We start from the raw sequence: 56,037 nt of genomic DNA, 5'->3' as shown, positions 1-56,037 counted from the left end.
GTCGACAGGATCGAGGTCGAGAGGTTGAAGAACTCCACGCTGCCGTTCCGGACCTGCGACAGCAGGTCGGTGTCGGAGCCGAGCTGGTTGGCCGGAAACAGCTTGATGTCGAGGCGGCCGTTCGAGGCCTCGCGGATGCGGGCGAGCGCCTCCTGGGCGCGGGTGTTGACCGGGTGGGTCGGGTCCTGGCCGGTGGCGAGCTTGTACTCGAACTCGGCGGCGCGGACCGGGCGGGTGAAGACCGTGGCGAGGGGGAATGCGGCGGCGCCGGCGAGCAACGTGCGGCGGGAGAGGGCGTGGCTCATGGATGTCTCCTCGGGAGGGGATACGGGCCGGTTCGGCCGGCTTCTGGAGCAGGTCTTCAGTATGTCCGAGGCACCGCCGCGGATTCGGAAAGAGTCGCGGACGTTCTCCTCTCCCCGACAGATCCCGGGCTTGCCCGGGATCTGCAAGCGGAGGGCGAAGTCGGGCAGGCCCGACTTCGCTGCGGGGAGAGGGGATGCGCACGACGCGACGCGTCAACGCACCCTCGGTCGGGCGATATGTTCGACTTACTTGCCGTTGAGGGCCCGGTACGACCCGATCACCTGGCTGTCGTCCTCCGCTCCGGCCCCACGGCTGGACGCCGCGAGGAAGAGCTGGTGGGCGAGCGCGGCGAGCGGCAGGGCCGCCTTCTCGCTGCGGCCGGCCTCGAGCACGATGCCGAGGTCCTTGACGAAGATGTCGACGGCGCTGGTGACCCGCGGGGTCTCCTCCAGCATCCGCGGGCCGCGGTCGCGCAGCATCCAGCTCGAGGCCGAGGAGCCCGAGACGATCTCGAGCGCGGTCGCGCCGTCGATCCCGACCTTGGCGGCGAGCGACAGGGCCTCGGCGGCCGCCGCGAGGTTCACCCCGCAGAGGAGCTGGTTGACCGCCTTCATGGTGGCGCCCTGGCCGGGCTCGGGCCCGACATGGAACACCTTGTCGCCCATCGCCGCGAGCAGCGGGCGCACCGCGGCGATCACCGCGGCGGGCGCCGCCGCCATGATGGTGAGGGTGCCGGCCTCGGCGCCGACGACCCCGCCGGAGACGGGGGCGTCGACGAAGGCCCGGCCCGTGGCGGTGACGCGCTTGGCCAGCGCCGCCACAGCGGCCGGCGGGCAGGTCGCCATCAGGACGACGGATGCGTCCGGGTCCAGGCGCTCGAGGGCGCCCTCGCCGAACAGCACGGCCTCCGCCTGATCGGCATTGACCACCATCAGCACCACGGTGCCGGCCCCGTCGCAGGCCGCCGCGATGGTCTCGGCGGGGGTGCCGCCGGCGCCCGCGAAGGCGCCGCGCCCCTCCGCCCGCACGTCGAAGCCGCGCACGGAGAAGCCGTGCCGCACCAGGTTGCGGGCCATCGGCAGGCCCATCGAGCCGAGGCCCACGAAAGCGACGGGATGGGCGGTGATCACAGCCATTCGCGGATGCTCCGGACCATGGCGTTCGTCGAGATGCCGTAGCGGTCGTGAAGGGTCGGCAGGGCGCCGGCATCCAGGAACTCGTCCGGCAGGCCGACCTGGCGGAAGGCCTTCGGGACCGTGCCGGAGCGCAGGAGCAGCCCCGCCACCGCCTCGCCGAGGCCCCCGACCACGGTGTGGTTCTCCGCCACGACCACCAGGCGCCCGCCCTTGCCGGCCTCGCGCAGGATCGTCTCGGTGTCGAGCGGCTTGATCGTCGGCACGTGCAGGACCGACACCTCGATCCTGTCGTCCCGCAGCGCCTCCGCCGCTTCGAGGGCCCGCATGGTCATCAGGCCGGTCGAGATGATCAGGACGTCGTTGCCGTCCCGGATCGTCTTCGCTTTCCCAAGTTCGAAGGTGTAGCCGTATTCGTCGAGCACCAGGGGCACGTTGCCGCGCAGGAGCCGCATGTAGACCGGCCCCTTGTGGTCGGCGATGGCCGGCACGGCCTGGGCGATCTCGTGCGCGTCGCAGGGGTCGAGGATCGTCATGTTGGGCAGGCCGCGGAAGATCGCGATGTCCTCCGTCGCCTGGTGGCTCGGGCCGTAGCCGGTGGTGAGGCCCGGCAGCGCGCAGACGATCTTGACGTCCAGGTTCTCCTCCGCGATCGCCATGCAGATGAAGTCGTAGGCGCGCCGCGCGGCGAACACCGCGTAGGTGGTGGCGAAGGGCTGGAAGCCCTCGCGGGCCATGCCGGCGGCGGCGCTGATCAGGAGCTGCTCGGCCATGCCCATCTGGTAGAAGCGCTCGGGGTGCTTCTGGGCGAAGATGTGCAGGTCGGTGTACTTGCCGAGATCGGCGGTGAGCCCGACGATCTCCGGCCGCTCCTCCGCGAGCTTCGCCAGCGCGTGGCCGAAGGGCGCGGGCGCGGTGCGCTGGTCGGGGCCGGCGAGGGATGCGATCATCGCCGAGGTGGTCAGTCGCTCACCGGTGCTGGCCTCGGAGAGCCAGGCCGGGCGCGTGTATTTCGAGCGTTTCATGCGGGCCTCCCGGCATCCAGGATCTTCAGGGCGTCCTGCCATTCCTGCGGCTCCACCCGCAGGAAGTGATTGCGCTCGCGCGCTTCCAGGAAGGGGATGCCCTTCGCCATCTTGGTGTCGCAGATGATGATGCGAGGCTTCGGCTCGGTGCAGGCCCGGGCCGCGTCGAAGGCCTGGACCAGGGCGTCGATGTCGTTGCCGTCGACCCGCTGGACGTGCCAGCCGAAGGCCTCGAAGCGGGAGGCGGCCGGCTCGAAGCCGGTGACCTGCTGGGCCGGGCCGTCGGCCTGCTGGTTGTTGACGTCGACGATCGCGATCAGGTTGTCGAGCTTCCAGTGGCTCGCCGACCAGGCGCCCTCCCAGATCGAGCCCTCGCCGAGCTCGCCGTCGGAGATGAGGCAGTAGACGAAGGAGTCCGACTTCTTGCGCTTGAGCCCGAGGCAGAATCCGACCGCCAGCGCGAGGCCGTGACCGAGCGAGCCGCCGGTGATCTCCATGCCGGGGGTGTAGGCGGCCATGCCGGACATCGGCAGCCGGCTGTCGTCGGCCCCGTAGCTCGTCAGCTCGTCCTCCGGCAGGATCCCGGCCTCGAGGAGCGCGGCGTAGAGCGCGATGGCATAGTGGCCGATCGAGAGCAGGAAGCGGTCGCGCCCCTCCCATTCCGGCTCGGCCGGCCGGTAGCGCATGGCGTGGAAGTACGACACCGCCAGCACGTCGGCGATGCCGAGCGCCTGGGCGATGTAGCCCTGGCCCTGGACCTCGCCCATCAAGAGGGCGTTGCGGCGGATGCGGTAGGCCCGCTCGGCGAGCGAGGGGCTGTTCTGCCGCGGCGGCGATTCGGCGTGGGACATGGGATCGCCTCCGTCAGTGGATCAGCATGCCGCCGTTCACGTCGATGACGGCGCCGGTGATGTAGGAGGACAGGTCGGAGGCCAGGAACAGGCAGGCCTTGGCGACGTCGTCGGCGACGCCGAGGCGGCCGAGCGGGATGCCCCTGGCGATCTCGACCTTCAGCTCGTCGGTGAGCTTGCCGCCGGTGATGTCGGTCTGGATCAGGCCCGGCGTGATGCTGTTGACCCGCACCGTGTCGGGGCCGAGCTCGCGGGCCATCGCCTTGCCGAGGCCGAGCACGCCGCCCTTGGCGGCGCTGTAATGCGGCCCGCCGAAGATGCCGCCGCCGCGCTGCGCCGAGACCGACGACATGCAGACGATCGAGCCGGATTGCTGCCGGCGCATCTGCGGCACCACCGCCTGGCTCATGTAGAGCGTGCCGCGAAGATTCACGTCGAGCACCGCGTCGTAGTTGCCGGGCTCGATCTCCATGAACTTCAGCGGCTGGGTGATGCCGGCATTGTTGACGAGCACGTCGATGCGACCGAAGCGTGAGACCACCTCGTCGGCGGCGGCCTGGCAGGCGGCCTTGTCGGTGACGTTGCAGGCCAGCCCCAGATGGCCTTCGCCGATCGCCCGGGCGGCCTCCTCGGCCTGGCCGGCATCGAGGTCGAGGATCACCACCGTGGCGCCGTGCTGCGCAAAGAGCTTCGCGGTCGCCCGGCCGATGCCCCGCAGCGATGCGGCGCCGGTGATCAGGCACACCTTGTCGGTCAGCAGCATGTCGTCCTCCCTGGCTGTTCCATGCACGAGGGAGCGACGCCGGCGCGCGGGGCTCAAGCCCCGCCTCGCCGCCCGTCTCTTCGACGGTGCCTCCCTCGTCTCGTTGGCGGCAGAGTGCCCGGGGAGAGGGGCGGCGACAAACGCGGAAATTGCAGGCTGAGGTGAATGGGATTCATCTGGGCGGGCGTCGGGTCTTGGCGCATGCCGGCCGTTCTCCCATCCTAGCCCTCATCCTGAGGTGCCCACGCAGTGGGCCTCGAAGGAGGGCTCCAGATACTACTGCGATCCCTGGAGCCCTCCTTCGAGGCCCGGCGATCTCCGATCGCCGGTCACCTCAGGATGAGGTCCGGGGTGGGAGAAGAGTGGCAGGCCGCTTCACGCCAGATCCTCCGGCAGCGCGATGCCCATCTCCTGCGCCAGCCACCGGGCGAAGACCCGCAAGGGCGCCCGCCGCCGGGTGGTCGCCGGGTAGACGAGGTGGTGGCCGACATACGTCACGTCCTGCGCGAGGCCCCGCAACGGCGCGACAAGGCGGCCGCTGGCGATCTCGCGCTCGGCGAGCAGGGTCGATTCGAGCGCCACCCCGAGCCCGTCGGCGGCGGCCGCGATGGCCAGGAAGCTGCGGTCGAAGCGCACGCCGAGGGGGCGGGGCGCCGGCAGGCCGTTGCGGGCGAACCAGAGCGGCCAGCGCACCTGCTTGTTGTCGCTCTGGATCAGCACCTGATCGAGGAGATCCGCCGGCTCGCGGATGCGGGCGGCGCGCTCGGGATCGCAGAGCGGCATCACCGTCTCGGTGCAGAGCGGCACCGCCACCAGGCCCTCGCCGCGGGGCGGGCCGTAGACGAGGTCGGCGTCGAACTCGTCGCTGACGAAGCGGGCATAGTCCATGCCGGCCGCCAAGCGCACCTCGAAGCCCGGATGGGCCGAGAGGAAGCGGGCGAGGCGCGGCGTCAGCCACTGCGCCGCGAGGCTCGGGGCGCAGTGCAGCCGCAGGAGCTGCGGGCCGCGCGCCGCCACGAGGTCGAGGCCGCGATGCAGCTCGTCGAAGGCGCGGCCGACATGCTCGAGCAGCGCCTCGCCGGCGGCGGTCGGCACCACGCCCTGGCCCTGACGCTCGAACAGGGTCACGCCGAGCGACGCCTCCATCTTGCGGATGGCGTGGCTGACGGCGCTCGCCGTCAGGTTCAGCTCGGCGGCCGCGTCCTTGAACGAGCGGCGGCGCGCCGCCGCCTCGAAGGAGCGCACGGCGGAGAGGGGGACGCGCAGGGACATGCCGCTACGATGCGGCGGTGCCGGCCGGATTGGCAACATCGACCGGCGACGGGTGGATGGCGGTCGGCCGTACGGTGCGGGCCGTGACGACGAGCGACGTCGTTCTGACCCGCCATCGCCAACACCACCGTCACGACACTGTCCGCGGAACGGGAACGACAGCCCTGAAACGGTCTTCGTCGTCAGGCGCGATCGTCGGTCATTTCGATGGTGCCATGGAAACAGATTGATACATTGCCCGTAACGGTTAATTTCTTGCCTGCGGCATGTCTGGTCGATGACGATATGTATGCGCAGGTGGTCCATTGCGCTGACAAGACGAAAAATCAAGCGGAGCAGATGCAATGTCGACCATGATTGCGAAGATCGGGAAGATCGAGGTGTTTCAGGACGACGACGGTCGGGTGCATTGGGAGTCGGGCGCGGCGATTGACGCCGACGGCGCCAACGGGCAGAAGAACGTCAAGCACTTCGCCTATCGCCGTGACGATCACGGTCTGGACCTGCTCCAGAACGCCGGTTATCCTGACGGGGATTGGCGAGGCGTCCTGCTCGATCGCGGCGATGGCGAGCCGCTCGATGACGGGCACGGCAACCTGTACTCCCAGACGACCTATGCCTGGAAGGGAAGGCCGATCGCGACGCGCTACGTCGATGCGAAGACGGTTCCTTACGTCGTCGTCAACCCGATCGTCCGGCATCACGCCGTCGGCGTCGTGATCGGGTGTCACGCGCAGGTCAGCTTCCAGGGGAAGACGATCGAGGCCGTCGTCGCAGACGTCAGCGGGGCGACGCGCATCGGCGAATTGTCCATCCGGGCGGCCGAGCTCCTGGAGATCCCCAGCAGTCCGAAGAACGGCGGCGTCTCGGCGGGCGTGAGGTTCGCAATGTGGCCTGGGCGCGCCGCCGTCATCGACGAGGAGACATACGAGCTTCAGCGGGCGTGATCGATCGGCCGGCCCGCGCGGGCGATGCTAAGCAGAATTGCGTCGCGCACTTCTGCTTGGTTCTCTGGTTTCGCATCATTTTTGGCACCGGACCGGTGACCACTTCGGCGAATGATGCTTAGGCGGCACGGTCGGGCAAGGCGATCCGGAACCGCGCCCCGCTGCGGGTCTCGTCGAGGCTCAGCGTGCCGCCGTTGAGCCGCACCAGCTCGGCCGCGATGGCGAGGCCGAGCCCGGTGCCGCCGGAGCGGCCGGAGCCCTGGAAGGCCTCGAACAGGTGGGTCCGGGCCCGCTCCGGCAGGCCGGGGCCGTTGTCGGCGACGAGGATCGTCACCGTGGCGCCCGCCCGCTCGGCCTCGATCGCGACCAGCGGGGGCCCGTCGCTGGCGCCGGCGAGGCCGAGGGCCTGGACGGCGTTGCGCACCAGGTTGACCAGGACCCGCGACAGCTGGTCGGGATCGGCGTCGACCATCACCCCCTCCGGCGTGCGGTCCTCGATGGTCACGGCGGCGCCCGGCGCCAGGCCGGCGAGGTCGAGGGCGTCGCGCAGGATCGGGCGCAGGGGCAGGAGGCGGCGCTCGGGCGGGCGCTCGGCGGCGCGGCCATAGGCCAGCGTGCCCTCGCAATAGCGGATCGCCCGGCCGAGGGTGGCGACGAGGCGCGGCGCCACCCGCTGCACCCCGGGATCCGTGACGTGCTCGAGCCGGTCGACGAGGAGCTGCGCGGTGGTGAGCAGGTTTCGCAACTCGTGATTGATCTTGCTCACCGACAGGCCGAGATCGGCGAGCCGCCGCTTCTGGCGCAGCTCGCCCGACAGGATCGTCTCCATGCGGGCGAGCGCCGTCTCGGCGGCGCCGATCTCGTCGTTGCGCCAGGAGGGGCTGATCCGCCGCGACAGGTCCTCCGGATCCTCCGCGAAGTTGGCGATGTTGCGCGCCAGCCGCCGCACCGGCCGCACGATCGAGAGCTGTAGCACCAGGAAGACGAGGCCGGCCGTGATGCCGGAGATCGCCAGCGACGCGAGCAGGATCCGGCCCGAGAAGGCGATCATCGCGTGGCGCAGCGGCGCGGGATCGAGGACGAGTTCCACGAAGTCGACGCCGTCCATGCCGTGGCCGACGACCCGCAGGGGCAGGGGGTTGACGTGCGTGAGCGTGCGCCACGCGCCGGCGATGCCCTCGATCCAGCCGGCCTCGCGCAGGTCGACGGTCTCGCCGACCTCCGGCGGCATGGGCGTCAGGTTGAGGAGCCGCCGCGCGCCCCCGGCCTTGAGGGCGATGGCCCGCGCCCCGACGCCCATCAGGAGCCGCCGCGCGAGGTCATCCGAGACCCGTTGCTGGGGGGCGGCGTCGAGGACGAGGGCGGCGACCTGGGCGGCGGCGACCCGGTCCGACAGCCAGGAGCGCCGGAAGGTCGCGACGCTCGGCACGTAGATCAGCACCTCGGCGATGAGGACGAACACCACCGTGAGCACGAGCAGGCGGCCGGACAGCCCGATCCGGCCGGCGAGCCGCCGGAGGCCACCCTGGCTCGCCGCGTCATCGGCCCCATGCACGTTCCCGACGTCCTCGCTTGCCCGCGCCCCCGCTTGCCCGACGCTCTGAGGCGCGACCAGGCCGACGCGACACTACCATGCTTGTCAGGCCTTGGCCCCCTCGCGCGCCGGCGGCCTCGGACAGTCGCCCGCCAGACTGCCAAAGATCCGGTAGACTGCCAAGGAATTGCGCGTGATGCAGCTTTGCGCCGCGGCGCTGTCAACCGGGATCACCGCGCCACCGCCGCCAGGCGACGGGCAAGAGCGCCAGGGCGCCGAGGCCCAGCAGGGTGGCGAGGAGCTGGGGCGTGACGACGGCGCGCAGCGACAGGGCGGCGTCGCAGGCGATGCCGCCGGCGACGACGCACGCCTCCTTGGCCGCCTGGTGGGCCGCGACCACATTCTCCACCCCGGCGCCGGCCGAGGCGTAGATGAAGGCTCCCGGGCTGATGCCGATGAGGGTGGCGAGGGCGAAGGTGCGCAGGCGCACCCCGAAGATCGCCGGCGCCAGGTTGGTCATCCAGAACGGGAAGACCGGCAGCAGCCGCAGCACCATCACGTACGAGAACGCGTCTCGGCGAAACCCCTCCGCCAGGCGGCCGAGGCGCGTGCCGGCGCGCCGCAGCAGCACCTCGCCCGCCGCCGTGCGGCCGATGGAGAAGACGATGACGGCGCCGGTCGTCGCGGCGCAGATCGACACCAGCGCGCCGGGGACCGGCCCGAACAGGAAGCCGCACAGGGTCGTCATCACCACCGAGACCGGCAGCGACACGACCACGGTGCCGACATAGGCCAGATAGGCGCACGCATAGGCGCGCCAGAACCCCTCCGCCACCCAAGCCTTGGCGAAGGCCCGGGAGGCCAGCAGCTGGTCGAGGCTGAACCAGCGGGTGATGCCGCCGACGAGGAGGCCCATCGAGAGCGCCACCAGGGCGACGAGCGGCAGCACCCGCAGCCAGCCGCGCCAGGCCGGGGCGGCCACGGCCTCGGGGCCGGTCCCGGGCGCAGGCTCCTCCGGCCGCTTCGGCGCGCTCACCCGGCCTTCTGCATGCGCAGGATCTTGAAGAACCCGCCCGGGAAGGTCGGCCGCACGCCGATGAAGGTGACGCCCTTCGACCTGGCCCAGGCCTCGATCCGGCCGGCCTTGAAGGCCGAGCTCCAGCCGATCTTCTCGCAGAGCGGGGCGACGATCTCCTCGACCCGGGCGACGGTGCCGTCCTCCTGGCCGAAATGGTTGGCGAGCACGATCATGCCGCCGGGCTTGAGCACCCGCAGGAACTCGTCGAGGGCGCCTTCCGGGTCCGGCACCAGGGTGATGAGGAACTGCGCCACCACCGCGTCGAAGCTGGCGTCGGCGTAGCCGAGGCGGCAGACATCCATCACCTGGAGGCCCCTGACATGGGTGAGGCCGCGCCGCGCCACCTTGCGGCTGGCGCGCCGCAGCATGTCCTCCGACAGGTCGACCCCGTAGACCTCGGCATCCTTCGGGTAGTAGCCCAGCGACAGGCCGGTGCCGACGCCGGCCTCCAGGATCCGCCGTCCGCCGACGAGCGCCGCCTCGACCGCGTCCCGGGCCGCCGGCTCGGTGAGCTTGTCGTAGACCACGTCGTAGACCGGCGCCCAGCGCGCGTAGGCCTTGCGCATCAAGGCGGTGGTGGGCCCCGCCTCTCGCGGCTCGCTCAGCATGTCCGTATCGTCTCCGAGGTGAGTCTTGTCCCAGTCCGCGCGCGGGCGCCGCGGGTCAGGCCGCCGCCAGGCGCTCGGCCGCGACCCGCCGGATGGTGCCGCCGCCGAGGACCCGTGCGCGGGGCCCGTCATCGGCATAGATGACGCAGGCCTGGCCGGGCGACACCCCGTCCTCGGGCGTCGCCAGGGTGATTTCCGCGCACAGCCCGTCCGGGTTCCAGGTCAGGGTGGCGGGGCGCGGCTCGCGGGTCGAGCGGACCCGCACCGCGACGGGCAGGTCGCGGGCCGCGTCGAGGGGGGCGTCGCCGAGCCAGTTCGGGTCGGCGAGCCGGATCACCGAGGTGGCCAGCGCCTCGCGCGGGCCGACCACCACCCGGGCCTCGCCGGGCTCGAGGCGCACGACGTAGAGCGGCTCGCCCGCCGCGACGTTGAGGCCGCGGCGCTGGCCGACCGTGAAGCCGATGATGCCGTCGTGGCGGCCGAGCCGCCGGCCGTCGAGATGGACGATCTCGCCCGGGCGCACCGCGTCGGGCCGCAGGCGCGCGATCACGTCCTGGTAGCGTCCCTGCGGCACGAAGCAGATGTCCTGGCTGTCGGGCTTGTCGGCGACGGCGAGGCCGAAGGCCTTGGCGAGCGCCCGGGTCTCGTCCTTCGGGCGCTCGCCGAGGGGGAAGCGCAGGAGATCGAGCTGCGCGGGCGTGGTCGCGTACAGGAAGTAGCTCTGGTCCCGGGCCGGGTCGAGGGCGCGGTGGAGCGCCCGGCCGCCATGCGCCAGCGCCCGGCTCGCGACGTAGTGGCCGGTGGCCAGCACGTCGGCGCCGAGGTCCTGGGCGGTGGAGAGCAGGTCGCGGAACTTGATCGACCGGTTGCACTCCACGCAGGGGATCGGCGTCTCGCCCTGGAGGTAGCTGTCGGCAAAGCGGTCGATCACCGCCTCGCGGAACCGGTCCTCGTAATCCAGCACGTAGTGCGGGATCCCGATGACCTCCGCGGCCCGGCGGGCGTCGTGGATGTCCTGGCCGGCGCAGCAGGCGCCGCGGCGGTGGGTGGCCGCCCCGTGGTCGTAGAGCTGCAGCGTGATCCCGACCACGTCGTAGCCCTCGCGCTTGAGCAGCGCGGCGACGACGGAGGAATCGACGCCCCCGGACATCGCCACGACGACGCGGGTGTCTTCCGGGGCCTTGGGCAGATCGAGCGAGTTCATGACCGTGCAGAGGGTTGGGGGCGGCATCCGGGGATCGCCCCCCGGCGCCGCACGCGGAGTCTATAGCGATCCGGCCGGGGTTCTGCCAGGGCGGCACGAGGGCGGGCCCGCAGGGAAGTTCTTGCCGGGATCCCGGCAGAAACCGACCGGGCGGCCCGTCGGCGGGGTCGAGTCTCCGAGAAAACAGCGTGAATCATCAGGCATTTGCGCGACCGCGGGCGCTGGCAGGCGGCTTGCTCTGGAGGCTCCAGGAGGTCGCCGATGCAGTTCAGCGGAGCGGGTGACGGGGGATGGACGACCGGCCGCGAGCCGGTCCGGTCGGCGGCTGCGGCGCGATCCGGCAACAGGGCCGACGCCAAGTCGGCCGGCAAGTCGGCCGGCAAGTCGGTCGCGAAGACGGCCGCCCACGAGCCGTTCCGCCCGGCCTCCGGCGAGGCCTCACGGAGCGCCCGGACGAGCCAGCGGCCGTGGTCCGATCCCGCCGCGCCGTCGCTCTCCCGCCCCGACGCGCATCGCGCCGCGACGAGGCGGAACGACGTGACCACCCCGAACCGGGACCCGGCTCGCGCGGCCGGCGATGCGCCGCGACCCGCGCAGCGGAGGAGCACCGACGCGCGCTCCGCCGCCCAGGGCGGACCGGACCGGTCCTCCCGCGCAGCCGGCACCGAGGCCTCCGCGATCAAGGCTTCCGACACCAGGACGCCGGCCGGGCCGCCCGCCGCCGCGCAGGCCGAGGCCGTCCGCGCGGCCGCCGTCGCGGCCGGCGAGGCGACGGCAGGCGGCTCCGCCGACGAGACGGACGCCGAGGGCGAGGCCGCCGGTGCCGAGGACCCCGATTCCGAAGCCACGCCGATCCTCTCCCTCCTGACGGCACCGGTCCCGACCGCGCCGGCGACGAGCGCGGGGGCGGCGCAAGGCGGCGCGGCCCAGACGGCCGGCACCGCGATCGCATCGGCGGCGGCGCCCATGCAGGGCGCCGACCCGCGGGCCGCCGCGACGCTCCTCGAGGCCGCGGCCGGGCGGGCCGAAGGCCGGCAGCCCGACGGGCCGGACCGAGCGCCAGACGATCTCGCGGCCCCCGATCCGTCCGCAACCGCCGCGCCGGCCCGCGGCACCATACCGGCGCCCGATCCGTCGGCGCCGGCGGAGGCCCGCCCGGCGGTCGCGGTCCCCGCCACCCTGAGCGCGGTGCCGATCGCCATCGGGATGCGGGCGCTCGCGGGCGCGAACCGGTTCGAGATCCGGCTCGACCCCTACGAGCTCGGACGCATCGACGTCAGCCTCGACATCGACCGGACGCACGGCGCCGTGAAGGCGCATCTGGTGGTGGAGCGCCCCGAGACCCTGGCGCTGCTCCAGCGCGACGCCGGCAGCCTGCAGCAGGCTCTCACGCAGGCGGGCCTCAATCCCGGCGAGGCCGGCCTGACCTTCTCGCTGCGCGACGGCGGCGGCCAGAACGCGCCGCAGCGCGACGAATCCGGCCGGCCGCAAGGCGCCGACCGCGTGAGGGCTGAGCCCGAGGGGGAGGGCGCCCTGCCGCCGCTGAAGGGCCTCGGCCAGCGCCTCGGCCTCGACCTGAGAATCTGACGACGATTTCCCATGATCCCCGCCCCGATGACGCTCGAACCCGCGAGGCCCCGATGACCGCCGGCATCAGCAGCCTGACCAACCTCTCCAGCAGCAGCGCCAGCAAGACCGCGAGCGACGCCAGCACCATCGCGGGCAACTTCAACCAGTTCCTGACCCTGCTGACGACGCAGCTGCAGAACCAGAACCCGCTCGATCCTCTCGACACCAACCAGTTCACCCAGCAGCTGGTGCAGTTCGCCTCGGTCGAGCAGCAGCTCAAGACCAACGACCGCCTCGGCAGCCTGCTCACCGCCAGCAAGGCCTCGGCGGCGGCGACCGCTTCCGGCCTCATCGGCAAGACCGTGACGGCGGACGGCGCCACGGCGTCGCTCAGCGAGGGCAGCGCCACCTGGACGCTCACCCCCGCGCGCGCCGCCGCAAAGGCGGTCCTGACCATCACGGACGCGAAGGGCAACGTCGTCGCCACACAGACCAAGGCGCTGCCCGCCGGCAGCCAGAGCTTCGCCTGGGACGGCCGGACCTCGACCGGGCAGCTCGCCCCGGACGGGAAGTACACCCTGAAGGTCCAGGCCCTCGACACCACCGGGTCGAGCGTCGGCGTCGACACCAAGATCAGCGGGACGATCACCAGCGTGGACGTCACCGGCGCCGAACCGGTCCTGACCGTGGGGGACCGCACCGTGGCTCTCAGCAGCGTCGAGGCGATCGGTGGCACCGGCGGCAACTGATTCGGTGGATTGCTGTGGATTACGAATCACATGCGAGGGAAATGATTCAAGCAATCTTAAGCGCGGGTGCCTAGCTTCGGTCTCGACAGGTCAGTCGAGTGTAGAGCGTATCATGACCGAACCGCATCGCCCGAGGGTGAAGTATGTCATCGGGCCAGATGGAAGTCCGCTGACCATCGCGGACCTTCCCCCGACCGACACGCGCCGATGGGTGATCCGCCGAAAGGCCGAGGTGGTGGCCGCGGTGCGCGGCGGGCTCCTGAGCCTTGAGGAAGCGTGCCAGCGTTACACGCTGACCACCGAGGAATTCCTGAGCTGGCAGTACTCGATCGAGCAGCACGGCCTCGCCGGCCTGCGCACGACGCGGATTCAGCACTACAGGCAATAGACCTCTTCTCGCACGAAGGTTCCGGCATCGGCGGACCGTTCGGGACGGAGACAAGCGTGGGATCTCGTCTCTCGTGTTCGAGAGGAATTCCATGCTCCATCCTGCGCGCGACGATCCCCGGAACCGCGCCGCGGCGTCAGTGACCGGGACACCGCCCGCTTCACGCGGGAGCGAGGTGTCCCGGCGCCGATTCATGCCCTGCCGCGCCCTGTTAACCACATCATAACCACGACCCGGCAATTTTTGCCCCGGGGCCGCCGTGGCCTCGGTTGGCGGGTGCGTGACGTCGTGAAGCCGGTCCTCGATCTGGTGGCGAAGCTCGGGCCCGCGCGGCTCGCCGCGATGGGCGCGGTGACCCTGGCGCTCATCGGGTTCTTCGCCTTCGTCATCCTGCGAGTCTCGCGCCCCGAGATGGGCGTTCTCTACACCGACCTGTCGGTGCAGGATGCCGGCGCGGTGATTCGCGACCTCGAGACCCGGGGCATCCGCTACGAGACCAAGGGCGAGGCCGGCCAGACCGTGCTGGCGCCCCGCGCCGACCTCGCCCGCCTGCGCATGGACCTCGCCGCCAAGGGCCTGCCGAGCGCCGGCGGCGTCGGCTACGAGATCTTCGACAAGGGCGACGCCTTCTCGTCGACGAGCTTCGTCCAGAACGTCAACCACCTGCGGGCGCTCGAGGGCGAGCTCGCCCGCTCGATCCGGGCGATCGGCCGGGTGCAGGCGGCCCGCGTCCACCTCGTCCTGCCCGAGAAGCGGCTGTTTTCCCGCGACCGCGAGGCGCCGAGCGCCGCGATCGTGGTGCGGCTCGCCGGCGAGCTCGATCCGGGCCAGGTCCGGGCGGTGCGCCACCTCGTCGCCTCGGCGGTCGAGGGCCTGAAGCCCGAGCGCATCTCGATCGTCGACGAGCGCGGCCGGCTCCTGGCCGACGGCGCCCGCGGGGCCGAGGACCGGGCCGGGATCGGCCTCGACGAGCGCCAGACCGGCCTCGAGCGGCGCCTGCGGGCGCAGGTCGAGGAGATCGTGGCCGGCATCGTCGGGGCGGGGCGGGCCCGGGTCCAGGTGACGGCCGAGCTCGACGCCAACCGGGTCGAGAGCCGGTCGGAGACCTTCGATCCCGAGAGCCGGGTGGTGCGCTCGACCCAGACCCGGAACGAGAGCCAGCAGTCCCAGAACACCGAGAACGGCGTCACCGTCGGCAACGAGCTGCCGGGAGCCAACCAGGGCCAGCAGAACCAGGGCCCGCGCGAATCCTCGGCCAAGAACGAGGAGACCACGAACTACGAGATCTCCCGGGTCACCCGCACGGAGGTCAACGAGGGCGGCCGGGTCAAGCGCCTGTCGGTGGCGGTGCTGATCGACGGCACCTACGCGGCGGGCCCGGACGGCAAGCCGGCCTACGCCCCGCGGCCGGCGGCCGAGATCGAGCGGATCACCACCCTGGTGCGCACGGCGGTGGGCTACGACAAGGCCCGGGGCGACCAGGTCGAGGTGGTGAACCTGCGCTTCGCCGAGACGCCGGCGGTGCCGGAGCTGCAGGAGGCCGGCCTCCTCGCCTCCCTGCTCCAGCCGACCAAGGAGGACGTGCTGCGCATCGCCGAGATGACGGTGCTCCTGCTCCTCGGCCTCGTCGTGCTGATGACGGTGGTGCGGCCGCTGGTGCAGCGGGTCGTCGCCACGGACGAGCCCCCGATGGTGCCGCTCTCGGTGCTCGGCGAGCCCGGCCTGGTGATGGCGGTCGAAGGCGGTCCGTCCCCGGCCGCGGCCGAGCTCGCCGCCCCGGACAGCGCGGCCCGCCGCGTCGTCGAGTTCGCGACGCTCAACGGCAAGGTGCAGGCCGAGACGATCGAGCGCGTCGTCGACATCGTGAAGTCCAACCCGACCGAGACCGTCGAGGTGCTGCGCACCTGGATCAACGACCACTGAGCCGCTCCGCACGCCGCAACCCCGGCAGGACCCTCCCGGATCGGTGCCGCCGACGCACCGGCGACCTCCGCCGGCCCGGACCCGAGACGCCGCCGAGACCGACCCGAACCGCACGAGGATGAGCTGACGTCATGGCCGCGACCCCGCCGGTGCCCGTTCCCCTCGCCGGGACGAGCTTCTCCCAGATGCCCGGCGTCCATCGCGCCGCGGCCCTCCTGCTGCTGCTCGGGGAGCAGGAGGGCGCCCCGATCTGGCGGATGCTGGAGGAGGACGAGGTCAAGAAGGTCTCGCACGCCATGGTGCAGCTCGGCTCCCTCGAGGCCGAGGCGGTCGAGCACCTCATCATCGACTTCGTGTCGCGGCTCTCGGCGAGCGGCGGCATCACGTCGAGCTTCGAGCGCACCGAGACGCTGCTCCTGAAGATCTTCCCGCCCGAGCAGGTCGCGGTGATCATGGCGGAGGTGAAGGGCGCCTCGACCCGCCGGGTCTGGGCCAGCCTGACCCAGATCGATCCCGAGATCCTGGCCTCGTTCCTGCGCAACGAGTACCCGCAGACCGTCGCGGTGATCCTGTCGCGGGTGCGCTCGGACTACGCCGCCAAGGTCCTGACGATCCTGCCGGAGGACTTCGCCATCGACGTCCTCAACCGCATGCTCAGGATGGAGACGGTGCAGAAGGAGGCCCTGCGCCACATCGAGGAGATCCTGCGGGTCGAGTTCGTCTCGACCATCGCCCAGACCACCCGGCGCGACGCGCACGAATTGCTCGCCGACGTCTTCAACGCCTTCGACCGCCAGACCGAGATCCGGTTCCTGGCCGCCCTCGACCAGGGCAACCGCGGCTCGGCGAAGAAGATCCGCCAGCTGATGTTCACCTTCGACGACCTGATGAAGCTCGACGCCGGCAGCGTCCAGACCCTGATGCGCAGCGTCGACCGCGACGTGCTGGCGAGGGCGCTGAAGGGCGCGTCGGATCCGGTCAAGAACTACTTCTTCGCCAACATGTCGAAGCGCGCCGCCAAGAACATCCAGGACGAGATCGAATCCCTCGGCCCGATCCGGCTGAAGGAGGTCGACGAGGCACAGTCCAAGATGACCGACCTCGCCAAGGAGCTGGCCGAGAAGGGCGAGATCATGATCGCCAAGAACAGCGCCGAGGAGGAGCTGGTCTATTGATGCGCGCTCCCGAGAGCCCGACCCGAGACCGGAGCGCGGCCGTGCCTCCCGTCCGGACCCCGATGCGGCCCGCCGGACGCGGCCGGAAGGGACAAGCCTGATGGCGCAGATCCGCCGCTTCCTGTTCGACACCGACTTCCGGCATCCCCGGGGCCCCACCCCGCAGGAGGAGGTCGTGAATGCCGAGGCCGCGGCCGCCGCGGCGGCGCAAGCCGCGGAAGCCGCGGCCGCCGCCCTCGCGGCCGCCGAGGCGGCGGCCTATGCCGCCGGCCTGCACGAGGGCCGCGCCCAGGCCGAGGCGCAGGTGCAGGCGCGCCTCGCCGACGCCCTCAACCGGCTCGCCGCGGCGGCCTCCGGCATGATCGGTGCCGCCGACGCCCGGGACGCGGAGCGGGAGGCCCAGGCCCTCGATTTCGCCGTGGCGCTCGGGCGCAAGATCGCCGGGGCCGCCCTCGACAGCCAGCCGGTGGCGGCGATCGCGGAAGCCGCGGGCCGGGCCTTCCAGCATCTGCGCGGCGTGCCGCACCTGGCGATCCGGGTCCACGACGCGCTCGTCGAGGAGACCGAGCGCCAGGTGGCGCGGCTGGCCCGCGAGCGCGGCTACGAGGGCCGCCTGATCGTCCTCGGCGATCCCGGCATGGCGCCGGGCGACGCCCGCATCGAGTGGGCCGATGGCGGCGTGGTGCGCGAGCGCGCCGCCATCGAGGCCGCGGTGCTGGCCGCCCTGGCGCCCGCCGCGCCCCCTGCCTGACGCTCCCCTGCCCGACACCCTTTCCCACGAGGTGCCCGAATGACCTCCGACAACGATCTCGGCCTGCCGCAGCTCAGCGAGGAGGATCTCGCCTTCGACGCGGCGGCGTCCGGCACGATGCGCGACGCGCCGGCCGCCACCAAGTCGGCGGCCGACCTGGAGCAGGTCTTCGACGTGCCGGTGATGGTCTCGGCGGTGCTCGGCAGTTCCCGGATGCCGATCGGCGATCTCCTGCGCCTCGGTCCCGGCACGGTGCTGGAGCTCGACCGCAAGGTCGGCGAGGCGATCGACATCTTCGTCAACAACCGCCTCGTCGCCCGCGGCGAGGTGGTGCTGGTCGAGGAGCGCCTCGGCGTGACGATGACCGAGATCGTCAAGGCCGACGGCTGACGGCCGCCGTCACCCTCCTCGAACCCGTCACGGAGTGCCCGCCATGCGGCTGTTGATCATCGGACGCCTGAACGGCGAACTCGTCACCGCCTCCCGGATCGCGATGAACCGCGGCGCCGCCGTGACCCAGGCCGACGGGATCGAGCAGGGCCTGAACGCGCTGCGGGCGAAGGGCGCCGACCTCGTGATGGTCGACGTGTCGCTGCCGATCCGGACGCTGGTGGCGGCACTCGCCGAGGAGCGCATCCGCACCCCCGTGGTGGCCTGCGGCACCGGCACCGACGCCAAGGCGGCGGTGGCGGCGATCCAGGCGGGGGCCAAGGAATACATCCCGCTGCCGCCCGACCCCGAGCTGATCGCGGCGGTGCTGGAGGCGGTGGCGGCGGATGCCCGCAGCTTCGTGTGGCACGATCCCGCGATGGAGCGGGTCGTGAGGCTCGCCGAGCAGGTGGCGCGCTCCGACGCCTCGGTGCTGATCACCGGCGAGAGCGGCACCGGCAAGGAGGTGCTGGCCCGCCACGTCCATGCCCGGTCGAACCGGGCCCAGAAGCCGTTCGTCAGCGTGAACTGCGCGGCGATCCCCGACGCGCTGCTCGAATCCGAGCTGTTCGGCCATGAGAAGGGCGCCTTCACCGGGGCGGTGGCGCGGCGCATCGGCCGCTTCGAGGAGGCCAATGGCGGCACGCTGCTCCTCGACGAGATCTCCGAGATGGACGTCCGGCTGCAGGCCAAGCTCCTGCGGGCCCTGCAGGAGCGGGTGATCGACCGGGTTGGCGGTACCCAGCCGGTCAAGGTCGACATCCGGGTGCTCGCCACCTCGAACCGCAATCTCGCCGAGGAGGCGCGCAGGGGCACGTTCCGGGAGGATCTGCTCTACCGCCTCAACGTGGTGCAGCTGCGCCTGCCGCCCCTGCGCGACCGTCCCGCCGACATCCTGGAACTCGCCACCCACTTCGCCCGCAAATACGCCGAGGCGAACGGGCTGGCGGTCCGGCCGCTCTCGGCCGAGGCCCGGCGCCTCGTCGCGCAGGGCGCCTGGCCCGGCAACGTGCGCGAGCTGGAAAACACCCTGCACCGGGCGGTGCTGCTGGCGAGCGGCCCCGAGATCGACGTCGAGGCGATCCGCTCCCCCGACGGCGAGGCCCTGGGCGGGGGAGGCGCCGCCGGCGCGGCCGCCCGGGCGGTGCAGGCCGCCGAGGCGGTGGCGCGGGGCTTCGTCGGCCGCTCCCTGGCGGAGGTCGAGCGCGACCTGATCCTCGATACTCTCGACCACTGCCTCGGCAACCGCACCCACGCCGCCAAGATCCTGGGGATCTCGATCCGCACCCTGCGCAACAAGCTCAACGAGTATACCGGCGCCGGCATCCCGGTCGCCGAGCCGGGCCACACCCGGGCGCTCGCCGCCTATGGCTGAGCCGGGCGGCCCGGGCTTCAGGACCGGCGCCCAGGACAGCCATCGTCGTGTCGGTCACATCCTGAGCCGGCGAAAGGAGAGCGGCGCTACCGGTGGGTCTTCGTGACAGCACCCGACGCCGCTCTTCTTTAATCCTGCCTTAGCGGACGATGCCGCATCGTTGGTGCGAGGGCGGGTCGGAGCGGGATGATCGACCGATGCGGATGAGGATCAGGGGCGGGCGCCTGGCACGCCTGTCGATCAAGGCGCGGATACTTCTCGGATTCGGCGTCGTCCTGGCGACGACCGCCGGGGTGGCGGTCTCGGGTTATGGGCTGGTGACGCAGGTGAATGCGAGCTTCACCGAGTACCAGCACAACCGCGCCAAGACCGAGCACGTCCGGGCCGTCGACATGGCGATGATGCAGGCGCGGTTCGAGCTGAGCCGCTGGCTCCAGCGCTTCGATCCCGCGGCCTTCAAGGCGGCGCGCGACCTCCTCGACAAGTCGCTCGGCCTCATCGATCGCGGCGCCGCGATCGGGCTCTCGGCCGACGAGCAGGCGGTGAGCGCGACGATCGCCGCCGCCCTGCGCGGCTACGGCGACGCGTACGCGATCCTCGCCCGGCTCAAGGACGAGGAGACCGCGCTCCAGGGCCGCGAGGTCGACCAGGCCGGCGGCGAGATCGCCCAGGCCCTGTCGCAGCGGCGCATCCGCGCCTTCGAGGCCGGCGACCTCGACCAGGCCCGGATGCTGAACGGCGCGGCCGACGCGTTCCAGCTCGCCCGGGAGCAGGTCGCGCAGTTCAAGGTGACGGGCGAGGTTAAGCACCTGTCGGCGGCGGGGCAATCCGCGGCCTCCGGCCAGGCCAGGCTGCAGGGCAACGGCGACCTCGCCGCGAAGCTCTCCGCCTGGCGCGCCGCCCTCGACCGCGCCGTCCTCCTCTCGGCGGAGTGGGGCAAGCATCTGACGCTCTCCCGCGCCGCCCGCGACCGGTCGATCAAGGCCTCCGAGGCGTTGCTGGCGGCGGTGAACCGCGACGCCCTCGAGCACGAGCAGGATTTCGCCCGCAGCATCGCGCAGGGCACGACGGCCTTCCTCGCCAAGGCGGCCGGCATCGTGCTCCTCGGGCTCGTGATCTCGCTCCGGCTCGCCGGCTCGATCGCCGGGCCGCTGCAGCGCCTGTCGGGCGCGATCGCGGCGCTCGGCGGCGGCGCCCGGGACATCGCGGTGCCGGGCACCGAGCGGGCCGACGAGATCGGCGCCATGGCGCGCACCGTCGCGCAGTTCCGCGACGGGCTGGTCGAGGCCGAGCGGCGCGACGCGCTCCAGCGCCGGGACACCGACGCGAAGGTGGAGCGGGCGCGCCATCTCGAGGACCTGACGCGCGGCTTCGAGGGCAAGGTCTCGGCCCTGATCGCGACGCTGACGGCGGCGGCGGGCGAGATGGAGGGGGCGGCGCGCAACCTGTCGACCTCCGCCGCGCAGGCCGCGAGCCTGTCGGCCGGCGTCGCGCAGGCCGCGAGCCAGACCTCCGCCAACGTGAGCGGCGTGGCGGGCGCGACGGACGAGCTGTCCGCCAGCATCGCCGAGATCGTCCGCCAGGTCGGTCACTCCTCGGTCATCGCCGGCCGCGCGGAGGCCGAGGCGGTGCGCACCGAGGCGACGATCCGGGCGCTCGCGGCCGGCGCGCAGCAGATCGGCGACGTGGTGCAGCTCATCACCAGCATCGCCGGCCGCACCAACCTGCTCGCCTTGAATGCCACGATCGAGGCGGCGCGGGCCGGCGAGGCGGGGCGCGGCTTCGCGGTGGTGGCGGCCGAGGTCAAGGACCTGGCCACCCGCACCGCCCAGGCGACCGAGGCGATCGCCGGGCAGATCGGCGGCATCCAGGCCCAGACCGCCCAGGCGGTGCAGGCGATCGAGGGCATCGGCGGGACGATCCGCGACATGAACGCCATCGCGACCGGGGTGGCGACCGCGATGGAGCGCCAGAGCGCCGCCACCGGCGACATCGCCCGCAACGTGCAGGACGCCGCCCGCAGCACGCAGGTCGTCTCGGGCCACATCGACGCGGTGCAGCAGGGCGCCGACCGCACCGGCGGCACCGCCGACCAGGTGCTGCGCGCCGCCCTCGACTTCGCGCATCAGGCCGCGATGCTCGAGCGGGAGATCAGCGGGTTCGTGGCGGAGATCAAGGCGGCGTGAGGACGGCGATCGACGTGTCCGCAATCCGCAATGTCAGCCCGGAGCGAGGCTTGCCGAGAGGCCGGGATCGATCGACTGCTGAGGCTGAAGAACGAGGCGGATCGCGTCCCGCATCATCCTGAGCCTCCAGCGGCTGTGGATCTCCCGGGTTCCGCTGGGCGGACCCGGGATGACGCCGAGGGTGCAAGGGTCGTCGCGCGAGGGTTCCGGCATGGCGCGCTGCCGGCTGGGGTCAAAGCTCCTTCAAGGTGTCGCGCTGGTGAGAGAGATATGGCTCCAGGCGCCTCCCGGATGGAGGAGGCTATGGCAGAGCTGTTCTGGCTGTCGGACGAGCAATGGCAGGTGATCGCGCCGTTCATGCCCGCCAACCAGCCTGGCGCTCGTCGCAAGGACGGCCGAACGATCCTGTCGGGCATCTTGTCCGTCATGACGAGCGGCTGCCGCTGGAAGGACGGCCCAGGCGAGCAGGGTCCGCCCACCACGTTCTACAACCGCTTCAACAGATGGTCGCGCCGCGGTTTCTGGAGCGCCATGCTGGCGAGCCTGGCGAAAGCCGGGTGGTCCGGCGAGGCGGCAGCCCTCGACGCCACCTCTGTCAAAGCTCACCGCGCCGCTCACGGCGGAATAGGCGGGCCCGCGCGCAGGACATCGGTCCCTCGCGCGCCGGCCCGACCACCAAGATCCACGTCCTCACCGACGTGATCGGCCGCCCGGGCGTCATCGACCTCACCCCCGGCAATGCCAGCGACGTGAGGACCGCGCCCGCAACTTCGCATCGGCTCTCGCCCTGGCCGCCATCATCGCATTCTGGTGCTGATCGAATCTCGGCCCAAGGCCGCGCCCGCAAGATGCGGCGGAGCCACGTCCGCGTACTGGGCGATGCCGTTGCCGAAGGACCAGTTCTCCCGCGCGATCTCGACCAGCGTCACCAGCACGTCCTCGGGCCGCACCCCGACCACGCCGAGGTTCTGGGCGATCGCCGCGAACAGGGCCTTCTTCTGCGCGACGCTGCGCCCGGTCGAGAGGTGGACCTGGACCATCACCAGCCCGTCGCTGCGCGCGATGCCGAGATAGGCAGGGTCGTAGATCACCTCGTCGAACCGGCTCGATATGACCTGGAAGCGGTCGTCCGGCGGGATGCCGATGCTGCCGACGAGGGCGGCGTGGACGGCGTCGGCGATGGCGCGGCGCTCGTCCGGTGAACGGTCGCGCTTCAGGGTGAGGGTGACGAGGGGCATGGAAGGATCTCCTGGAGGGATCTCCGCGGCCACGGTGGGACCTCCATCCTCATACTGTACATACTAGTATGTATCAACGTGTCGCGGCTGCGCCCCAGCCCTGCGCTCCGCTCACCGCTCCAGGATCGTCGCCCCCGGCTCGTGCCGCGCCTGCCAGCCGTGCCGCACCAACTCCGGGTCCGCGTGCTCCTCTGCCGGGTAGCCGACGCACAGATAGGCGATCAGCCCCCATTCCGGCGGCACGTCGAGGACCGCCGTGACCTCCTCGGGGCACAGGATCGAGACCCAGCCGACGCCGAGGCCGCGGGTGCGGGCGGCGAGCCAGAAGGTGTGGACCGCCGTGACGGCGGAATAGCGCAGCATCTCCGGCATGGTGGCGCGGCCGAGCCCGTGGCCGGCCTCCGTCCCCTCGTCGCAGAAGACGGCCAGATGGACCGGCGCCTCGCGCAGGCCCGCGAGCTTGAGGCCGCGATAGGCGCTCGCGCGGGCGTCGTCGTAAGTGGCTGCAGCCGCCTCGTTGCAGCGAGAGAAGCTCGCCGTCACGGCCGCGCGCCGGTCCGGGTCCGAGACGCGCACGAAGCGCCAGGGCTGGCTGTTGCCGACCGAGGGGCTGAGGCAGGCGAGCCCCAGGCACTCCCTCAGGGCGTCCTCCGGCACCGGATCGGGGCGGAAGCGCCGCACGTCGCGGCGCCAGGCGACCAGATCGGCGAACCGGGCGCGGAACGCCTCCCCGAAATCCGGCGCATCGGCCGACGTCCGGCTCATGGCCGCCTCATGGCCGCGCGAGGTCGCCGAGCAGGCTCGCCGCCACCGACACCTTCGAGACCGTGAGCCCCGAGGCCGCGATGGCCGCGACCGCGGTGCGGATGCGGGCGAGGGAGGCGCCGCGGGCCTGGCTCCAGGCCTCGACCGCGGCCGCTCCTTCCGCCTCCGAGGCGGCGGCCTCGGCGGTGAGCGCCCGGTGGGCGGAGGCGATGCCGGCGACCGCGCGTTCGAGGGCGATGCGGTCGAAGGTGTCGGCCACCGGCACCGCCCGGGCGGCGGCCGCGAGCGCGTTGAGGCGGAAGAGGTCGGCGAGGGCGAAATGCGTCGCGGCGATCGCCGCCGGCGGGCGCCCGGTCGCCTCGGCGACCTGGACGATGTCGGGCGCGGCACCCAGCTCGCTCAAGGAGGCGAGACGGCCCGCCAGGGCCTCCGGCACCCCCTGGTCGACCAGGGCGCGGGTGCGCCGGGCCAAGGCCTCGGCAGCGGCAGGCGGCAGGGCACCCGGCAGGGCACCCGAGACCGCCGCGATCCCGTCGCGGTAGCGCTGCACCGCGGCCTCGATGGTCCCCGGCACGGCCTCGCCGTTGCGGATGAACCAGACCATGCGCTGGCGCAGCAGGTCCTGCAAGTCGGCGTAGAGGGCGAGCTGCTGGTCGCCGCCGATCGCCCCGTCGAGCCCGTCCACCGCCTTGTTGAGGTCGATCAGCCCGAAGGCGTCGCGGGTGACCGCGTAGGCCGCGGCGATCGCCGGGGCCTCGGCGCCGGTCTCGTCGGCGAGCCGGCTGACGATGGTCGGCCCGCCGCGGTTGACGATGGCGTTGGCCAGACTCGTGGCGATGATCTCGCGCCGCAGGCGGTGGCCCTGCACCGCGTCGGGATAGCGCGCGACCAGGACCGGCGGGAAAGCCCGCGCGAGCTCCCGGCCGAGGTAGGGATCGTCCGGTACCGCGCTGTCGAGGAGCGCGTCCTTGAGCGAGAGCTTGGCATAGGCGAGCAGCACCGCCAGTTCCGGCCGGGTCAGGCCCTCGCCGCCCTGCGCCCGCTCGGCGAGAGCGGCGTCGGAGGGCAGGAACTCGACGCTGCGGTCGAGGCGGCCGTCGGCCTCGAGCGCCTGCATCAGCCGGGAGGCGAAGCCGGTCTCGGTCGCGGCGGAGCGCTGGGCGAGCGACAGGGCGAGGGTCTGGAGCTGGTTGTTCCGCAGGACCAGGTCGGCCACCGCCTCGGTCATGCCGGAGAGGAGCGCGTTGCGGCTCTCCGGGCTCAGGCGGCCGTCGCGCTCGGGTGTGGCCAGCGCGATCTTGATGTTGACCTCGACGTCCGAGGTGTTGACGCCGGCCGAGTTGTCGATCGCGTCGGTGTTGAGGCGCACGCCCCGCCGCGCCGCCTCGATCCGTCCGCGCTGGGTCAGGCCGAGATTGGCGCCCTCGCCGACCACCCGGGCGCGCAGCTCCGCGCCGGTGATGCGGATGGCGTCGTTCGCCCGGTCGCCGGCCTCGTCGTCGCTCTCGGACGAGGCGCGCACGTAGGTGCCGATGCCGCCGAACCACAGGAGATCGACGGGGGCCCGCAGGATCGCCTGCATCACCTCCGCGGGCGTCGCCTCCGCCCGGTCGAGCCCGAGGCGGGCGCGCATCTGGGGTGAGAGCGGCACGGTCTTGGCCTGGCGCGAGAAGACGCCGCCGCCGGCCGAGATCTTCTGGCGGTCGTAATCGCCCCAGGACGAGCGCGGGAGATCGAACAGGCGCCGTCGCTCGGCGAAGGCCACGGCCGGATCGGGATCGGGGTCGAGGAAGATGTCGCGGTGGTCGAAGGCCGCGACGAGCCTCAGGCAGCGCGACAGGAGCATGCCGTTGCCGAAGACGTCGCCCGACATGTCGCCGACGCCCGCGACCGTGACCGGCTCGGCCTGGATGTCGATGTCGACCTCGCGGAAGTGGCGCTTGACCGCCTCCCAGGCGCCGCGGGCGGTGATGCCCATCTGCTTATGGTCGTAGCCCTGGCTGCCGCCGGACGCGAAGGCGTCGCCGAGCCAGTGATGCGCCTCGAGGGAGAGGGCGTTGGCGACGTCCGAGAAGGTGGCGGTGCCCTTGTCGGCCGCGACCACGAGGTAGGCGTCGTCCTCGTCGTGCCGCACGGTGGCGGGCGGCGGCACGATCTTGCCGTCGACGATGTTGTCGGTGAGCGAGAGCAGCGTGCGGATGAACACCCGGTAGCTCTCGGTGCCCTCCTGCATCCAGGCCTGGCGGTCGGATGCGGGCGGCAGGCGCTTCGGGAAGAACCCGCCCTTGGCGCCGACCGGCACGATCACGGCGTTCTTGACCTGCTGGGCCTTCACGAGGCCCAGCACCTCGGTGCGGAAATCCTCCGGCCGGTCCGACCAGCGCAGGCCGCCCCGGGCGATGTAGCCGAAGCGCAGGTGCACGCCCTCGACGCGAGGCGAGTAGACGAAGATCTCGAACAGGGGACGCGGCAGCGGCATGCCGTCGACCTTGGCGCAGCGGAACTTGAACGCGATGGTCTCAGGCGGCAGGCCGTTGCGGCCGAGCTGGAAGAAGTTCGTGCGCTGCGCGGCTTCCACCAGGTTGACGAACCGGCGCAGGATCCGGTCCTCGTCGAGGCTGGTGACCCCCGAGAGATCCGCCTCGATCTCGGCCCGCACGCTGCCTTCCGCCGCACTCCTGTCGCCGTCGCGGCGGGGATCGAAGCGGGCGTAGAACAGCGTGACGAGCCGCCGGGCGAGGGAGGGATGGCGCGCGAGCGTCGCCGCCAGGTAGTCCTGGCCGTAGCGGATGCGCAGCTGGCGCAGGTAGCGGCCGAGCGCCCGGACCAGGGCGACGTCGCGCCAGCCGAGCCCGGCCTCGAGCACCAGGCGATTGTAGGCGTCGGATTCGGCGAGGTCGCGGGCGAGGGCCAGGAGCGCGGCCTCGACCGGGCCCTCGACCGCCGCGACGTCGATGGCGCCGCCGCCGGCGCGCTCCAGCACCATGTCGTGCAGCCAGACCCGGGCGCCGGCACCCTCGGGCTTGAGGCGGTAGGAGCGCTCGTCGATGACCCGGAAGCCCAGATTCTCCAGCACCGGCACCCGCTCGGACAAGGGCAGCGCGGTCCCGCGGGAGAAGACCTTCAGGCCGATCCGGGTCTCGGGGTCGCCGGGCCGGCGGAAGAGGTCGACCGCCCGGGGCTGCGCCTCCGAGATCCGTTCCAGGATGGCGATGTCGGCCAGGGCCTGGGCGCCGGCGTACATCTCGCGGTAGCCGGCCGGGAAGGCCTCGGCATAGACCGCGGCGAGCCCGCGGGCATCGCCGCCCCGGGCCTCCGCCAGGGCCTCGCGCAGCGAATCGGCCCAGGTGCGGGAAAGCTCCGCGATGCCGGCCTCGAGCCGGCCCGCATCGATCTCCTCCGGGGGAGCGCCCGCGGTCGCCACGATGACGTGGAGGCGGGCGAGCGGTCCGTCCGGGTAGTCGGGATAGATCGCCGAGACGCGGCCGCCGAGGGCGTCGGCCAGGTAGGCGCCGATCCGGGCCTGGAGCCGGGCGTCGGTGCGGTCCTTCGGCAGGTAGGCGATCAGCGAGACGAAGCGGCCGAACTTGTCGGGCCGCGCCAGCACCCGCACCCGCGGCCGGTCGGCGAGCGACACGATGGCGAGCGCGAAGCGCAGGAGCAGGCCGGGCTCGATCTGGAAGAGGTCGTCGCGCGGATAGGTCTCGAGCACGTGGACGAGCGAGCGCCCGGCATGGCTCGTCGGGTCGAGGCCGGCCTTCGCCAGCACCGCCGCGATCTTGCGGCGCAGGTACGGCACCTCCTCGGCCCGGCTCGCATAGGCGCTGCCGGTGAACAGGCCGACGAGGCGCAACTCGCCCGGAAGCCCGCCCGACGCCTCGCCCTCGCGCCCGAACAGCTTGATCCCGACCATGTCGAGATGCGCCTGCCGCCGCACCCGCGAGCGCAGGCTGGCCTTGGTGACGAGGAGCGCCTCGGGCCCCTCCAGGAAGGCGCGGATCTCCGGCGTCACCGCCACCATGGCGTCGCCGCGCCGCAGCACCTCGACGGCGGGGTCGCGCAGCAGGCCGAGCCCGCTGCCCGGCACCCCGGCATGGTCGGCGCCGCCCTCGTCCCGGTACTCGCGCAGGCCGAGCAGCACGAAGTGCCCGTCCCGCAGCCAGTCGAGGAAGGCGCGGGCCTCCGCCGTCTCGTCCGGCGCCAGCGGCGTCGGCGCGGCATAGGCGTCCGAGGCCGCGGCGAGGCGCGCCATCATGGCCTCGTGATCCGCCGCCGCCACGGCGACGTCGGCGTAGACCCGGGTCAGGCTCGCGCCGAGCGCCGCGCGGGCCGCCTCGTCGTCGATGCGGTCGAGATGGACGTGGATGACGCTCTCGCGGACGAGGCCGCCGGCCTCCCCGCCGGCTTCCTGGGCGGTGGTCTCGCCGACCACCCGCACCAGGGCGCCCTCCTTATCGCGCTCGACGCCGAGGATCGGGTGGGCGACGAGGCGGGGCTGGTAGCCGCGCGCGACCAGCTCGGCCAGCGTCGACTCGAGCAGGAACGGCCGGTTGGCGTTGACGGCCTCCACGACCGTGAGGTCGCGCCGGCGCCCGGCCAGCACCACCTCGACGTCGGTGAGGCGCACGGCGCTGACCGTGCTGCCGGGCCGGGCGGCGGCGAGGTGCGCCCTCGCCGCGAGGGCGAGGTCGGCGAGCGCCTCGGGCGGGTAGGCGGTCAGGTCCTCCGGCGCCACGCGGCCGAAGAGGTCGCGGACGAAGCCGCCCGGGCCGCCCCGGTCCGCGGCGACCGCCGCCGCGGCGGCGATCAGGTCGGTGCGGCTGGCCTTCGCTTCGGGGGTCGCGGTCGCGGTCGAGGGTTCCACGTCTGCCCGTCCTCTTCTGCCCGTGCTCTGCCGAGGTTGGTGACCCGAGCGGTGGCACAGCGACTCGGACCCCGCAACCCCGGCCTCGCCTGGCCGGAGTAAACTGCCTATAGCTCGCCCAAGATGACAGTCGGCGACGATGACGGGGAGGGAGATCGCATGGCCGGGAGCGCGAAGCGGGGCAGGCCCGAGGTGGGCGAGCGGCCGGCGCCGCAGGAGACGGAGGGCACCGTGATGGCGCTCGACCTCCCGCCGTCCCCCGATCTGACGCCGGAGATGCGGGCCTATTTCGACAAGTGCCGGGAGAAGATCGGCTTCGTGCCGAACGTGCTCCTCGCCTACGCCCACGACAGCGCCAAGCTCGAGGCCTTCGCGACGCTCTACAACGACCTGATGCTGGCGCCCTCCGGCCTGTCGAAGCTCGAGCGCGAGATGATCGCGGTCGCGGTCTCGAGCGTGAACCGCTGCTACTACTGCCTCACCGCGCACGGGGCGGCGGTCCGCAGCCTCTCGGGCGATCCGGTGCTGGGCGAGATGATGGCGATGAACTACCGCGCCGCCGACCTCTCGCCGCGCCACCGCGCCATGCTCGACTTCGCGGTCGCCCTCACGGAGGCGCCCTGGACCATCGAGGAGGAGGACCGGGACGCTCTGCGCGACGCCGGCTTCTCCGAGCGCGACCTCTGGGATATCGCGGCCGTGGCGAGCTTCTTCAACATGTCGAACCGCATGGCCTCGGCCGTCGACATGCGCCCGAACCGCTCCTACCACGGCGAGGCCCGGACGCTGCCCGACCCGACGCAGGCCTGAGGCGAAGGGCTGGGAACGTCGGGCGCGCCGGCAGAGCCGGTCACCCGGTTGCCGCATTGTCGGCCTAGAGCGCGGCCGGCAGGGCGACGCCGGCCGGCGTCCCGCAGGAGCAGGACATGGCCTATCAGGCGAAATCGGCGCTCGACGTACAGTTGGATGTCCTCGGCGCGCTGATCCTGCGCGACATCAGAACCCGGTTCGGCGGCACGATGTGGGGCTACAGCCTCGCAGTCGGCTGGCCATGCGCGCACATCCTGGTCATCGCGAGCATCTACGGCATCAGGCACGTGCCCGTTCCGATGGGTGACAGCCTGATGCTGTTCGTGGTGACCGGTTTGGCGCCGTACATCATCTTCAACTATATGTCTCGGAAGATGATGGAAGGGCCGATGCAAAATAAGCAGCTTATTTATTTCCCACAGGTCAAGTTTCTCGATGTTGTATTTTCCAGAGCGCTCGTCGAAGTCTGCACGAGTTCTCTTAGTATCTCTTTGGTGTTTTTCATTGCGTGGTGCGTTGGGACTAATATCTTGCCGATTGATTCATTTAATTTCTGCATAGCAATGCTGCTATGCATCATATTTGCGATGTCGATGGGATTTGTCAATGTCGTTCTGACTCAGATCTTTCCGTTCTGGCAAGTGGCTTACATCGCCGTTGTCATCATGATTTATTTTACGAGCGGCGCCTTTTTCCTGGCCGAAACGATGCCGGGCATCGTCTACGATTATGTGCAGTGGAATCCGCTTCTGCATCTTGTCAGGATATGCCGATCCGGATTCTACCCCGGCTACGGAGCGGACGGATCCGTCATGTACGTCCTCGTCGTCAGCGGCACGCTTTCCGTGATCGGCCTTCTGGGAATCCGCTTCGTGGTCCCCCGCTTCCTGAACTGAGCCCGAGGCGGCGCCGTTCCTGAACGACGCAGCGCATCGTCGCGTCCCGATCGCGCGGCGCCCAGGATGCGGCGTCGCGACCGGGGGCCTGAGGCCGCGTTCGAGCGGGCTCATGCGAGACGGCCAAGGCGCCCGCTCACAATCCGCCCGCTCATACATGCGGGGCACCCTGGGCCGGGATGGCGGATGCGTTGCCGCCACCGCGTGTGGCGCCCCTCCCGCTTGCAGGGCGCGCCTCGGAACGGAGAGTCTGGGTTGTTCAGGCCCCTCGGCCGGTCATCTCTGCCGGGGTCAAGCTGGACGAGCGCAACGGCTGCGCCCGCCGGAATGCGGTGAGCCAAGTCCCGGGCGCGGTCTCGTGCGGCTGATCTCGAGGAGACAGGGTCGACGCGATGCGGCGTGTCGCGCATCACCCCCCGCAAAAACGCGAGGATGGTGCGGCCGAGAGGACTCGAACCTCCACTGGTTGCCCAACTAGCACCTCAAGCTAGCGCGTCTACCAATTCCGCCACGGCCGCGGATCATGTCAGGCCTAAGGGAAAAATGGCCCGGTCTGGAGCAAATCTCATCACTATATCTCGTCGCGAGGCCTGATCATCGGCCCGACGCATCGGCAACCTTCACCGGCAACCGCTTCGCATGGCGAAGCCTGCATCACGCCGATTCCGGTCCCATTCGAAACCTGTGCGAGGAGATCCTCCGCAAGGCGAATGGTGCGGCCGAGAGGACTCGAACCTCCACTGGTTGCCCAACTAGCACCTCAAGCTAGCGCGTCTACCAATTCCGCCACGGCCGCGGATCGCTTCATCTCGCCGAAGGCGGCGGGGCGGGGGTGAGACCCGTCCGAAGCGAGGCTGCGAATACCAGTCCCCTCCGGGGGACGCAAGCGCCCCGACGCGGGTCCGGCAAACATTCTCGCCAGGGAACGCCCGGCAGGAGGGCTACAGGGCGTCTGCCAGGGTGCCGAGCAGGGAGGCGGCGCCGTCGCCGATGCGGATGCCGGGCTCGCGCACCACCTCGGCCTTGCGGATCAGCTCCGTGACCTCCACGGAGATGCGGTTGCCCGTGACCACGATCTGGCCGCGGGCGATCGGGTGGTTGTTGGCCAGGATCTCGACCATATCGGAATCGGTGGAGTCCAGCTCGATCACCGCGCCGCGGCCCATGCGCAGCAGCATGTGGATCGGCATCCGGGTCCGCCCGAGCACGACCGCGAGGTCTACCTTGAGAACATCGAGTACCGCCAACGGACGCACCCACCCTGACAACGAACCGATGCGTGAACTCTCCGATCTTATGGTGAAGCCTTGGTAAACGACCGGCTCGGAACCGTCCCGGGCAGCCTCCGGCCCGCCCCCGGCAGTCCCCCCGTCGAGTGGGTGGTGCGCGACGCGCTCCTCGACTATCGCGAGGCCGAGGCGGCGATGGAGGCGCGGGCGGCGGCGATCGCCGAGGGCCGCGCCCCCGAGCGCGTCTGGCTCGTCGAGCATCCGCCGCTCTACACCGCCGGCACCTCGGCGCGGGACTCCGACCTGGTGGCGCCCGGCCGCTTCCCGGTCCACCGCACGGGCCGGGGCGGGCAGTACACCTATCACGGCCCCGGGCAGCGCGTGGCCTACGTGATGCTCGACCTCAACCGGCGGCGGCCGGACCTGCGCGCCTACGTGGCCGCCCTGGAGGCCTGGCTGATCGCGACCCTCGAGGCCTATACGGTGCGGGGCGAGCGCCGGGAGGACCGGGTCGGCGTCTGGGTGCGCCGGCCGGAGAAGGGCCCGGGCGTCGAGGACAAGATCGCGGCGATCGGCATCCGGGTGCGGCGCTGGGTGACGTTCCACGGCGTCAGCCTCAACGTCGAGCCGGACCTGTCGCATTTCTCCGGCATCGTGCCGTGCGGGGTGCGCGAGCACGGCGTCACCAGCCTGGTCGATCTCGGCCGGCCGGTGACCCTGCCGGAGGTCGACGCGGTGCTGCGGGCGCGATTCGAGGAGATTTTCGGCGCCACGATCCTCGTCGACGACGATGGCCGGGGTTAAGCCGCCCGGCGCGGGACCCGGGCGGTTTCCAGGCCGCCCGGACTTGCTTAGAGTGACGGCCGAGACCGCGGACCCGCCCTGGCCGCCGCGGGGCGAGCGGCCGCGGCCGCGCCACCACGGAGGCCCGCCCGTGCCGGTAATCCCAGCGCCGGCTGCCGAGACGCCCGAGGAGACCAAGGCCCTTCTCGCCGCCGCGCCGCTGCCGTCCCTGCTGGTCGCGGCCGGCCCGGAGGGCGCGGTGCGGTACGCCAACCCGGCCGCCGCCGCCCTGCTCGGGGAGGGGCCCGCCTCGGTCGCGGCCCTCGGCGCCGATCCCGAGGCCGAGGCGGCCTTGCGCGCGCTCCTCGCCGCCGGTCGGCCGGGCAGCGCCGAGGTGCTGCTGCGCCGGCAGGACGGGGCGACGCTGTGGGCGATGCTGCACCTCTCGCCGGTGCGGGAGGGGACGGTTCTGGTCCAGGTCGTCGAGACCTCCCGCTGCCGCGACCTCGAGGCGGCGCTCGGCCTGGCGCAACGGCGCGAAGCCCTCGGCCAGCTCACCAACGGCGTGGCGCACGAGTTCAACAACCTGCTGCAGATCCTGGTCGGCTACGTCGACGGCCTGCGCCGGCGCCTCGGCGAGCACCCGGACGCCTTCGTGCAGCGGGCGCTCAGCCGCTCCACCGACGCCGCCGAGCGCGCCTCCACGCTGACCCGTCACCTCCTGGCCTTCTCGCGCAAGCACCGGCCGGAGCCGCGCGCCGTCGACCTGAACGGGCTGCTGCACGGCTACCGGGAGCGGGCGGAGGGGCTTCTCGGCCCGCGCTGCATCCTCGCCCTCGACCTCGCGGAGGACCTGTGGGTCGCCTGCATCGACCCGATCCAGACCGAGCTGATCCTCCAGATCCTGCTGCGCAACGCCGGCGAGGCGATGCCGGCGGGCGGGCGCGTCGTCGTCGAGACCCGCAACCACGGCGGCGAGGGCGTGGCCGCCGACGGGGCGGCGGGGCGGCACGTCGCCCTCAGCGTCACCGATACCGGCGACGGCATGCCGCCGGAGGTGCTGGCCCGGGCGCTCGAGCCGTTCTTCACCACCCGCGAGCCCGGGCGCGGCACCGGCCTCGCCATCCTCAATGCCCTGGTCAAGCGCCAGAACGGCGCCGTCGCCCTGCGCAGCCGCCCGGGGGAGGGGACCTGCGTGCGCCTGACGTTCCCGGCCGCCGAGGCGCCGCGGTCGCGTATGCAACGAAGTGCCGCCGGCCGCTAATCCCGGTTAACTCAAAAATTTATCGCTTGGCAGAACCGGCGGCGATCGGAGACTCTTCATCGGGTGTAGTTATGGCCGGGTCGGCATCCGGCGCGATGCCTCCCTTCTACTGCGCCACCCGCGCCCCCATATGTGCGACAGGGGGCGGGACGCTCCCCACTGGTGATTGCGCGAGGCTTAGACGAACCGATGATGACCCCCTTCACCCGCGGCCGCCGGACGGCTCTGGCCGTCGGCCTGGCGGCCCTCATGGCCGTGGCGGCGACGCCCGGCGAGGCGCGTCCCGGCAGCGGCTCCTCGATGGGTTCCCGCGGCTCCAAGACCTTCTCGGCCCCGCCCCCGACCGCGACTGCCCCCGGTGCCCCGGCGCCGATGCAGCGCTCGATGACCCAGCCCGGTCCGCAGATGGGCGCGCCGGCCGCGCCGCAGCGGCGCTTCGGCGGCGGCTTCTTCGCCGGTCTGCTCGGTGCGGGCCTCCTCGGCGCGCTGATCGGCGGCGGCTTCTTCGGCGGCCTCGGCGGCATCGCGTCGTTCCTCGGCCTGCTCCTGCAGGTCGGCCTCCTGATCGGCGTGGTGCTCCTGGTGATGCGCTTCTTCCGCCGCCGCCAGGCCGAGCCGGCCATGGCGGGCGCCTACAACCGCAGCGGCCCGGCGGCCGGCCCCGGTCCCGGCGGTCCGCTCGGCGGCTTGGGCGGCGGCCTGGGCGGTCTCGGTGCGGGCCTGGGTGGCGGCGGCGCTGCCGCCGCGGCCCGTCCGGCCCAGCGCGACGAGGTCGGCATCGGTCCCCAGGACTTCGAGGCCTTCGAGCGCACGCTGGGCCAGGTCCAGCTCGCCTACGGCGCCGAGGACGTGGCGACCTTGCGCCGCCTCACCACCCCGGAGATGGCCGGCTACTTCACCGAGGAACTGCGCGCCAACGCCGCCCGCGGCGTGGTCAACCGCATCGCCGACGTGAAGCTGCAGCAGGGCGACCTCGCCGAGTCCTGGCGCGAGGGCCCCGTCGACTACGCCACGGTGGCGATGCGCTACACCCTGCGCGACGCCGTGATCAACCGCGCCAACGGTCAGGTCGTCGAGACCAACCCGCCGGAGGCGACGGAGGTCTGGACGTTCCTGCGCGAGCGCGGCGGCCCGTGGGTGGTCTCGGCGATCCAGCAGACGCGGTAACGCTCCCGCCTCGCGGGGCGCCGAGCGCCCCGCCTTTCCGGGTGCGCAGCCCTCGGCCCCTCCGGGCCGGGGGTTTTTTCGTCGCCGGGCGGCCGTGGGATCGGCTCCCGTCCCGCGGCCGCAGAGCTGAAGGCGACGGAGACGCAGCGATGCGAAGGCCTGTCCGTCTCGGCTCCATCCCATCCGGACCGCGCGCCGGCTCCACGCCCTACATCAGCTTCACGGTCTCCCGCCGGCTCTGCGCTCTCGCCTGGAGGCGCCGGCGACGGGCGGCGATGACCGTGCCGTTGATCTCGCCGCCGAACAGGAACATCGCGGCGAGCCAGTAGACGAAGACCAGGAACACCATCGCGGTGGCGAGGCCCCCGTAGGTCGACACGTAGGCGCTGGAGAACCGGTCGAGGTACATCCCGAAGCCGAGGCCGGCCAGCACCCACAGGCCGAGCGTCACGACGATGCCCGGCAGCACCAGAGCGACGGACCGGCGGCCGGCGGCGATGAACTTGTGGGCGATCACCAGCACGCCCGCGACGAGCAGCACCGTCACCCCCACCCGGCCGACCGCCACGGTGAGGCCGAGGGGTTCGAGCCCCGGCGCCACCAGCACCAGGCCGCGCCAGACCAGCGGCCCGAGCACGACCAGGAAGGTGAAGGCCAGCATCGCGAAGGCGGCGCAGATCACGTAGCCGATCGATTCGAGGCGCGTCAGCCACCATGGCCGCATCTCGCGCAGGCCGTAGGCCCGGTTGAGGCCGACCCGCAGGCTCTCGACCCCGCTCGACGAGAAGTAGAGCGCCAGCACCGCGCCGAGGGTGAGCAGACCCCCGCGCTGCTCGGTGAGCACCCGGTGGACCTCACCGGCGATCGGTCCCGCCACTTCGCTCGGCCAGATCTCGAACAGCAGGTTGCCGGCCTCGTCCGCGAGCGACTTGGTGCCGAACACGCCCGCAAGGGCAGTCAGCAGGATCAGGAACGGAAACAGCGAGGTCAGGAGCGAGAGCGCGATGTGGCTCGCGATCGCCCAGCCGTCATGGGCGACGAAGCGCTGGGCCGCGATGGCGGCGATCTCCAGGGCGGTGCGGGGACGGATCACGGCACGCAGGCTTTCCGGCTGGTCTTTCCGGCGGACCTGACGGTCCGGCGGACACGAGGGACGGCGAGGTGGGCAGGCGGCGGAAGGGGCGACTCGAGCGGGTGACGTGTCGCCTCAGGTAGAGCGCGACCGCCCGTCCTGGGAAGAAGCGGCGGCAGAATTCGGGCCCCCGCGTCCTTCCGGGCACGCGGGACGGCCGGACCGAGCCCTGCACGTCGAGCGGGGCCATCGTGCCCCGGGGCCGGTTGCGGAACGGCCGCGCTCGTGCTCCGTGCGCAGGCACGATGAACCGCCTCCTGCCTCTTTCCGATGCATCCTGGGCCGCGCGCCTGGCGCCGCGCCTGGCCCCCGGCCTGTTCGTGCTGATCTGGGCCACCGGCTTCATCGTGGCGCGCCTGATCGCGCCCCATGCCGAGCCGCTGACCTTCCTGTCCGTGCGCTTCGGCCTGACCGCCCTGGTGCTGACGGGAATCGCGCTCGCGGCCGGCGCGCCCTGGCCGAAGGGCTGGCGCGGCTGGCGCGACGCCATGGTGGCCGGCGTGCTGATCCACGGCGTCTACCTCGATGCGGTGTTCTTTGCGGTGAATCGCGGGCTGCCGGCCGGCATCGCCGCCCTGGTGGCGAGCCTGCAGCCGCTGCTGACCGCAGCGGTGGCGGGGCCGCTCCTCGGCGAGCGGGTCTCGGGCCTGCGCTGGCTCGGCATCGCGGTCGGTCTCGTCGGCGCCGGGCTGGTGCTGGCGCCGCGGATCGGGGCCTCGGGCGGCATCCCGCCGGCGGCGCTGGCGGTCTGCTTCTGCGGCACGGTCGGCATCACGCTCGGCACCCTGTGGCAGAAGCGCACGGCCGCCGCCGTGGACCTGCGCACCAACGCGGCCGCCCAGTTCGTCGGCGCGCTCCTGCTCACCCTGCCGCTGGCGCTCCTGAGCGAGCGGGGTGCCTTCGACCTCTCGGGCCCGCTGCTCCTCGGCCTCGCCTGGGCGGTGCTCGGCCTCTCCGTCGGCGGCATCCTGATCCTGCTCGGGCTGATCCGCCGCGGGGCGGTGGCGGGCGTCGCGGCCCTGTTCTACCTCGTGCCGCCGGTCTCGGCCGCGATGGCCTTCGGCCTGTTCGGCGAGACCCTGGCGCCGGTGCAACTCGTCGGCATGGCGGTGGCGGTGCTCGGCGTCGCGATCGCGAGCCGCGGTTAAGTCCCTGGTGGGACTCTGCGATTACGATGAGCGGGCCTCGGAGACCGCCCCATGCTGCGCCTCGCCCTGACCGCCGGACTGATGACCCTGGCGCTCGCCGCCCCCGCGGCGGCGGACGGGGATCCCGACGGCGGCCTCGCTCCGCCCGGCTACCGCCGCGGGCCCGTCGCGTACGGCCGGCCCCCCGGTTTCGACGAGGACCGGCTGCGCCCGCCCCCGGCCTACGCGCCGGTTCGTCGGCGCCACCGGCCCCATGCCGGGCTGCGCCGCGGCCCCTCCTGGGTCCAGCCGGTCTCCTACGGCGAGCCCGACGGCACGGTCTTCCACGCCTGGCTGCCGCGCAGCACCAGCCTGCCGATCTACAACATCCCGCCACCCTTCTTCCCCGAACCCTGACGCGGCGGGGTCGGGTTGGATCGAAGCGGGGCGCTGGACGTTAGGGCTAGCGTGGTGAACCGTCAGGGAGCCAGCCGTGCCCGATCCGACAATGCCCGAATCTTTCGCCGGTCCGCGCGCCTGCGCCCCCCACGCCGCCCTCGTGACCGATCCTGGCCCGTGCGCGATCGAGCTTGCCGGCCCGTCGGCCGGGGCGGCCGAGTTCCTCAATGCGGGGGAGCGCGAGCGCCTGGCGCTCGCCGGCCAGGACGCCCTCGAGGCCTGCCTGCGCCGCTTCGCCCACGAGGACCGCGAGGCGTTCTGGCGCGCGATCTGCCGTTGCTACAACCGGCCATACAATCCACCGGAACCGGCGCTGCCGGACCTCGCCCGCACAGCGATCCCGGCCTCCATCCCGGCCTCCGTTCCCGCCCCCCACGTGATCGAGGCCCTCCAGCCCCTCGTCGCGGGCGCCGTTCCGGACGCTCCTCTCCGCTGACCGCTCGACCTGCCCGGCGTGGGCGGGCCGCAGACGCCGCATGACCCATCCGCCCCTGATCCCCCTGGACACCCAATGGCAGCGGGTCCTCGCAGCCTCGCAGCTCTGGGCCGGGGAGATGTTTGTGTTCGGCCTTGCCGTTCAGATCGCCTGGATCGAGGGCTGGACGCAGCCGGTCATCGTCGCGGCGGAGGCCCGGTCGGCCCGCTTGGCGCGCCTCACGCGCCGCGACCGGCTGATGCGCCGCGGGGTGCCCGAGCACCTGGCCGGCAAGGGCCTGCACCTCGTCACGGGCGGAACCCGCCGGGCCGATCAGCCGCCGTAGCTCTGCACCAGCGAGCCGGCCACCAGGGTCCAGCCGTCGACCAGCACGAAGAAGATCAGCTTGAACGGCAGCGCCACGGTGGCGGGCGGCAGCATCATCATGCCGACCGACATCAGGATCGACGCCACCACGAGGTCGATGATCAGGAACGGGATGAACAGCAGGAAGCCGATCTCGAAGGCGCGGCGCAGTTCCGAGATCATGAAGGCCGGCGTCAGCACCTCGAGGCCGACCGCCTCAGGGGTCGCCGGCGTCCCGGCCCGGGCGAGGTCGAGGAAGAGCCGCAGGTCCTTCTCGCGCACGCTGCGCAGCATGAACGCCTTGAACGGCGCGCTCGCCCGCTCGAAGGCCTGGGCCTGCTGGATCTGCCCGGCGAGCAGCGGCTCGATGCCGGTCCGGTAGGCCTCTCGCGCCGTCGGCGCCATCACGAAGGCCGTGAGGAACAGGGACAGGCTGACGATCACGGCGTTCGGCGGGGCCGTCTGGGTGCCGAGCGCCGAGCGCAGGATCGACAGGACCACCACGATCCGGGTGAACGAGGTCGCCATCACCAGGACCGAGGGCGCCAGCGCCAGCACGGTGATGAGGGCGACGAGCTGCAGCGCCCGCTCGGTAACGCCGCCGCTCGGGCCGAGATCGAGCGTCACGCTCTGCGCGAGGGCCGCACCGCCCGACAGGGCCAGCACGAGCGCCGTCGCCCCGCCGAGACGGGCAGCCGTGCACCACGCGGCCGTGACCGGGGACGATCGGTCCGCTGACGAGCGATTCGGGGACGAGCGATTCGGGGACGCCATGGCGGCGCACCCTGGGCCGGGGGCTCCCGGCCCGCAAGCGCCGCGCCCGCCTCGCCCCATCAAGGGCGGGCGGGCGCGGTTCCGGTGCAACAGCGTCAGCGTTTGTCGAGGGGCCGACCGAGCAGGCGGGCGAACTCGGCCTCGATCTCCTCGACCGAGAACGGGTTCTGGACCGAGGGCGGCTTCGTGGCCGGTGCCGGCTCCTCCGGGGCTGGAGGCGGCGGGGGCGGCTCCGGGACGGGGTCCGGTTCCGGCAGAGGCGGTGGCGCAGGCTCGGGTTCCGGCGGCGGAGGCGGCGGCTCGGGCGCGGGCAGCGGCGCCGGTTGCGCCGGTTCAGGCAACGGTTCCGGCTCCGGCGGGGGCGGCGGGGGAGGGGCCGGTTCGGGGTCGGGCTCGGGCTGCGGTTGCGGCGGCGGTTCCGGCTCGGGCGGCGGGCTCATCACCGGGGCGGTCGGACGGGCCGGTGCCACCGCCGAGGAGGGACGCCGCAGGGCTTCCTCGAGCTGGCGGGCCATGTCGTTGAGGATCGCCGCGTCCACCGTCCGGGGCTCGCCGCCGCGGGTGCCCGCCGGCGCCGGCACCGGCTCGGGGGGCGGGACGGGTTCGGGCATTGGCGGCGGCACCGCCGCCACCGGGGGCACCGGCGCATCGAGGGGAGGCGGTGTCTGGCGGCTGGCGCGCAGGCTCGGCGGCTCGACCCGGCGCGAGGCGTTGAAGCGGGAGGCCGGCCGCGCCGGCTCGGGCGGAAGATCAGGGGCCGGGGGCTCGTATCGCGGCGGGTCCTGCCGAGGGAACGGCGGTCCCTGGGGCTCCGGTCGGTGCGGGGGCGGAACGGGCGCGAAGGCGGCCGCAGCCCGCTCGGGCTCGTGCACCGGAGGCGCCGCCGGGACCGGCATCTCGGGCTCCGGGAAGGGCGGCGGCAGCGGCGCGGGCTCGGTGCCGGGCGGGAGCGGCAGCGGCGCCTCGGCCGTCTCGGCCCGGTCCGTCAGCTCCGCCGGCATCCGGGCGCTGCCCGCCCGCACGATGTTGCGCTCGACCACCACGTCGTTCGGGCCGCCGACCAGCAGAAGATGCTCGACGTTGTCGCGCCGCAACAGGATCAGCTGGCGCTGCCGGTCCAGCTCGTAGATGTCGACGATGCCGAGCCGCGGCTGCCGGCTGCGGCCGGTGGCGCCGTTGCCTCCCAGGGTGAGGCGGCCCCGGGCGAACCGCTTCGCCCCGACAGCGAAGAGGCTGAGGAGCACCACCATGATCACGAAGACGATCAGGTAGGAGAGCAAGGGCGAACCGTCCGTCCCGAGGATCGAGGAGAGCAATGCACGGTCTCTCAAGTGAGGCGCGCGCGGGGGCGCCGACGATGGGGTGTCTTCTAGCACGGCCGTACCGGGCCTGCGCAGGGGACGTTTACATATCGTTAACAGCTTTGAGCGGTGTTGCGCCCAGCCGCCCGGGACCCGGCGGCCGGCTTCGTATTAACCGGGTTTTAACCATGCGCTAGGCAGATTGTGCCGGTCTAAACCGGAAGGCCCGCCCGTGTCGGTCACCGATCTCCCCCTCGTCGCGATGTTGCGCAACCGCATGCAGTGGCAGCAGACGCGCCAGAAGGTCCTGGCGGAGAACGTCGCCAATGCGGACACGCCGGGCTTCCGGGCCCGTGACCTGAAGGCCCCCCGGTTCCAGCGGGACGGCTCGCTCGCCGCGGCGGGCCTGCCGGGGATCGGGATGGAGCGCACCAGCAACCTGCATCTCGCCGGCGCGGGCCCGACCGGCCCGGCCGAGGAGCGCACCGGCACCCGCTTCGAGATGATGCCGAGCGGCAACGCGGTGAGCCTCGAGGACGAGATGCTGAAGGCCGGCGACAACCAGGCCGACTACCAGCTCGCCGCTTCGCTCTACCAGAAGAGCCTGCAGACGCTGCGCATCGCGGTCGGCAAGTAAGGCCCGCCCGGCAGGCAAGGCCCGTCATTCCCCGTTCCACCCCGTCCCCGCAGCACTGACCCGAGGCGGCCCCCATGGACTTCACGAAGGCGATCGGCATCGCGGCTTCCGGCCTCAAGGTCCAGTCGGGCCGGATGCGGGTGATCTCGGAGAACATCGCCAACGCGGATTCGGCGCCGACGAGCGCCACCGCCGAGCCCTACCGGCGCAAGATCCCGACCTTCACCAACCACCTCGACCGCACGCTCGACGCGACGGTGGTGGATCTGGGGCGTGTCCGCCGCGACCAGGGACCGCTCCGCTCCAAGCAGGATCCCGGCAATCCCGCCGCCGACGCCAACGGCATGGTGCGGATGCCCAACGTCAACGTCCTGGTCGAGACCGTCGACATGCGCGAGGCCCAGCGCTCCTACGAGGCGAACCTCAACATGGTCACGACCGCCCGCCGCATGATCTCCCGCACCCTCGACATCCTGAAGGCCTGACCCCATGACCACCAACGCCTTCGCGGCCGGCGCCTACGCCGCCATCCAGAACATGGGACGCGCGCCCGCCGCCGGCCTGACGGGCGCGGGGGAGGGCGGCTTCACCCAGCTCCTGACCTCGACCCTCGACGGCGTCGCCGAGGCCGGCAAGCGCGCCGACGGCCAGGCCCTGGCGGTCGCCGCCGGCAAGGCCAACGTCGTCGACGTGGTGACGGCGGTGGCCGAGAGCGAGACCGCGCTCCAGACCCTGGTGGCCGTGCGCGACCGGGTGATCTCGGCCTACGAGGACATCATGCGGATGCAGATTTAAGGAATCGTCGACGCCCATGACCGGCCTCGCCATCCTCGACGTCGCCCGCGACGGCATCGTCACCTTCCTGAAGGTCGCCGGCCCGCTGATGGTCGTCGCCCTGGTGGTCGGCCTCGCGGTCTCGCTGTTCCAGGCCCTGACCCAGATCCAGGAACAGACCCTGATCTACGTGCCCAAGATCGTCGCGGTCTTCGCCGCGATGCTGCTGATGCTGCCCTTCATGAGCGACGCGCTCGCCGGCTACATGGGCCGCATCGCCGCCCGGATCGCGGCGGGGGGGTGAGGAACGGGTGTCGTCTTTCGTCGCGCAGATCGCGTAGACTCCGCCATCCTGACCTGCCGCGGCCCGCCCCCGACGTGAACCTGCTCCTGCCCGGCCTCGCCGCGGCCTATCTCCTCACCTTCGCGCGGGTCGGCACGCTCGTCATGCTGATGCCGGGCATCGGCGAGGCGATGGTCAGCCCGCGCCTGCGGCTCGCCTTCGCGCTCCTGCTCTCCCTGGTGCTGTTTCCGGTCGCCCGCCCGCTCCTGCCCGGGGGCACCGGGCCGGAGCCCGGCGGCACCGGCACGGCGCTGATCGGGGTGCTGTTCGGCGAGATCGCGGTCGGGCTGGTGCTGGGCTTGAGCGTGCGGGCGGTGATCGCGGCGCTCCAGACCGCCGGGACCGTCATCGCCCAGCAGCTCGGGCTCGCCTACGCGATGACGGTCGACCCGTCGGTCGGCAACCAGCAGGCGACGCTCGGCAGTTTCCTGAGCCTGCTCGGCCTCACCCTGGTGCTCACCGCGGACCTGCATCATCTGGCGATCGCGGGCATCCGCGATTCCTACGCCCTGATGCCGCCGGTCGGCGTGCCGGCGACCGGGGACGCCGCCGCCTTCGCGGTGCGGGCGGTGGCCCGCGGCTTCGCCCTGGCGGTGCAGATCTCGGCCCCCTTCATCGCGTTCGGCATCCTGTTCAACCTCGGCCTCGGCGTGCTCTCGCGGCTGATGCCGCAGATGCAGGTGTTCTTCGTCGCGACGCCCGCCGCGATCCTGATCGGCATGCTGGTCTTCCTGGCGACGATCGGGGTGATCATGGGGGTGTTCGTCGACGATCTCGGCCGCTTCCTGGCCGATCTCGGGAGGTCGTGAGCGCATGGCGGAGCAGGCCGACCAGGAGGACCGCACCGAAGACCCGACCCAGCGACGCCTCGACGACGCGATCAAGCGCGGCGACGTCGCCACCAGCCAGGAGGTCAACACCTTCCTGATGCTCGGCGCCTTCACGCTGGTGCTGCTCGTCGGGGCCGGGCCCCTCGCCCGCGGCCTGGTGACCGACCTGCGCGGCTTCCTCGTCCACCTGCACGACGTGCCCGCCGACCCCGCCGCCTACCTCGCCCTCGGCCGCCGCGCCCTCGTGGCGGGGGTCCTCGCCCTCGCGGTGCCGATGGGCGCCGTGGCGGCGGCCGGCCTCTTCGGCGGCCTCGTCCAGCATCCGCTGGTCTGGACCACCGAGACGCTGGCGGCCAAATGGAACCGGGTCTCGCCGGTGGCGGGCCTCAAGCGGCTCTTCGGCCCGGAGGCCTGGTTCCAGTTCGGCAAGGGACTGGTCAAGATCCTGCTCGTCGGCGTCGCCGCCGGCCTGGTGCTGTGGGGCGACCGCGACCGGCTCGAGGCCTTCGCGCAGCTCGAGCCCGCGTCCGTCCTCCAGGGGACCCTCGCCCTCTGCCTGCGGCTGATGGGCGCGGTGCTGGCCTCCTTCGTCGTCATCACGGTCGGGGATGCGCTCTACCAGCGCTTCCGCTGGCGCGCCCGCCTGCGGATGTCGAAGCAGGAGGTGAAGGAGGAGCTGAAGGAGCAGGACGGCAACCCGGAGGTGAAGGGGCGCATGCGCCAGATCCGCTCGCAGCGGATCAAGAAGCGCATGATGGCGGCGGTGCCGAATGCCAGCGTGATCGTGACCAACCCGACCCACTTCGCGGTGGCGCTCCGCTACGAGGCCGGCATGCCGGCACCGATCTGCGTCGCCAAGGGCGTCGACGGGCTGGCGTTGCGCATCCGCGAGGTGGCGCGCGAGGCCGGCGTGCCGGTGGTCGAGAACCCCCCGCTCGCCCGCGCGCTCCACGCCACCGTGGAGATCGACGCGGCGGTGCCGCCCGAGCATTATCGCGCGGTGGCGGAGGTGATCGGCTACGTCCTGCGCCTGCGCAAGCGCCAGTGAGGCGGCCCGGACCGGGCGCAGGATCGCCGCACCGGAACGAACCGGGTTCATTCCACGGAAACGCCGCGCCTGCTAGGGAACGGGCGAGACCGGCCCGACCGCAGGTGGGCCGCAGCCAGGATCGGGGCCCGGACGCGGTGCGGGCCCCCGGGGAGTGTCGAGGCGACATGCCGGAGTTGAGCCCATCCGCGGCGGAGGCCGCCCTCGACCGCTCCGAGCGGCCCGGCCGGGTCAGCCTGCTCCTGCTGCTCGCCGGTCTCCTCGTCGGCGCGGCGGTGGGCCTGAGCTTCGTCGCCAACGAGCAGGCTCAGCCGATCATCCTCGGGCTGCTCGCGCTCCTCGCCATGGCGGGCGTGTTCTGCCTGTTCGCCTTCGCCATCGGGGCGATCCAGCTCACCGGCCAGGGCACCCGCAACGACGTCACCAAGGCGGTGGTCGACGCCGCCCCCGACGGCATGATCGCGGTGGAGGAGGGCGGCCGGCCGATCTACGCCAACGCCGCCTACCTCCAGCTCGCCGGCAGCGACACCTTCGCCAACCTGCGCCCCGTCGAGCGGGTCTTCGTCGGCTCGCCGGACGTCTCGGAGGCGGTCTACCGCCTCGCGCAGGCCGCGCGCGAGGGCCGCTCCCTGTCGGAGGAGATCCGCATGGCGCCCCCGCCCGGCGGCGCGGCGGAGCGCGACTTCGCGTGGTTCCGCATCGGCGTGCGGCCGCTGCCGCTGCCGCGCCGGCCGGTGGCGCTCTGGAGCGTCGCCGACATCACCCATGAGCGCGAGCGCCAGGAGAACGTCTTCCAGGAGCTCCAGCACGCGATCGACTATCTCGACCACGCGCCGGCGGGCTTCATGGCGGTCGATCCAAAGGGCTCGGTCGTCTACATGAACGCGACGCTGGCGGCCTGGCTCGGCCACGACCTGGCGCAGGTCGGCTCCGGGGGCCTGCGCCTGTCCGAGATCCTGCCCGACGATCTCGGGCCGGTGCTGATCGGCGGCAAGGGCCAGCCCGGCGAGGTCCGCACCGACCGCTTCGACCTGGATCTGCGCCGGCGCAACGGCCACCCGCTCTCGGCCCGGCTCTACCACCGGGTCGCCTACGGCCAGGACGGGCGGCCGGGCGATTCGCGCACCCTCGTGCTCAACCGTTCCGCCGGCGAGGAGAGCGACGATCCCCAGCAGGCGGCCGAATTGCGCTTCGACCGCTTCTTCAACACCAGCCCGGTCGCGGTGGCGACGCTCGCCGCCGACGGGCGGCTGGTTCGCGCCAACGCCTCCTTCGCGCGCCTGTTCGGCACCCTGCCGCGCACCGGCGACGGCTCCGAGGCCGGTCCGCCCGTGCGCGACTTCGTGGTCGAGCGCGACCGCCACGTCATCGAGGCGGCGGCCCGGGCGGCGGCGGAGGGGCGCGGCGACGTGCCCCCGGTCGAGATCGGGGTGTCGGCGCCGGTCAACCGCTCGGCCCGGATCTGGCTCAGCCCCGCCGGCAGCGCGGGCGGTGCCGAGGGCGCGGTGATCCTCTACGCCCTCGACACCACGGCCCAGCACCAGCTGCAGCAGCAGGTCAACCAGGCCCAGAAGATGGAGATGGTGGGCCAGCTCGCCGGCGGCATCGCGCACGACTTCAACAACGTGCTGCAGGCGATCATCGGCTATTCCGACCTGCTGCTCGCCAGCCACCGGCCGGCCGACCCGGCCTTCCAGGACATCATGCAGATCAAGCAGAACGCCAACCGGGCCGCGAGCCTGGTGCGGCAGCTGCTGGCCTTCTCGCGCCGCCAGACCCTGCGGCCGGAGGTGATCCATCTCGGCGAGGCGCTCTCGGACCTCACGCTGCTGCTCAAGCGCCTGCTCGGCGAGCGGGTCGAGCTCGACCTCAAGCACGGCCGCGACCTCTGGCCGGTCAAGGCCGACGTCAACCAGTTCGAGCAGGTGATCGTGAACCTCGCGGTCAACGCCCGCGACGCGATGCCGGAGGGCGGCCGCCTCCTGATCCGCACCGCCAACATGACCGCCGAGGTGGTCGGCGCGATGCGCCTCAACGGCCTGCCCGCCGCCGACCACGTGCTGATCGAGGTCAGCGACACCGGCACCGGCATGACGCCCGAGGTGATGGAGAAGATCTTCGAGCCGTTCTTCACCACCAAGGAGGTCAACAAGGGCACCGGCCTCGGCCTCTCGACGGTGTTCGGCATCGTCAAGCAGTCGGGCGGCTACATCGACGTGCGCTCGACCGTCGGCCAGGGCACCGTCTTCGCCATCTACCTGCCCCGCCATATCCCGGTACCCGAATCAGAGGCGCCGGAGGCCCCGCCCGAGACGGCGCTGCCCGCCCCGGGCGCTACCCCGGCCGCGGCCGCGGACGCCCCGAAGGCGCCGGCCCGCGACCTCACCGGGCGCGGCACGATCCTCCTCGTCGAGGACGAGGACCCGGTCCGCGCGGTCAACGCCCGGGCCCTCACCGCCCGGGGCTACACGGTGCTCGAGGCGGCCTCGGGCCTCGAGGCCCTGCAGATCATGGAGGGACGCGACGTGCCGGTCGACCTCGTCGTCTCCGACGTGGTGATGCCCGAGATGGACGGCCCGACCCTGCTGCGCGAGCTGCGCAAGGCCCATCCGGCCCTCAAGGTGATCTTCGTCTCCGGCTACGCCGAGGACGCCTTCCGCAAGAACCTGCCCGACGGCGAGGAATTCAACTTCCTGCCGAAGCCCTTCAGCCTGAAGCAGCTCGTCGAGACGGTGAAGACCACGATGGCGGGGTGAAGCGCCCGGATCGCATCCTTGTGGCCGCCGCCTGCCGGGCTTACATCCATGTATGTAACAAGGAGGCGGCCATGAAGAGCTTCATCAGCATGCGCGAACTCCAGAAGATGTCGGCGGGCGCCATCCAGGCCCTGCCGCACGCCGTGCCGATCAAGAACGGGACCGCGACCGTCGGCATCCTGCTGCCGCTTCACCGCGTGTCTCCAGAGTACATGCGGAAGGTCCTGGCGGACATTGACGCGGCAGCGGCACGCCGGACACCGGAAGAGAATGCCGTGATCGACCGATTGCTGGCGGAGCGTGGCATCGAATGACGATCTGATCGATCGTCTCCGTGGGAACGCCGCGTCCTCCCTCGCCCATCATCGTCGTCGATACCAACATCATTCTGAGCGTCGCGCTGGGGCGACGGTCCCGCCCTGCCTTCGAAACCATTCAGGCGCGCAGAGAGCTCGTGACATCGGCCCGATCCGTCGAGGAAGTCCTGGGCGTGTTGCGCGACCTCAAGGGCGTTCGCGAGACTATGACCGCTCAGACGGAAATAATCCTCAGCGATCTCGCGGTCGTCGAGGCCGCCGCCTATGCCGAACAGCTACCCGAGGCGGCCCGTGTCCTCTCCGACGCCGTCGCGTCCCGCAACGGGTCGACGAGCGACGCGCACGTCCTCGCCTGCGCCTGGCTTCTCGACGCCGACATCTGGAGCCACGACCGCGACTTCGCCGGGACCGGCTGGCCGTCCTGGTCGAACGCCAACCTGCTGCGCTTCCTCGGCGACGCCTGACAGTGCCGGCGATCCCCGCGAATCCCCTCGCACGCCCTTGCCGAACGAGAACAAAACGAGTACATGAAACCCAGCCGCGCGATTGAGACTTGCCGCCCCTCCTGCCATAAGGACCCGCCGAGATGGCTCAGCCCCAGATGCGACTGGTGGAAAACCCGACCATGGACAAAGACAAGTCGAAGGCGATCGACGCCGCCCTCGCCCAGATCGAGCGCGCCTTCGGCAAGGGCTCGATCATGCGGCTCGGCAAGGGCGACAAGGTGCAGGAGGTCGAGGTCGTCTCGACCGGCTCGCTCGGCCTCGACATCGCGCTCGGCGTCGGCGGCCTGCCGCGCGGGCGCGTGATCGAGATCTACGGGCCGGAATCCTCCGGCAAGACCACGCTCGCCCTCCACACCATCGCCGAGGCCCAGAAGAAGGGCGGCGTCTGCGCCTTCGTGGATGCCGAGCACGCCCTCGATCCGGTCTATGCCCGCAAGCTCGGCGTCAACCTCGACGACCTGCTGATCTCGCAGCCCGATACCGGCGAGCAGGCCCTCGAGATCACCGACACCCTGGTGCGCTCCGGCGCCATCGACGTGCTGGTGGTCGATTCGGTGGCGGCGCTCACCCCGCGGGCCGAGATCGAGGGCGAGATGGGCGACCAGCAGCCGGGCCTCCAGGCCCGCCTGATGAGCCAGGCCCTGCGCAAGCTCACCGGCTCGATCTCGCGCTCGAACTGCATGGTGATCTTCATCAACCAGATCCGGATGAAGATCGGCGTGATGTACGGCAGCCCCGAGACCACCACCGGCGGCAACGCGCTCAAGTTCTACGCCTCGGTGCGCCTCGACATCCGGCGCATCTCGACCCTCAAGGACCGCGACCAGCCGATCGGCAACAGCGTCCGGGTCAAGGTGGTGAAGAACAAGGTGGCGCCGCCGTTCAAGCAGGTCGAGTTCGACATCATGTTCGGCGAGGGCGTGTCGAAGGTCGGCGAGCTGATCGACCTCGGCGTCAAGGCCGGCATCGTCGAGAAGTCGGGCGCCTGGTTCTCCTACGACAGCCAGCGCCTCGGCCAGGGCCGCGAGAACTCGAAGGGCTTCCTGCGCGACAACCCCGACATCGCCAACAGGATCGAGGCCTCGATCCGGCAGAACTCGGGCCTCGTCGCCGACCGGATCCTCGAGAACGCCACGCCGACGGCCGACGACCTCGACGAGGGGTCGGCCTGATCCGACCGGATCGGAAGCGAAAGTGGGCCGCCGCGCGACGAGCGCGGCGGCCTTTTTTCGTTACGGGGAGCCTGGCCCGGCCCAGCCGAACAGCCCCGCGAACACGAAGCCGATGCCGACCATCGCCACTCCCCAGACCAGGGTGCGGATCCACGGGATGCCGAAGCCGTAGACCGGCAGGTAGAGGAGCCGCCCCCAGAAATAGAGCTCTGCGCCCCACGCCACCGCGCCGCCCTGCCGGCCCGACACCGCGGCGGCGAGCACCAGGGCGGAAAAGAGCGGGAAGGTCTCGAAGAAGTTCTTCGCGGCGCGGTCCAGCCGGGCGGCCGCGCCGGTGACCTGGCCGCCGCTCTCCCGGTTGCCCGCCGCCCAGGCGAGGCCGCCGCGCTGGCCGAGCCCGGCGGCGGAGGCGGCGACCACGTGGGCGAAGCCCAGGGCCGCCGAGAAGGCGAGAAGGCGGATTTCCTCGGTCATGGATCGGTGCAGTCCTGCGGGGCGGGCCGGCGGCCACGCTTCGTCACCGATGCGAGATAGCGGCTCAGCCCCGCCTCGACACGGGGGGAGCGCGTGACTAAAGACACCCGGATGCATCCGCGGGCCGCCCGCCGGTGCGCGACATCTCCCGTCCCGCCCTTCACCCGGCCCGCCTTCCGCAGAGACGATCCTTCCCATGAGTGGCGTCAACGAGATCCGGTCCACCTTCCTGGACTACTTCGCCAAGCACGGCCACGAAGCGGTGCCGTCCTCGCCGCTGGTGCCCCGCAACGACCCGACGTTGATGTTCACCAACGCCGGCATGGTGCAGTTCAAGAACGTCTTCACCGGCGTCGAGAAGCGGCCTTACCAGCGCGCCGTCACGGCCCAGAAATGCGTCCGCGCCGGCGGCAAGCACAACGATCTCGACAATGTCGGGTACACGGCGCGCCACCACACCTTCTTCGAGATGCTGGGCAATTTCTCGTTCGGCGACTATTTCAAGCCGCTGGCGATCGAGCTTGCCTGGAACCTCGTCACCAAGGAGTTCGGGCTCTCGCCCGAGAAGCTGCTGGTCACCGTCTACGCCGACGACGACGATGCGGCGACCCTGTGGCGCAAGATCGCCGGCTTCTCCGACGACCGCATCATCCGCATCGGCACCTCCGACAATTTCTGGCAGATGGGCGATACCGGCCCGTGCGGGCCGTGCTCGGAGATCTTCATCGACCAGGGCCCGGAGCTGTGGGGCGGTCCCCCCGGCAGCCCGGAGGAGGACGGCGACCGCTTCCTCGAGTTCTGGAACTTGGTGTTCATGCAGTACGAGCAGATCGAGCCGGGCAACCGGGTCGGCCTGCCGCGGCCCTCGATCGATACCGGCATGGGCCTCGAGCGCATGGCGGCGATCCTCCAGGGCGTGAAGAGCAACTACGACACCGACCTCTTCCGCAGCCTGATCGACGCGGTGGCTCATCAGGTCGGGCGGGCGCCGGAAGGCAGGGAGACCGCCTCCTACCGGGTGATCGCCGACCACCTGCGCGCCTCGTCCTTCCTCGTCGCCGACGGGGTGCTGCCGAGCAACGAGGGCCGCGGCTACGTCCTGCGCCGGATCATGCGCCGGGCCATGCGCCACGCCCAGCTCCTCGGCGCCCGCGACCCGATGATGGTCCGCCTCGTGCCGACCCTGGTGCGGGAGATGGGCCAGGCTTACCCTGAGCTGGTGCGGGCCGAGAGCCTGATCGCCGAGACCCTGCGGCTGGAGGAGACCCGGTTTCGCCGCACCCTCGAGCGCGGCCTGTCGATCCTCGACGCCGAGACCCGCGACCTCTCGGAGGGCGAGAGCCTGTCGGGCGAGACCGCCTTCACGCTCTACGACACCTACGGCTTCCCCCTCGACCTGACCCAGGACGCGCTGAAGTCCCGCGGCATCACCGTCGACACGGACGGGTTCTCGGCCGCCATGGAGCGCCAGCGTGCCGCGGCCCGCGCCGCCTGGTCGGGCTCCGGCGAGGCCGCCACCGAGACCCTGTGGTACGGGCTCCGTGAGCGCACCGGCGCCACCGAGTTCCTCGGCTACGACACGGAAGGCGCCGAGGCCGTCGTCACGGCGCTCGTGCGCGGCGGGGCCGAGGTCGAGGCGATCGCGGCCGGCGAGGAAGGCCTGCTCGTCGTCAGCCAGACGCCGTTCTACGGCGAGTCCGGCGGCCAGGTCGGCGACACCGGCACGGTGACCGGCCCGGGTCTCAAGGCCCGGGTGACCGCGACCGAGAAGAAGCTCGGCGACCTGTTCGTCCATCACGTCGCGGTAGAGGAGGGCGCCTTGAGCTTCGGCCAGGCGGTCGAGCTGAAGGTCGACCACGGGCGCCGCTCGGCGATCCGCGCCAACCACTCCGCCACCCACCTGCTGCACGAGGCCCTGCGCCAGGTGCTCGGCGACCACGTCGCCCAGAAGGGCTCGCTCGTCGCGCCGGAGCGCCTGCGCTTCGACATCAGCCATCCCAAGCCGATCGAGGCGGACGAACTCGCCAAGGTCGAGGAGATCGCCAACCGGGTGCTGCTGCAGAACGAGCCGGTGGTGACGAAGCTGATGGCGGTCGACGATGCCATCGCGTCGGGCGCCCGCGCGCTGTTCGGCGAGAAGTATGGCGAGGAGGTCCGGGTGGTGTCGATGGGCCGCGATGCCGCCGAGGACGGCCGGGCGAAGACCTTCTCGGTCGAGTTGTGCGGCGGCACCCATGTCGGGCGCACCGGCGACATCGGCGTCGTGACGATCCTCGGCGAGAGCGCGGTCGGCGCCGGCGTGCGCCGGATCGAGGCGATGACGGGCGACGCCGCCCGCCGGCACCTCGCCGGCGAGAGCCGCCAGCTTGCCGCGCTCGCAGGGCTCCTCAAGGTGCCGGTCGCCGAGGCGCCCGAGCGCCTGGCCGCCCTCCTCGACGAGCGCCGCCGGATGGAGCGGGAACTGGCGGAGGCGCGCCGCAGGCTCGCCATGGGCGGCGGCGCCGGCGGCGATGACCCGGTGCGCGAGGTCGCCGGCACGAAGCTGATGGCACGGGTCGTGCAGGGCGTCGAGATGCGCGACCTCAAGAGCCTGGCCGACGAGGGCAAGAAGCGGCTCGGCTCCGGGATCGTGGCGATCGTCGGCGTGGCGCCGGACGGCAAGGCCGGCCTCGTCGTCGGCGTGACCGAGGACCTGACCGGGCGATTCGACGCCGTCGCCCTGGTGCGGGCGGGCTCGGAGCGGCTCGGCGGCAAGGGCGGTGGCGGACGCCGCGACATGGCCCAGGCCGGCGGCCCGGACGGTGCGGCCGCCGAGGCGGCCCTGGACGCGATCGCGGCGGTGCTGTCGGCCGCGTGAGTCCTCTCCCATCCTCGACCATGGTCGAGGATGGGGCGGCGGCACGGCGCGGGCAGCCGATGGCAGGCATCGAAGCGTCGCAAGTGATGCTTTGGTGCAACAGACCGGTTGTCACGATCGCAACTGACGGTCTCGCCACGGCGCAGAGCGATATCGTGCCCTCCGGCCGACGTAAGTGCTTGATCGTCGGACGCTCGATGCGTGCCGTACCAAATATTTGCCCCCAAGTTCCGAAATCGCGGGCGGCCGATAGCGTTCCGCTCTCTCGTCAAGGGATGTGGCTGTACGGGCGCCTATTGCGGCTCGTCTGATCCGATCGCGCCGGTCCGGCCTCCGACCTTGCCCACCACGCGCCGACGAAGTAGAGGCTGCGGGCATGGCGGCCTCGGCAGGTCCGGCCGACGCCGTTGTGCCATGATTGCCGGGCATCAGCCCCGCATTCGTCAGGTCGCGCGATATCGGAAGGTGGGCAGCGATGCAGGTCATCGATCAGGCAATACCGGCGGTCAAGCTCGTGGTTCCGAAGCGGCACGGCGATGCCCGCGGCTGGTTCTCGGAGACCTACCGGGCCGACATCCTGGCGGCGAACGGGGTCGAGGATCATTTCATCCAGGACAACCAGTCCTTCTCGGCGCAGGTCGGCACCGTCCGCGGCCTGCACTTCCAGCGCCATCCCTTCGCCCAGGCCAAGCTGATCCGGGTGCTCGCCGGCGCGATCCTCGACGTTGCGGTCGACCTGCGGCGGGACTCGCCGACCTATGGCCGCCACGTCGCCGCCCGGCTCGATGCCGAGAACGGCCACCAGCTCTACGTGCCGATCGGCTTCGGCCACGGCTTCTGCACCCTCGAGCCGGACACCATGGTGGCCTACAAGGTCGCCGGCGGCGTCTACAACCCGCAAGCGGACGGCGCCGTGCTCTGGAACGACCCCGATCTCGGCATCGACTGGCCGGTGAGCGAGGCCGAGGCCCAGCTCTCCGCCAAGGACAAGGTCGCGCCCCGCCTCGCCGACCTGCCGCCGCTGTTCTGAACGCCCGCGGGCCCCACCCCTTTTCGGAGATCATCCATCCCATGCGCATCCTCGTCACGGGCGGCTGCGGCTTCATCGGCTCGGCCGTGGTCCTGCACCTGGTCCAAGACCTCGGCCACGAGGTCCTCACCCTCGACGCGCTCACCTACGCGGCGAACCCGATCTCGCTGATGCCGCTCAAGGGCAACAACCGGCACCGCTTCGCCGAAGCCGACATCTGCGACCACGAGGCGGTCTCGGGCCTGTTCTCCGAGTTCCGTCCGCAGGCCGTGATGCATCTGGCCGCCGAGAGCCACGTCGACCGCTCGATCACCGGCCCGGGCGCCTTCATCCGCACCAACGTGGTCGGCACCCAGGTGATGCTGGAGGCCGCCCGCGCCTACTACAACACGCTGTCGGGCGCGGAACGCGACGGGTTCCGCTTCCTCCACGTCTCGACCGACGAGGTCTACGGCTCCCTGCCCCCAGGCGGCTTCTTCACCGAGGAGAGCCGCTACGACCCGCGCTCGCCCTACTCGGCCTCGAAGGCGGCCTCCGACCACCTGGCGCGGGCCTGGCACGAGACCTACGGCCTGCCGGTGCTCGTGACCAACTGCTCGAACAATTACGGGCCGCGGCACTTCCCCGAGAAGCTGATCCCGCTGATGATCCTCAATGCCCTGGAGGGCAAGAACCTGCCGGTCTACGGCGACGGCCAGAACGAGCGCGACTGGATCCACGTCGAGGATCACGCCCGCGGCCTGGTCGCCGTGCTGGAGAAGGGCCGGGTCGGCGAGACCTACCTCCTCGGCGGCCGCTCGGTGCGCAACAACCTCGAGGTGGTGAAGACGCTCTGCGCGATCTTCGACCGCCTGCGCCCCGGAGCCGGCCCGCACGAGCGCCTGATCCAGTTCGTCACCGATCGTCCCGGCCACGACCGGCGCTACGCCATCGACCCGAGCAAGGCGGAGGCCGAGGTCGGCTACAAGCCGACCCGCACCTTCGAGCAGGCGCTCGAGGACACGGTGCGCTGGTACCTCGACAACGAGTCCTGGTGGCGCCCGATCCGCGAGGGCCGCTATTCCGGCGAGCGCCTCGGCCTGACGGGGGAGTGAGCCGATGATCCGCGAGATTCTCGTCCTCGGCGGCGGCGGGCAGGTCGGCACCGAGTTGCAGCGGCAGAGCTGGGGCGAGGGCGTGGCGATCCACGCTCCGACCCGGGAGGCCCTCGACATCACCGACGAGGCGGCGGTCGCCCGCGCGGTTGCCGAGCGGCCGTTCGCGGCGGTGATCAACACCGCGGCCTACACGGCGGTCGACAAGGCGGAGAGCGACGTCGCGGCGGCCTGGCGGCTCAACGCGCTGGCGCCCGCCTACCTGGCGGCGGAGACCGCGAAGGCCGGCATTCCGCTGATCCACGTCTCGACCGACTACGTCTTCGACGGGACCGGCACCGGGGCCTACGCGGCCGACGCGCCGGTGCACCCGGTCAGCGTCTACGGCGCCAGCAAGGCCGCCGGCGAGATGGCGGTGCGCACCGGCAACCCGCGCCACGCGGTGGTGCGCACGGCCTGGGTGGTGAGCCCGCACCGGGCGAACTTCGTCAAGACGATGCTGCGGCTCGCCGGCGAGCGCGACACGCTGACGGTGGTCGACGACCAGCGCGGCTGCCCGACCTCCGCCGGCGACCTCGCCGCGACCCTGGTGCGGATCGCGCTGCGCTTCGCCGAGGACGCGGCGGCGCCCGCCGGCACCTATCACTGCGTCAATGCCGGCGCGACGACCTGGTACGACTTCGCGGTCGCCATCATGGCGGGCGCAGGCGCGCGCGGCGCCCGCGCGGTGCCGGTCGCGCCGATCCCGAGCACGGCCTTCAAGACCCCGGTCACGCGGCCGGCCAATTCCGAGCTCTCGACCGAGACCCTGACCCGCGCCTTCGGCGTCACGCCGCGCCCGTGGCAGGCGGCCCTCGACGACATCCTGGACCAGCTGATCGGTCCCGCGGCGAAGCAAGCCTAGAGCACCATCCGATCGCGGTGCGATCGGATGGTGCTCTAAGTCTTTAATTTGCCGCATTTTCTTCGACGAACCGGCGTCCACTTCGTCGGAAAATGCTCTAGAGGAGTATCACATCATGAAGGGCATCGTGCTCGCCGGCGGATCCGGCACGCGGCTGCACCCGGCGACGCTGGCGATCAACAAGCAGCTGCTGCCGGTCTACGACAAGCCGATGATCTACTACCCGGTCTCGGTGCTGATGCTGGCCGGGATCCGCGACATCCTGCTGATCTCGTCGCCGGAGCACATCGACAACTACAAGCGCCTGTTCGGCACCGGCGAGCAGTTCGGGATCAAGATCTCCTACGCGCTGCAGCCCAAGCCGGAGGGACTGGCCCAGGCCTTCATCATCGGGCGCGAGTTCGTCGGCAACGATCCGGTCGCCCTGGTGCTCGGCGACAACCTGTTCTTCGGCGCCGGCATGCGCCAGCTCCTGAAGAAGGCCCGCACCCGCGAGACCGGCGCCACGGTGTTCGCCTACCACGTCGACCATCCGGAGGCCTACGGGGTCGTCACGCTCGACAAGGAGGGCCGCGCCACCAAGCTCGTCGAGAAGCCGAAGAACCCGGAATCGCCCTGGGCGGTGACTGGGCTGTACTTCTACGACAACCACGTGCTCGACATCGCGGCGGCGGTGAAGCCCTCGCCCCGCGGCGAGCTCGAGATCACCGACGTCAACCAGGCCTATCTCGACCGCGGTCAGCTCCACGTCGAGTGCATGTCCCGCGGCTATGCCTGGCTCGATACCGGGACCCACGACAACCTGCTCGAGGCCGGCGAGTTCGTGCGGGTGATCCAGCACCGGCAGGGCATGCAGGTCGCCTGCCTGGAGGAGATCGCCTACACGCAGGGCTTCATCAACCGCGAGCAGGTCGTGGCCCGCGGCCAGCTCTTCGCCAAGACCAATTACGGCCAGAACCTGCTGCGCCTTGCCCGCGAGCAGGAGCCCGGCCAGGACGCGCTCTGAAGACAGACGCGCCCGGAACGGTGGACCGCCCGTCTCCGCCGGCATCGAGGGCCGCGCCGTCCCCTGGGGGGAGGGCGCGGCCCTTCGCGTTCCGGCCCGGGCCGCCCTTTTCCCGCCCGAAAAGACCGAGTTTTCGCACGGCCCCGGCGCGTGCTAAGGCCGCAGGCACGGCCAAGCCTCCGGGCCTGGACTCTCCGGGCCGAGCGCCGTCCCGGGGCCGAGCCTCCCGGCGGGCGCGCCACTTTTCTTCAGGAACGGGCGACAGCATGAAGGACATCCTCGAACGGCTCGACCAGCGGCGCGCGCAGGCCCGGGTCGGCGGCGGCGAGAGCCGGGTGGCGGCGCAGCACAAGCGCGGCAAGCTCACGGCGCGCGAGCGCATCGAGCTCCTCCTCGACTCGGGGTCGTTCGAGGAGTTCGACATGTTCGTCCA

Annotated in this window: 53 protein-coding genes, 2 tRNA genes and 1 pseudogene (1 of these 56 only partly in view); 36 read left to right on the top strand and 20 right to left on the bottom strand. The window is 71.8% G+C overall.

Going from position 1 to position 56,037, the window contains the following annotated elements; genetic code table 11:
• From EU555_RS22835 to EU555_RS22810, 6 genes are all read right to left on the bottom strand, one after another.
• Positions 1-305, bottom strand: the 5' portion of a protein-coding gene (locus tag EU555_RS22835; protein ID WP_135417522.1) for a TRAP transporter substrate-binding protein. Its footprint begins 709 nt before the window's first position; only the first 305 of its 1,014 coding nucleotides appear in the window; its start codon is at positions 303-305; its stop codon lies beyond the left edge, outside the window.
• Positions 306-551: 246 nt separating this feature from the next.
• Positions 552-1,442: an NAD(P)-dependent oxidoreductase gene (locus tag EU555_RS22830; RefSeq protein WP_205820983.1), complete on the bottom strand. Its 891-nt coding sequence runs from the start codon at positions 1,440-1,442 to the stop codon at positions 552-554.
• Complete coding sequence (locus EU555_RS22825) at positions 1,433-2,464, bottom strand: transketolase family protein (RefSeq protein ID WP_135417521.1); 1,032 nt, start codon at positions 2,462-2,464, stop codon at positions 1,433-1,435. The genes EU555_RS22830 and EU555_RS22825 overlap by 10 nt, the downstream gene beginning before the upstream one ends.
• Positions 2,461-3,315, bottom strand: a complete 855-nt coding sequence (locus tag EU555_RS22820) for a transketolase (protein ID WP_135417520.1) — start codon at positions 3,313-3,315, stop codon at positions 2,461-2,463. Before EU555_RS22820 ends, EU555_RS22825 begins: the two co-directional genes overlap by 4 nt.
• Positions 3,316-3,328: 13 nt before the next feature.
• Positions 3,329-4,078: an SDR family NAD(P)-dependent oxidoreductase gene (locus tag EU555_RS22815; protein WP_135417519.1), complete on the bottom strand. Its 750-nt coding sequence runs from the start codon at positions 4,076-4,078 to the stop codon at positions 3,329-3,331.
• 375 nt (positions 4,079-4,453) lie between these two features.
• Positions 4,454-5,350, bottom strand: coding sequence for a LysR substrate-binding domain-containing protein (locus EU555_RS22810; RefSeq protein WP_135417518.1), 897 nt, complete (start codon positions 5,348-5,350; stop codon positions 4,454-4,456).
• A gap of 344 nt (positions 5,351-5,694) precedes the next feature.
• Between EU555_RS22810 and EU555_RS22805 the strand changes: the two genes are divergently transcribed.
• Complete coding sequence (locus EU555_RS22805) at positions 5,695-6,297, top strand: glycoside hydrolase family 75 protein (RefSeq protein WP_135417517.1); 603 nt, start codon at positions 5,695-5,697, stop codon at positions 6,295-6,297.
• Positions 6,298-6,415: 118 nt separating this feature from the next.
• Here the strand turns inward: EU555_RS22805 and EU555_RS22800 are convergent, their stop codons facing one another.
• From EU555_RS22800 to mnmA, 4 genes are all read right to left on the bottom strand, one after another.
• The gene (locus tag EU555_RS22800) at positions 6,416-7,852 is read right to left on the bottom strand and encodes a sensor histidine kinase (protein ID WP_135417516.1); all 1,437 of its coding nucleotides are present in this window, start codon (positions 7,850-7,852) and stop codon (positions 6,416-6,418) included.
• A gap of 199 nt (positions 7,853-8,051) precedes the next feature.
• Positions 8,052-8,867, bottom strand: a complete 816-nt coding sequence (locus EU555_RS22795) for a TVP38/TMEM64 family protein (RefSeq protein ID WP_245524441.1) — start codon at positions 8,865-8,867, stop codon at positions 8,052-8,054.
• Positions 8,864-9,517 carry a class I SAM-dependent methyltransferase gene (locus EU555_RS22790; RefSeq protein ID WP_135417515.1) on the bottom strand — a complete coding sequence of 218 codons (654 nt, stop codon included), beginning with the start codon at positions 9,515-9,517 and terminating at the stop codon, positions 8,864-8,866. The genes EU555_RS22795 and EU555_RS22790 overlap by 4 nt, the downstream gene beginning before the upstream one ends.
• Positions 9,518-9,572: 55 nt before the next feature.
• Positions 9,573-10,721 (bottom strand): tRNA 2-thiouridine(34) synthase MnmA, encoded by a 1,149-nt coding sequence (mnmA, locus tag EU555_RS22785; protein ID WP_135417585.1) that lies wholly within the window; start codon positions 10,719-10,721, stop codon positions 9,573-9,575.
• A 261-nt stretch (positions 10,722-10,982) separates the two neighbouring features.
• Between mnmA and EU555_RS37140 the strand changes: the two genes are divergently transcribed.
• The 10 genes and pseudogenes from EU555_RS37140 to EU555_RS22735 form a co-directional block, all read left to right on the top strand.
• Positions 10,983-12,308 (top strand): flagellar hook-length control protein FliK, encoded by a 1,326-nt coding sequence (locus tag EU555_RS37140; protein WP_245524440.1) that lies wholly within the window; start codon positions 10,983-10,985, stop codon positions 12,306-12,308.
• Between the two features lie 53 nt (positions 12,309-12,361).
• A complete protein-coding gene (locus EU555_RS22775) occupies positions 12,362-13,039 on the top strand; it encodes a flagellar hook assembly protein FlgD (RefSeq protein ID WP_135417514.1) in 678 nt (225 codons plus the stop codon).
• Between the two features lie 112 nt (positions 13,040-13,151).
• A complete protein-coding gene (sciP, locus tag EU555_RS22770) occupies positions 13,152-13,427 on the top strand; it encodes a CtrA inhibitor SciP (RefSeq protein WP_048443591.1) in 276 nt (91 codons plus the stop codon).
• Positions 13,428-13,715: 288 nt separating this feature from the next.
• Complete coding sequence (fliF, locus tag EU555_RS22765; protein ID WP_135417583.1) at positions 13,716-15,350, top strand: flagellar basal-body MS-ring/collar protein FliF; 1,635 nt, start codon at positions 13,716-13,718, stop codon at positions 15,348-15,350.
• Between the two features lie 131 nt (positions 15,351-15,481).
• The gene (locus EU555_RS22760; protein WP_135417513.1) at positions 15,482-16,525 is read left to right on the top strand and encodes a flagellar motor switch protein FliG; all 1,044 of its coding nucleotides are present in this window, start codon (positions 15,482-15,484) and stop codon (positions 16,523-16,525) included.
• A 100-nt stretch (positions 16,526-16,625) separates the two neighbouring features.
• Entirely contained in the window at positions 16,626-17,276 is a 651-nt protein-coding gene (locus tag EU555_RS22755) for a FliH/SctL family protein (protein WP_135417512.1), read from the top strand.
• Positions 17,277-17,315: 39 nt separating this feature from the next.
• Positions 17,316-17,666, top strand: coding sequence for a flagellar motor switch protein FliN (fliN, locus tag EU555_RS22750; protein WP_135417511.1), 351 nt, complete (start codon positions 17,316-17,318; stop codon positions 17,664-17,666).
• A gap of 43 nt (positions 17,667-17,709) precedes the next feature.
• Entirely contained in the window at positions 17,710-19,080 is a 1,371-nt protein-coding gene (gene flbD, locus EU555_RS22745) for a sigma-54-dependent transcriptional regulator FlbD (protein WP_135417510.1), read from the top strand.
• Positions 19,081-19,277: 197 nt separating this feature from the next.
• On the top strand, positions 19,278-21,266 hold the full coding sequence (locus EU555_RS22740; protein WP_135417509.1) for a methyl-accepting chemotaxis protein: 1,989 nt from the start codon (positions 19,278-19,280) through the stop codon (positions 21,264-21,266).
• A gap of 303 nt (positions 21,267-21,569) precedes the next feature.
• Positions 21,570-22,033: pseudogene (locus EU555_RS22735) on the top strand (IS5 family transposase); the annotation flags it as partial.
• Positions 22,034-22,063: 30 nt separating this feature from the next.
• On the opposite strand, the gene EU555_RS22730 reads toward EU555_RS22735, so the two are convergent.
• The 3 genes from EU555_RS22730 to EU555_RS22720 all read right to left on the bottom strand — a co-directional run bounded on the left by EU555_RS22730 (position 22,064) and on the right by EU555_RS22720 (position 28,133).
• The gene (locus tag EU555_RS22730; RefSeq protein WP_135417508.1) at positions 22,064-22,504 is read right to left on the bottom strand and encodes a tautomerase family protein; all 441 of its coding nucleotides are present in this window, start codon (positions 22,502-22,504) and stop codon (positions 22,064-22,066) included.
• A gap of 111 nt (positions 22,505-22,615) precedes the next feature.
• Positions 22,616-23,269: a 5,6-dimethylbenzimidazole synthase gene (bluB, locus tag EU555_RS22725; RefSeq protein WP_135417507.1), complete on the bottom strand. Its 654-nt coding sequence runs from the start codon at positions 23,267-23,269 to the stop codon at positions 22,616-22,618.
• Between the two features lie 7 nt (positions 23,270-23,276).
• Positions 23,277-28,133, bottom strand: a complete 4,857-nt coding sequence (locus EU555_RS22720) for an NAD-glutamate dehydrogenase (RefSeq protein WP_135417506.1) — start codon at positions 28,131-28,133, stop codon at positions 23,277-23,279.
• A gap of 234 nt (positions 28,134-28,367) precedes the next feature.
• Between EU555_RS22720 and EU555_RS22715 the strand changes: the two genes are divergently transcribed.
• A complete protein-coding gene (locus EU555_RS22715) occupies positions 28,368-28,943 on the top strand; it encodes a peroxidase-related enzyme (RefSeq protein WP_425375140.1) in 576 nt (191 codons plus the stop codon).
• Positions 28,944-29,059: 116 nt separating this feature from the next.
• Positions 29,060-29,839 (top strand): ABC transporter permease, encoded by a 780-nt coding sequence (locus tag EU555_RS22710; RefSeq protein WP_135417504.1) that lies wholly within the window; start codon positions 29,060-29,062, stop codon positions 29,837-29,839.
• 433 nt (positions 29,840-30,272) lie between these two features.
• Here EU555_RS22710 and EU555_RS22705 read toward each other — a convergent pair.
• The 3 genes from EU555_RS22705 to EU555_RS22695 all read right to left on the bottom strand — a co-directional run bounded on the left by EU555_RS22705 (position 30,273) and on the right by EU555_RS22695 (position 31,086).
• Positions 30,273-30,357, bottom strand: a tRNA-Leu gene (locus tag EU555_RS22705).
• Positions 30,358-30,550: 193 nt separating this feature from the next.
• Positions 30,551-30,635, bottom strand: a tRNA-Leu gene (locus tag EU555_RS22700).
• Between the two features lie 145 nt (positions 30,636-30,780).
• Positions 30,781-31,086, bottom strand: coding sequence for a FliM/FliN family flagellar motor switch protein (locus EU555_RS22695; RefSeq protein ID WP_135417503.1), 306 nt, complete (start codon positions 31,084-31,086; stop codon positions 30,781-30,783).
• Positions 31,087-31,146: 60 nt separating this feature from the next.
• Here EU555_RS22695 and lipB point away from each other — a divergent pair, with 60 nt between their 5' ends.
• The 3 genes from lipB to EU555_RS22680 all read left to right on the top strand — a co-directional run bounded on the left by lipB (position 31,147) and on the right by EU555_RS22680 (position 34,282).
• A complete protein-coding gene (gene lipB / locus EU555_RS22690) occupies positions 31,147-31,872 on the top strand; it encodes a lipoyl(octanoyl) transferase LipB (protein WP_135417502.1) in 726 nt (241 codons plus the stop codon).
• 130 nt (positions 31,873-32,002) lie between these two features.
• A complete protein-coding gene (locus EU555_RS22685) occupies positions 32,003-33,115 on the top strand; it encodes a PAS domain-containing hybrid sensor histidine kinase/response regulator (protein WP_135417501.1) in 1,113 nt (370 codons plus the stop codon).
• Between the two features lie 189 nt (positions 33,116-33,304).
• On the top strand, positions 33,305-34,282 hold the full coding sequence (locus tag EU555_RS22680; RefSeq protein ID WP_135417500.1) for a TIM44-like domain-containing protein: 978 nt from the start codon (positions 33,305-33,307) through the stop codon (positions 34,280-34,282).
• 208 nt (positions 34,283-34,490) lie between these two features.
• On the opposite strand, the gene EU555_RS22675 is transcribed toward EU555_RS22680, so the two are convergent.
• The gene (locus EU555_RS22675; protein WP_135417582.1) at positions 34,491-35,372 is read right to left on the bottom strand and encodes a YihY/virulence factor BrkB family protein; all 882 of its coding nucleotides are present in this window, start codon (positions 35,370-35,372) and stop codon (positions 34,491-34,493) included.
• A 287-nt stretch (positions 35,373-35,659) separates the two neighbouring features.
• Here EU555_RS22675 and EU555_RS22670 point away from each other — a divergent pair, with 287 nt between their 5' ends.
• The 4 genes from EU555_RS22670 to EU555_RS22655 all read left to right on the top strand — a co-directional run bounded on the left by EU555_RS22670 (position 35,660) and on the right by EU555_RS22655 (position 37,761).
• A complete protein-coding gene (locus EU555_RS22670) occupies positions 35,660-36,562 on the top strand; it encodes a DMT family transporter (RefSeq protein WP_135417499.1) in 903 nt (300 codons plus the stop codon).
• 51 nt (positions 36,563-36,613) lie between these two features.
• A complete protein-coding gene (locus EU555_RS22665; RefSeq protein WP_135417498.1) occupies positions 36,614-36,958 on the top strand; it encodes a hypothetical protein in 345 nt (114 codons plus the stop codon).
• Positions 36,959-37,049: 91 nt separating this feature from the next.
• Positions 37,050-37,436 carry a hypothetical protein gene (locus EU555_RS22660; protein ID WP_135417497.1) on the top strand — a complete coding sequence of 129 codons (387 nt, stop codon included), beginning with the start codon at positions 37,050-37,052 and terminating at the stop codon, positions 37,434-37,436.
• A 40-nt stretch (positions 37,437-37,476) separates the two neighbouring features.
• Entirely contained in the window at positions 37,477-37,761 is a 285-nt protein-coding gene (locus EU555_RS22655; RefSeq protein WP_135417496.1) for a hypothetical protein, read from the top strand.
• Here EU555_RS22655 and fliP read toward each other — a convergent pair.
• Both fliP and EU555_RS22645 read right to left on the bottom strand, forming a co-directional pair.
• The gene (fliP, locus tag EU555_RS22650) at positions 37,749-38,555 is read right to left on the bottom strand and encodes a flagellar type III secretion system pore protein FliP (RefSeq protein WP_425375139.1); all 807 of its coding nucleotides are present in this window, start codon (positions 38,553-38,555) and stop codon (positions 37,749-37,751) included. The genes EU555_RS22655 and fliP overlap by 13 nt on opposite strands.
• Positions 38,556-38,650: 95 nt before the next feature.
• Entirely contained in the window at positions 38,651-39,835 is a 1,185-nt protein-coding gene (locus EU555_RS22645; protein WP_135417494.1) for a hypothetical protein, read from the bottom strand.
• Positions 39,836-40,088: 253 nt separating this feature from the next.
• On the opposite strand from EU555_RS22645, the gene flgB reads away from it, so the two are divergent.
• From flgB to recA, 10 genes are all read left to right on the top strand, one after another.
• Positions 40,089-40,493 carry a flagellar basal body rod protein FlgB gene (gene flgB / locus EU555_RS22640; protein ID WP_135417493.1) on the top strand — a complete coding sequence of 135 codons (405 nt, stop codon included), beginning with the start codon at positions 40,089-40,091 and terminating at the stop codon, positions 40,491-40,493.
• A gap of 74 nt (positions 40,494-40,567) precedes the next feature.
• A complete protein-coding gene (flgC, locus tag EU555_RS22635) occupies positions 40,568-40,978 on the top strand; it encodes a flagellar basal body rod protein FlgC (protein ID WP_135417492.1) in 411 nt (136 codons plus the stop codon).
• Positions 40,979-40,982: 4 nt separating this feature from the next.
• The gene (gene fliE, locus EU555_RS22630; RefSeq protein WP_135417491.1) at positions 40,983-41,288 is read left to right on the top strand and encodes a flagellar hook-basal body complex protein FliE; all 306 of its coding nucleotides are present in this window, start codon (positions 40,983-40,985) and stop codon (positions 41,286-41,288) included.
• Between the two features lie 16 nt (positions 41,289-41,304).
• Entirely contained in the window at positions 41,305-41,571 is a 267-nt protein-coding gene (gene fliQ / locus EU555_RS22625; protein ID WP_135417490.1) for a flagellar biosynthesis protein FliQ, read from the top strand.
• A 74-nt stretch (positions 41,572-41,645) separates the two neighbouring features.
• Positions 41,646-42,419 carry a flagellar biosynthetic protein FliR gene (gene fliR, locus EU555_RS22620; protein ID WP_135417489.1) on the top strand — a complete coding sequence of 258 codons (774 nt, stop codon included), beginning with the start codon at positions 41,646-41,648 and terminating at the stop codon, positions 42,417-42,419.
• 4 nt (positions 42,420-42,423) lie between these two features.
• Positions 42,424-43,488, top strand: a complete 1,065-nt coding sequence (flhB, locus tag EU555_RS22615; protein WP_135417488.1) for a flagellar biosynthesis protein FlhB — start codon at positions 42,424-42,426, stop codon at positions 43,486-43,488.
• A 167-nt stretch (positions 43,489-43,655) separates the two neighbouring features.
• Positions 43,656-46,244 (top strand): cell cycle histidine kinase CckA, encoded by a 2,589-nt coding sequence (gene cckA, locus EU555_RS22610; RefSeq protein WP_135417487.1) that lies wholly within the window; start codon positions 43,656-43,658, stop codon positions 46,242-46,244.
• Positions 46,245-46,315: 71 nt separating this feature from the next.
• The gene (locus EU555_RS22605; protein ID WP_135417486.1) at positions 46,316-46,558 is read left to right on the top strand and encodes a hypothetical protein; all 243 of its coding nucleotides are present in this window, start codon (positions 46,316-46,318) and stop codon (positions 46,556-46,558) included.
• Positions 46,559-46,578: 20 nt separating this feature from the next.
• Positions 46,579-47,025, top strand: coding sequence for a PIN domain-containing protein (locus tag EU555_RS22600; RefSeq protein WP_167858638.1), 447 nt, complete (start codon positions 46,579-46,581; stop codon positions 47,023-47,025).
• 122 nt (positions 47,026-47,147) lie between these two features.
• Positions 47,148-48,239 (top strand): recombinase RecA, encoded by a 1,092-nt coding sequence (gene recA / locus EU555_RS22595; protein ID WP_135417484.1) that lies wholly within the window; start codon positions 47,148-47,150, stop codon positions 48,237-48,239.
• A 60-nt stretch (positions 48,240-48,299) separates the two neighbouring features.
• Here the strand turns inward: recA and EU555_RS22590 are convergent, their stop codons facing one another.
• Positions 48,300-48,713 carry an MAPEG family protein gene (locus tag EU555_RS22590; protein WP_135417483.1) on the bottom strand — a complete coding sequence of 138 codons (414 nt, stop codon included), beginning with the start codon at positions 48,711-48,713 and terminating at the stop codon, positions 48,300-48,302.
• A 196-nt stretch (positions 48,714-48,909) separates the two neighbouring features.
• Between EU555_RS22590 and alaS the strand changes: the two genes are divergently transcribed.
• The 6 genes from alaS to EU555_RS22560 all read left to right on the top strand — a co-directional run.
• The gene (gene alaS, locus EU555_RS22585) at positions 48,910-51,570 is read left to right on the top strand and encodes an alanine--tRNA ligase (RefSeq protein WP_135417482.1); all 2,661 of its coding nucleotides are present in this window, start codon (positions 48,910-48,912) and stop codon (positions 51,568-51,570) included.
• A 475-nt stretch (positions 51,571-52,045) separates the two neighbouring features.
• A complete protein-coding gene (rfbC, locus tag EU555_RS22580) occupies positions 52,046-52,600 on the top strand; it encodes a dTDP-4-dehydrorhamnose 3,5-epimerase (protein WP_135417481.1) in 555 nt (184 codons plus the stop codon).
• A 41-nt stretch (positions 52,601-52,641) separates the two neighbouring features.
• Complete coding sequence (rfbB, locus tag EU555_RS22575; protein ID WP_135417480.1) at positions 52,642-53,694, top strand: dTDP-glucose 4,6-dehydratase; 1,053 nt, start codon at positions 52,642-52,644, stop codon at positions 53,692-53,694.
• Positions 53,695-53,698: 4 nt separating this feature from the next.
• Complete coding sequence (gene rfbD, locus EU555_RS22570; protein WP_135417479.1) at positions 53,699-54,598, top strand: dTDP-4-dehydrorhamnose reductase; 900 nt, start codon at positions 53,699-53,701, stop codon at positions 54,596-54,598.
• Positions 54,599-54,713: 115 nt separating this feature from the next.
• A complete protein-coding gene (gene rfbA, locus EU555_RS22565) occupies positions 54,714-55,604 on the top strand; it encodes a glucose-1-phosphate thymidylyltransferase RfbA (RefSeq protein WP_135417478.1) in 891 nt (296 codons plus the stop codon).
• A 266-nt stretch (positions 55,605-55,870) separates the two neighbouring features.
• On the top strand, positions 55,871-56,037 hold a 167-nt coding region (locus EU555_RS22560; RefSeq protein ID WP_281041301.1), incomplete at its 3' end, for a carboxyl transferase domain-containing protein.

It is taken from the genome of Methylobacterium nonmethylotrophicum, from assembly GCF_004745635.1.
Classification (GTDB): domain Bacteria; phylum Pseudomonadota; class Alphaproteobacteria; order Rhizobiales; family Beijerinckiaceae; genus Methylobacterium; species Methylobacterium nonmethylotrophicum.
The sequence above is the reverse complement of the archived record's forward strand: the minus strand, read 5'-3'. Positions and strand labels throughout refer to the sequence as shown.

What these genes read in the sequence shown, in the direction of transcription:
- EU555_RS22755 (WP_135417512.1), top strand. Translation starts at nt 16,626, where the DNA reads ATGGCGCAGATCCGCCGCTTCCTGTTCGACACCGACTTCCGGCATCCC.
- rfbB (WP_135417480.1), top strand. Translation starts at nt 52,642, where the DNA reads ATGCGCATCCTCGTCACGGGCGGCTGCGGCTTCATCGGCTCGGCCGTG.
- EU555_RS22680 (WP_135417500.1), top strand. Translation starts at nt 33,305, where the DNA reads ATGATGACCCCCTTCACCCGCGGCCGCCGGACGGCTCTGGCCGTCGGC.
- EU555_RS22760 (WP_135417513.1), top strand. Translation starts at nt 15,482, where the DNA reads ATGGCCGCGACCCCGCCGGTGCCCGTTCCCCTCGCCGGGACGAGCTTC.
- rfbD (WP_135417479.1), top strand. Translation starts at nt 53,699, where the DNA reads ATGATCCGCGAGATTCTCGTCCTCGGCGGCGGCGGGCAGGTCGGCACC.
- EU555_RS22655 (WP_135417496.1), top strand. Translation starts at nt 37,477, where the DNA reads ATGACCCATCCGCCCCTGATCCCCCTGGACACCCAATGGCAGCGGGTC.
- EU555_RS22740 (WP_135417509.1), top strand. Translation starts at nt 19,278, where the DNA reads ATGCGGATGAGGATCAGGGGCGGGCGCCTGGCACGCCTGTCGATCAAG.
- EU555_RS22790 (WP_135417515.1), bottom strand. Translation starts at nt 9,517, where the DNA reads ATGCTGAGCGAGCCGCGAGAGGCGGGGCCCACCACCGCCTTGATGCGC.
- EU555_RS22775 (WP_135417514.1), top strand. Translation starts at nt 12,362, where the DNA reads ATGACCGCCGGCATCAGCAGCCTGACCAACCTCTCCAGCAGCAGCGCC.
- flbD (WP_135417510.1), top strand. Translation starts at nt 17,710, where the DNA reads ATGCGGCTGTTGATCATCGGACGCCTGAACGGCGAACTCGTCACCGCC.
- bluB (WP_135417507.1), bottom strand. Translation starts at nt 23,269, where the DNA reads ATGAGCCGGACGTCGGCCGATGCGCCGGATTTCGGGGAGGCGTTCCGC.
- fliP (WP_425375139.1), bottom strand. Translation starts at nt 38,555, where the DNA reads ATGGCGTCCCCGAATCGCTCGTCCCCGAATCGCTCGTCAGCGGACCGA.
- fliE (WP_135417491.1), top strand. Translation starts at nt 40,983, where the DNA reads ATGACCACCAACGCCTTCGCGGCCGGCGCCTACGCCGCCATCCAGAAC.
- EU555_RS22830 (WP_205820983.1), bottom strand. Translation starts at nt 1,442, where the DNA reads ATGGCTGTGATCACCGCCCATCCCGTCGCTTTCGTGGGCCTCGGCTCG.
- EU555_RS22715 (WP_425375140.1), top strand. Translation starts at nt 28,368, where the DNA reads ATGGCGCTCGACCTCCCGCCGTCCCCCGATCTGACGCCGGAGATGCGG.
- cckA (WP_135417487.1), top strand. Translation starts at nt 43,656, where the DNA reads ATGCCGGAGTTGAGCCCATCCGCGGCGGAGGCCGCCCTCGACCGCTCC.
- EU555_RS22810 (WP_135417518.1), bottom strand. Translation starts at nt 5,350, where the DNA reads ATGTCCCTGCGCGTCCCCCTCTCCGCCGTGCGCTCCTTCGAGGCGGCG.
- EU555_RS22670 (WP_135417499.1), top strand. Translation starts at nt 35,660, where the DNA reads ATGAACCGCCTCCTGCCTCTTTCCGATGCATCCTGGGCCGCGCGCCTG.
- EU555_RS22665 (WP_135417498.1), top strand. Translation starts at nt 36,614, where the DNA reads ATGCTGCGCCTCGCCCTGACCGCCGGACTGATGACCCTGGCGCTCGCC.
- EU555_RS22825 (WP_135417521.1), bottom strand. Translation starts at nt 2,464, where the DNA reads ATGAAACGCTCGAAATACACGCGCCCGGCCTGGCTCTCCGAGGCCAGC.
- EU555_RS22805 (WP_135417517.1), top strand. Translation starts at nt 5,695, where the DNA reads ATGTCGACCATGATTGCGAAGATCGGGAAGATCGAGGTGTTTCAGGAC.
- fliQ (WP_135417490.1), top strand. Translation starts at nt 41,305, where the DNA reads ATGACCGGCCTCGCCATCCTCGACGTCGCCCGCGACGGCATCGTCACC.
- EU555_RS22730 (WP_135417508.1), bottom strand. Translation starts at nt 22,504, where the DNA reads ATGCCCCTCGTCACCCTCACCCTGAAGCGCGACCGTTCACCGGACGAG.
- sciP (WP_048443591.1), top strand. Translation starts at nt 13,152, where the DNA reads ATGACCGAACCGCATCGCCCGAGGGTGAAGTATGTCATCGGGCCAGAT.
- recA (WP_135417484.1), top strand. Translation starts at nt 47,148, where the DNA reads ATGGCTCAGCCCCAGATGCGACTGGTGGAAAACCCGACCATGGACAAA.
- flhB (WP_135417488.1), top strand. Translation starts at nt 42,424, where the DNA reads ATGGCGGAGCAGGCCGACCAGGAGGACCGCACCGAAGACCCGACCCAG.
- EU555_RS37140 (WP_245524440.1), top strand. Translation starts at nt 10,983, where the DNA reads ATGCAGTTCAGCGGAGCGGGTGACGGGGGATGGACGACCGGCCGCGAG.
- EU555_RS22605 (WP_135417486.1), top strand. Translation starts at nt 46,316, where the DNA reads ATGAAGAGCTTCATCAGCATGCGCGAACTCCAGAAGATGTCGGCGGGC.
- EU555_RS22710 (WP_135417504.1), top strand. Translation starts at nt 29,060, where the DNA reads ATGGCCTATCAGGCGAAATCGGCGCTCGACGTACAGTTGGATGTCCTC.
- mnmA (WP_135417585.1), bottom strand. Translation starts at nt 10,721, where the DNA reads ATGAACTCGCTCGATCTGCCCAAGGCCCCGGAAGACACCCGCGTCGTC.
- rfbA (WP_135417478.1), top strand. Translation starts at nt 54,714, where the DNA reads ATGAAGGGCATCGTGCTCGCCGGCGGATCCGGCACGCGGCTGCACCCG.
- EU555_RS22590 (WP_135417483.1), bottom strand. Translation starts at nt 48,713, where the DNA reads ATGACCGAGGAAATCCGCCTTCTCGCCTTCTCGGCGGCCCTGGGCTTC.
- flgC (WP_135417492.1), top strand. Translation starts at nt 40,568, where the DNA reads ATGGACTTCACGAAGGCGATCGGCATCGCGGCTTCCGGCCTCAAGGTC.
- EU555_RS22660 (WP_135417497.1), top strand. Translation starts at nt 37,050, where the DNA reads ATGCCCGAATCTTTCGCCGGTCCGCGCGCCTGCGCCCCCCACGCCGCC.
- alaS (WP_135417482.1), top strand. Translation starts at nt 48,910, where the DNA reads ATGAGTGGCGTCAACGAGATCCGGTCCACCTTCCTGGACTACTTCGCC.
- EU555_RS22820 (WP_135417520.1), bottom strand. Translation starts at nt 3,315, where the DNA reads ATGTCCCACGCCGAATCGCCGCCGCGGCAGAACAGCCCCTCGCTCGCC.
- fliN (WP_135417511.1), top strand. Translation starts at nt 17,316, where the DNA reads ATGACCTCCGACAACGATCTCGGCCTGCCGCAGCTCAGCGAGGAGGAT.
- rfbC (WP_135417481.1), top strand. Translation starts at nt 52,046, where the DNA reads ATGCAGGTCATCGATCAGGCAATACCGGCGGTCAAGCTCGTGGTTCCG.
- EU555_RS22815 (WP_135417519.1), bottom strand. Translation starts at nt 4,078, where the DNA reads ATGCTGCTGACCGACAAGGTGTGCCTGATCACCGGCGCCGCATCGCTG.